Annotated in this window: 24 protein-coding genes (2 of these 24 cut by a window edge); 12 read left to right on the top strand and 12 right to left on the bottom strand. The window is 68.5% G+C overall.

All coding sequences use genetic code 11. The features are described 5' to 3' along the window. Positions 1–875, bottom strand: partial view of an EAL domain-containing protein gene (locus tag BLU54_RS00305; protein WP_170844956.1) — the 5' portion only. Its footprint begins 2,227 nt before the window's first position; the window shows 875 of its 3,102 coding nt (coding positions 1–875); its start codon is at positions 873–875; its stop codon lies beyond the left edge, outside the window. A 531-nt stretch (positions 876–1,406) separates the two neighbouring features. Beyond that, on the bottom strand, positions 1,407–2,558 hold the full coding sequence (gene dinB, locus BLU54_RS00300) for a DNA polymerase IV (protein WP_091903431.1): 1,152 nt from the start codon (positions 2,556–2,558) through the stop codon (positions 1,407–1,409). Positions 2,559–2,932: 374 nt separating this feature from the next. Here dinB and BLU54_RS00295 point away from each other — a divergent pair, with 374 nt between their 5' ends. Next, complete coding sequence (locus BLU54_RS00295; RefSeq protein WP_091903429.1) at positions 2,933–3,628, top strand: carbonic anhydrase; 696 nt, start codon at positions 2,933–2,935, stop codon at positions 3,626–3,628. Positions 3,629–3,724: 96 nt separating this feature from the next. Here the strand turns inward: BLU54_RS00295 and BLU54_RS00290 are convergent, their stop codons facing one another. Beyond that, positions 3,725–4,987 (bottom strand): MFS transporter, encoded by a 1,263-nt coding sequence (locus BLU54_RS00290; protein ID WP_091904424.1) that lies wholly within the window; start codon positions 4,985–4,987, stop codon positions 3,725–3,727. Positions 4,988–5,124: 137 nt separating this feature from the next. Here BLU54_RS00290 and BLU54_RS24075 point away from each other — a divergent pair, with 137 nt between their 5' ends. The 3 genes from BLU54_RS24075 (at position 5,125) to BLU54_RS00275 (ending at position 10,047) form a co-directional block, all read left to right on the top strand. After that, a complete protein-coding gene (locus BLU54_RS24075; protein ID WP_235837723.1) occupies positions 5,125–6,582 on the top strand; it encodes a L,D-transpeptidase in 1,458 nt (485 codons plus the stop codon). Between the two features lie 363 nt (positions 6,583–6,945). Next, a complete protein-coding gene (locus tag BLU54_RS00280; protein WP_091903427.1) occupies positions 6,946–8,811 on the top strand; it encodes a phosphoenolpyruvate carboxykinase (GTP) in 1,866 nt (621 codons plus the stop codon). Positions 8,812–9,501: 690 nt separating this feature from the next. Next, on the top strand, positions 9,502–10,047 hold the full coding sequence (locus BLU54_RS00275) for a LysE family translocator (RefSeq protein WP_235837722.1): 546 nt from the start codon (positions 9,502–9,504) through the stop codon (positions 10,045–10,047). Positions 10,048–10,973: 926 nt separating this feature from the next. Here BLU54_RS00275 and BLU54_RS00270 read toward each other — a convergent pair. The 6 genes from BLU54_RS00270 to BLU54_RS00235 all read right to left on the bottom strand — a co-directional run bounded on the left by BLU54_RS00270 (position 10,974) and on the right by BLU54_RS00235 (position 16,342). Beyond that, entirely contained in the window at positions 10,974–11,498 is a 525-nt protein-coding gene (locus BLU54_RS00270; RefSeq protein ID WP_091903423.1) for a hypothetical protein, read from the bottom strand. A gap of 980 nt (positions 11,499–12,478) precedes the next feature. Beyond that, a complete protein-coding gene (locus tag BLU54_RS00255; RefSeq protein ID WP_091903417.1) occupies positions 12,479–13,093 on the bottom strand; it encodes an IMPACT family protein in 615 nt (204 codons plus the stop codon). Between the two features lie 188 nt (positions 13,094–13,281). Beyond that, complete coding sequence (locus tag BLU54_RS00250) at positions 13,282–13,770, bottom strand: acyl-CoA thioesterase (protein WP_091903415.1); 489 nt, start codon at positions 13,768–13,770, stop codon at positions 13,282–13,284. Positions 13,771–13,943: 173 nt separating this feature from the next. Beyond that, on the bottom strand, positions 13,944–14,405 hold the full coding sequence (locus tag BLU54_RS00245; protein WP_091903413.1) for an NUDIX hydrolase: 462 nt from the start codon (positions 14,403–14,405) through the stop codon (positions 13,944–13,946). 678 nt (positions 14,406–15,083) lie between these two features. After that, complete coding sequence (locus BLU54_RS00240) at positions 15,084–15,386, bottom strand: hypothetical protein (RefSeq protein WP_139169368.1); 303 nt, start codon at positions 15,384–15,386, stop codon at positions 15,084–15,086. A gap of 506 nt (positions 15,387–15,892) precedes the next feature. Then, positions 15,893–16,342, bottom strand: a complete 450-nt coding sequence (locus BLU54_RS00235; RefSeq protein WP_170844955.1) for a GNAT family N-acetyltransferase — start codon at positions 16,340–16,342, stop codon at positions 15,893–15,895. A gap of 374 nt (positions 16,343–16,716) precedes the next feature. Here BLU54_RS00235 and BLU54_RS00230 point away from each other — a divergent pair, with 374 nt between their 5' ends. Next, a complete protein-coding gene (locus tag BLU54_RS00230) occupies positions 16,717–17,454 on the top strand; it encodes a hypothetical protein (RefSeq protein ID WP_091903405.1) in 738 nt (245 codons plus the stop codon). A 182-nt stretch (positions 17,455–17,636) separates the two neighbouring features. Further along, a complete protein-coding gene (locus BLU54_RS23015; RefSeq protein ID WP_139169366.1) occupies positions 17,637–17,906 on the top strand; it encodes a hypothetical protein in 270 nt (89 codons plus the stop codon). A 68-nt stretch (positions 17,907–17,974) separates the two neighbouring features. On the opposite strand, the gene BLU54_RS00220 is transcribed toward BLU54_RS23015, so the two are convergent. The 3 genes from BLU54_RS00220 to BLU54_RS00210 are packed head-to-tail and all read right to left on the bottom strand — an operon-like array spanning position 17,975 to position 22,763. Beyond that, on the bottom strand, positions 17,975–19,522 hold the full coding sequence (locus tag BLU54_RS00220; protein WP_091903402.1) for an efflux transporter outer membrane subunit: 1,548 nt from the start codon (positions 19,520–19,522) through the stop codon (positions 17,975–17,977). Continuing rightward, positions 19,519–21,582 (bottom strand): MacB family efflux pump subunit, encoded by a 2,064-nt coding sequence (locus BLU54_RS00215; RefSeq protein WP_091903400.1) that lies wholly within the window; start codon positions 21,580–21,582, stop codon positions 19,519–19,521. Before BLU54_RS00215 ends, BLU54_RS00220 begins: the two co-directional genes overlap by 4 nt. Further along, the gene (locus BLU54_RS00210; RefSeq protein WP_091904420.1) at positions 21,576–22,763 is read right to left on the bottom strand and encodes an efflux RND transporter periplasmic adaptor subunit; all 1,188 of its coding nucleotides are present in this window, start codon (positions 22,761–22,763) and stop codon (positions 21,576–21,578) included. The genes BLU54_RS00215 and BLU54_RS00210 overlap by 7 nt, the downstream gene beginning before the upstream one ends. 506 nt (positions 22,764–23,269) lie before the next feature. On the opposite strand from BLU54_RS00210, the gene BLU54_RS00205 reads away from it, so the two are divergent. From BLU54_RS00205 to BLU54_RS00180, 6 genes are all read left to right on the top strand, one after another. Continuing rightward, entirely contained in the window at positions 23,270–23,500 is a 231-nt protein-coding gene (locus tag BLU54_RS00205) for an MbtH family protein (protein WP_091904418.1), read from the top strand. Continuing rightward, positions 23,497–24,303, top strand: a complete 807-nt coding sequence (locus BLU54_RS00200; protein ID WP_170844954.1) for a thioesterase II family protein — start codon at positions 23,497–23,499, stop codon at positions 24,301–24,303. The genes BLU54_RS00205 and BLU54_RS00200 overlap by 4 nt, the downstream gene beginning before the upstream one ends. 15 nt (positions 24,304–24,318) lie before the next feature. After that, positions 24,319–25,830, top strand: a complete 1,512-nt coding sequence (locus BLU54_RS00195; protein WP_235837720.1) for a cupin domain-containing protein — start codon at positions 24,319–24,321, stop codon at positions 25,828–25,830. A gap of 333 nt (positions 25,831–26,163) precedes the next feature. Further along, the gene (locus BLU54_RS00190; protein ID WP_091904416.1) at positions 26,164–27,072 is read left to right on the top strand and encodes a YqcI/YcgG family protein; all 909 of its coding nucleotides are present in this window, start codon (positions 26,164–26,166) and stop codon (positions 27,070–27,072) included. A 168-nt stretch (positions 27,073–27,240) separates the two neighbouring features. Beyond that, positions 27,241–56,499 carry a non-ribosomal peptide synthetase gene (locus BLU54_RS00185; protein ID WP_091903395.1) on the top strand — a complete coding sequence of 9,753 codons (29,259 nt, stop codon included), beginning with the start codon at positions 27,241–27,243 and terminating at the stop codon, positions 56,497–56,499. Next, positions 56,492–57,671, top strand: partial view of an amino acid adenylation domain-containing protein gene (locus BLU54_RS00180; RefSeq protein WP_091903393.1) — the beginning only. The gene runs 2,267 nt beyond the window's last position; the window shows 1,180 of its 3,447 coding nt (coding positions 1–1,180); the start codon lies at positions 56,492–56,494; the stop codon falls past the right edge of the window. The genes BLU54_RS00185 and BLU54_RS00180 overlap by 8 nt, the downstream gene beginning before the upstream one ends.

Here is a 57,671-nt window from a genome sequence, read left to right as displayed (position 1 = left end):
GCGCGTTTCCGCCATGGCGCATAGACCTCGTCGACCGAGCGACCGACGGAAAGCAGCATGTCGCTGCCGGGCAAGGTCGTATAGGCGTAGATGCGTTCGACCTTGTCGAGCTGCGAGATGGTGGTGAAGTGACCCGAGGGTGCGCGGCGCGCGTTGACCATCAGCGCGCTGGGGCTGAGGTCGGCTCCCAGCTCCTCGACCTTGAAGGGCCGCCGGAACATCAGGTGGCCGTCCGCGCGAACGAGTGCCAACGTCCCCGCCTTGCCGAGGTCGATCTGGGCGAACAGCTGGTCGAAGTAATCGAGCTTCAGCGAGCCAAACACGATGCCGTCGAACTTGCCATCGGCAGTAAGAATCGCCCGACTCAGGCAGATGTACCACAGCGAATTGAGATTGCTGACAGTCGGCAGGCTGATGAACAGGCCGCGGTGCGGGTCAGCCTTCTGTGCGGTGAAAAAAGGGCGGTTGACGATGTTGCCCTGGCGCGGAAAAAGCGCAAACGAATCCAGCACGATGTTGCCGTCGGCATCGGTGACGATCACTGCGCCCAGCTTTTTCGCGACGGCGGCCCGCTGGAACAGCAGCGAATGACTAAGTCCCAGGCCGAGCGAAAAAAGCTTGTCGTGGTGCAGGTTGTCGCGAACGGCTTCCAGCGCCAGATCGATCACTTCGACATTGCGCGCGATGTCGCGGGCGACCGCATTGGCGACGTTGGCGATCTCCGTCTGCGCCTGCAAGCGCGCATCCTCATGCTCTTGCCACAGAACGAAACCGCCAACCGCGTCGAAAGCGAGCGCAAGCGCGGCGATGCCTGCGCTCAGCCAGAAGGTCTGGCGGCGGGGCCGTGGGCGCGAATCGGCTCGACGTTCACGCATCAAGGACGTCCGGTGCGCGGCGCGAGTGCTGCCCATTGCACGACATGCCGTTGCTGGCGCGGATGGCCATTCGAACCGTAGCAGTGGAGGTCATATCGATTCGGTGTTCGGCACGCGTGCGCCGGCGGGGTGTCCCCCCCCGGCGAGCTGGTGTGACAAGTCAAGCATGCCATAACGGCGCGCTGATCGCGCAAAGCCGTGCCGCCGTGCATCAACCACGCCACATAAACGCGGGTTTCCCCGTGTATCGGAGCGCAGGAAACGGGCCAAGTATCGCAATTTGCGACGAACCGCCGTCCTTGGGGCGTGGCGAGTCGGATGACGCCGGAATGGCTGCGACGGCGTTGGGGCGGCATGACAAGGCGAGGCCAGCGGCGAACAGTGAGCGCGGCGCCGCCCGGCGGCGCATCCATCGGCGCCGCTCGATCCGGCGGGACGTGCAGCGGTGCCCCGCGGCAGGCCCGCAGAGCGGGCAGCGATTGACCGCTGGGCAGGACGATGCGTTGTCCAGAGCGGAGAAAGCGTAGTGCGTCAGCGGAACGGCAGTTCGCCTTGTTCGGGGGCCGGCACTGCGACGGCGCCAGCCGGTTCCAGCGCGCTGACGCGTACACCCAGCAGGCGCAAGCGACGCACCAACGGAACGCGCTTCAAGCACTCGGTCGCTGCGCGTCGAATCGCTGTTGCGTCGGCAACCGGTTCCGGCAGGGTCAGATCGCGCGTCACGGTGCGGAAGTCGTCGTAGCGCAGCTTGATGCCGACCGTGCGGCCCACATAGCCCTTGCGGGCAAGGTCCTCGGCGACACGCACGCACAGTCCGGTGAATGCCGCCGACAGGGTCGGGCGATCGTGGCGCGGGTGCAGATCGCGTTCGAAGGTGGTCTCGCGGCTCATCGACTTGGGTTCGGACTCGACGACCACTGGCCGTAGGTCGCGCCCGTGCGCGACGTCCCCCAGCCAGCTCGCATAGCTGCGGCCAAAGGCCGTTTGCAGCACGGCCGGGTCGGCGGCAGCGAGGTCGCCTACCGTGGTAATGCCCAATGTCGCGAGCTTTTCGTTGGCCTTCGGACCAATGCCGTTCACCTTCCGCGCAGGCAGCGGCCAGATGCGGGTCGGCACATCGTCCATCGTCAACAGGGTAAGGCCGTCCGGTTTGTCGAGCTCGGAACCGATCTTGGCCAGCAGCTTGTTCGGCGCGATGCAGATCGAGCAGGTCAGGCCGGTCGCTTCGCGCACGGCGTTCTTGATGCGCCTACCCAGCGGTGCCGACGCTTCCGGAAGCTGGCTCAGGTCGATGTAGATTTCGTCGATGCCACGATCTTCAATTTGATCCGTGAAGGCGGCGACCGCTTGCTTGAACAATCTCGAATAACGGCGGTACGAATCGAAGTCGGTCGGCAGCAACACTGCATCGGGGGCCAATCGCGCCGCCTTCATCATGCCCATCGCCGAGAACACGCCAAGTGCCCGTGCCTCGTAGGTGGAGGTCGTGACCACCCCGCGTCCGACGTAGTTCCGAAGCTGTTTGAAGTGACGTTGGCCCTGCTCGTCCACCTCGGGCGTCGCGCTCCGCCCGCCGCCGATGACGACCGGGCGTCCGCGCAATTCGGGATAGCGCAGCAGTTCGACCGACGCGTAGAACGCGTCCATGTCGAGGTGGGCGATGCGACGTGCGTCCGCGCTCATGGGATGGAAGGGAGACGATTCGCACCAGTCGCGGGGGCCGCGCGCACGCACGGGCGGCGGCGGCGTGCCGGAAGCGGCATCGGGATCGGCCGGACTGTGCTGTCTCGATTTTTGGGCCGTCCGACCAGGCGCATTATAGGGTATCGCGGCGCAGCGACACGGCGGGTCAGTGGCGGGGCGGGTGACTCGGCAGGGCGCTCGCGGCGCATTCCGCGGCAGCGATGCATGCGAACCGGACAGCGCTGTGTCGTTCAGTCGAACGCCCGTTCGAGTGCGCGGCGCCGGAACAGGCGATAATCGCGCCTGACCCGATTCGAGGTCGCCGGGCGCGCCGCGTCCGCCGTCTTCACGATACATGCGTCACGGAGCGAAGCATGCAGGAAATCATCGAAGGCTTCTTGAAATTCAGACAGACCGCCTACCCGGAGCGATCGGAGCTGTTCAAGGAGCTGTCCAATCATCAGAAGCCCAAGGCTTTGTTCGTCACCTGCTCCGACAGCCGGGTGGTCCCGGAGCTGCTGACCCAGCGCGAACCGGGCGAACTCTTCGTGATCCGCAACGCCGGCAACATCGTGCCGTCATACGGACCGGAACCGGGCGGGGTATCCGCAACCGTCGAATACGCGGTGTCGGTCCTTGGGGTGTCGGACATCGTAATTTGCGGGCATTCGGACTGCGGGGCGATGACCGCCATCTCCTCCTGCATGTGTCTGAACCATCTGCCGGCGGTGGCAAGCTGGTTGCGACATGCGGACGCGGCGCGCGCGATCAATTTCTCGCGCGAATACGGTTCCGGAGAGGCGCGTCTGAGCGCGTTGGTGCGTGACAACGTCGTTGCACAACTGGCCAACATCCGCACGCATCCGTCCGTTGCGCTGGCGTTGGCGCAGGGGCGCATGGACCTGCATGGCTGGGTGTACGACATCGAGAGCGGCTCGATTGACGCGATGGACGGCGAATCGGGCGGCTTTCTCCCGCTCGATCGTCATCCAAAGGTTTGCGCGGTGCGCTCGAAGCACTTGTCGTCGGCCGAAGGCGCCGCCCAGCCGGGGTCGAGCGGCGCTGCCTGACTAGCGGCGTAAGCGCTGCCTGGCTGCTGGCTGCTGGCTGCTGGCTGACGCGGCCGCGTCCTGGCATCTCCCCGCGGTACGTCAGGCTAACGCGTGCTATGCATGGCCGGGATGTTTCGGCGGCGCGCCGGCCGTGCGCGACGGCCAGGCCATCGTCACCACCGCAAGCAACAGCGCGGCAGTCACCATGCCGACGACGCCGGGCCATCCGGCAATGCGGTAGAAGGTGCCGCCAAGCGATCCGAGGACACTGGAACCGAGGTAGTAGCTGAGCAGATACAGCGATGCCGCCTGGGCTTTGGGTCCGCGCGCGACCCGTCCGACGGTTGCGCTCGCCACCGAATGTGCGCCGAAAAAGCCGACGGTCATCACCGCAATGCCGAGTATGATCAGCGCGAGCGGCGCGCTCAAGGTGAGCAACACACCGGCTGCCATGACGCTCGCGCCTGCGAGCAGCACGGGCCGGCGCCCGAAGCGGTCAGCCAGCCGTCCGAATGCCGTCGACGCACCGCTGCCCAACAGATAGACGACGAAAATAGCACCGATCGCCGTCTGGCTGAGGGAATAGGGCGGCGCGCCCAGGCGGAACGACGCATAGTTGTAGATCGACACGAAGCTGCCCATAACCAGGAAGGCGAGTGCGAGCAAACGCAACAGAGCGGTATTACGTGCTTCCGCCACCAGCGTCTTGAACAGGCTGCCCGCATTTCCCTGACGTTTATTGAAATGTGTCGAGGGCGGTAGCAGTTTGACGAACACGAGGCCGGCGATCAGCGCGGCTGACGCGGCCACGCCCAGCGCCACCCGCCAGCCGAAGAAATCGGCGGCCAGGCCGGTCAGGACGCGTCCCGACATGCCACCGATCGCAGTCCCGCCGACGTACAGCCCCATCGCAAAACCGAGGCTCTGCGCATGCACTTCCTCGGCGAGGTACGCCATCGCGACGGCTGGCGCGCCGCCCAGTACCACACCTTCGAGCAGGCGCAGTCCGATCAGCGCGGGCCAACTCGGCGACAAGGCGACTGCGAAGGTACACAGCACACCGAGCATCAGCGCCGCACTCATCAACACCTTGCGGTCCACGCGATCGGCGTGCATGCCAATGCCGATGATCGAGAAAGCGAGCGCAGCGGTGGTGACCGATACTGACAGACTGCTCTGCGCTGGCGTCACTTGCCAGTATTCCGACAGCAAAGGCAACAGGGGCTGCACGCAGTACAGCATCGAGAAGATGCCGAAGCCGGCGCAGAAAAGCGCAATGCTGGCGCGTCGATAACGCGCGCTGCCCCGCGTCATGTAGGGCGGGTCGGACGGAAGGGAGCCGGGCGGCGTGGAATCAGGAGTAGAGTCGGTGGGCATCGTGCGGAGCGCGGGCACGGTCGGGCGGTCGGCAAGCGACCGCTGATTCGGCGTGCCCGAATATTGGGTTGGCATCGCGGCGCTGCACTCCAAAGCGTCGGCCGGCGACAGCGTCGGCACCTGCGCGGCCTTGCTTCGTGGCGCGCGACGCGCGGGGGTGCTGCGCAGCAACATATCACATCACTAAAGCCGACTGGCGGCGACGCGAGCGACCGCCGCGCGTGCGTCCGGCAATTGCGGCGCGCGTCCGAGCGTGGCGGAGCGCGTCACCGAGTGCGGCGAACCGAGGTTGGCCGTGCCTGTGCCGCGTGCGATCCAAGCGGCGGCTGCGGTTTCCAGACGAGTCCGAACTGGCACGAGCGCTGCCGGGCAGCTATGGGTCGAGCACGTTCTCGGACTCCGACGCAGATCGGCTGCTCACGCGAGGCGCTCCGAAGCGACGACACCGCAGCGTCGCGGGCAAGCGATTTGCTTGGTTTCCGCGCGTCGTCGCAAGGAACAGGATGGTCATGGTTGTAGCAAATGCATGGGTAGTCTTTGGCAGGCGCGGTGAAATGGACACTGCGAAGATCGGTGCGGAGAAGGCGGTCGGGTCGGGCACGCTCGACATCGAAAGCGAGAGCCCGCGGACGGTTCCAGCGGAGCCGCACGGCGTGGGAATGCCAGTGATGCGGTCGTCGACACATCAGGCGGGAATGCCCGGATCTGGCACGCGCTGCCGATTGGCCGTCCGACGGATGCGACGTCTGTCCGTTTCGCTTGCCGCCGTCGGCATGATGAATATCGCGGCGCCGGGCTGCGCCCGCGCGAATGTGGCCGATCTACTCGCACACAGCTCGGAACTGCAGGGCGCGTTCGCACAGGAAGTCGACCGACGCCTCGACGTGCCCGCGACGGCCCAGCGCAGCTATGCGGAACGGCTGCAAAGAGCGTTGGCCGCGGCCAAGGTGCCCGACCTTGCCAACCAGTATGTCGTGGCGGTCGACCGCAATCCAAACGTGCAGGCGCTGTTCCTGTTCTGGCGTGGCAACGCGCATCAGCACTGGCAAATGGTGGGTGCGTCTCCGGTTTCCACCGGCATGCCGGGCAAATTCGAGCACTTCATCACGCCCCTCGGGGTCTTCCTGCACACGCCCGAGAACATGGACTACCGGGCCGAAGGCACGAAAAACGAGAATGGCATCCGCGGTTATGGCGCCAAAGGCATGCGCGTCTATGATTTCGGCTGGCAGCAGGCGCGTCGTGGCTGGGGAAAGCCGGCTAGCAGCGCAATGCGTTTCCAGATGCACGCGACGGATCCGGACCGGCTTGAGTTTTTGCTCGGCGAGCGCCATTCGAAGGGCTGCGTGCGGATCCCGGCCACGTTGAACGCATTCCTTGACCGACACGGCGTCCTGGATGCCGAATACGAGAAACGGCAAAAGGAAACGCAGTCGGTCGCCGTGCTTCACGGCGACCGCAAGCCGGTCAAGGATGCGGGACGTTATCTCGTGGTCCTGGACTCCGGCGCGGAACAGCGACCCAGCTGGTCGCCCGACCCTAAGCGTCACGGCGATAAGTACAAGGACGCCGTGGCCAACGACACCGCAGATTAATGACGAGACGGGGCGATCCGGCCTCCGACCGGCGCGCGAGCGTGAGGAATCGCTGCGGCGCGCTGGCCAGTAAGACACCGCGGCGACCGCCATGTCGATGGTTGCCAAGTGTTTGCCCTGCCACGGCTTTGCCGCGAACCAGCGCGCTTCTTGCCGCTTCTGCGTCGATCCGATGCTCGTCGAAGCAGTCATAAGGCACGCGGCGCCGGCGCCGCGGCGGCATTGGCGTGTTGATCCAGGTCAAGTGCGCCGACAGGCGTGCGGCTTGCCACGCGCCGTCGGCAAGACACGCGTGGCATACTTTGCCGATGCATCGCGGTGGCAGCACCGCGCGCACCCCATTTCAAAAATACGGAGACACGCATGACTCAGCCTGCCGACGAAACGCGCACGACATTGGGCGCGCCCGCATATGTCCGCCATGCAGCCCTCATCGAGTGGGTCGGACGCATCGTCGCGCTTGCGAAACCGGACCGCGTCGTGTGGTGCGACGGCTCCCAGGAAGAATACGATCGCCTGTGCGCTGAAATGGTGGCTGCCGGCACCCTGCGTCCGTTGAACGCGGCGAAGCGTCCGGGCTCCTTCCTGGCGTGCTCCGACCCGTCGGATGTGGCGCGCGTCGAAGACCGTACTTTCATTTGCTCGGCTCGGCGCGAGGATGCGGGTCCCACCAACAACTGGGCCGATCCGAAGGAGATGCGTGGCACCCTGGACGGTTTGTTCGACGGTGCGATGCGTGGCCGAACACTATACGTAGTGCCGTTTTCGATGGGTCCGCTCGGTTCGCCGATCGCGCAGATCGGCGTCGAGCTCTCGGACAGCCCGTATGTCGTGGTCAACATGCGCATCATGACCCGCATGGGGCGCGCGGTCTACGAGGTGCTCGGCGAGTCCGGCGAGTTCGTGCCCTGCGTGCACACGGTTGGCGCACCGTTGGTCGATGGCGCGGCCGATGTCGCCTGGCCCTGCAACCCCGTCAAGTACATCGTCCACTATCCCGAAACGCGCGAGATCTGGAGTTACGGTTCGGGCTATGGCGGCAACGCGCTGCTTGGCAAGAAGTGCCTGGCGCTACGCATTGCGTCGAAGATGGGACGCGACGAAGGCTGGCTCGCAGAGCACATGCTGATCCTCGGCGTCACGTCGCCCGAGGGCCGCAAGCACCACATCGCTGCGGCCTTCCCGTCGGCCTGCGGCAAGACCAATTTCGCGATGTTGATCCCACCGGCGGCGTTGCCCGGCTGGCAGATCACGACGATCGGCGATGACATTGCGTGGATCAAGCCTGATGCCAACGGTCGGCTGCGCGCGATCAATCCCGAGGCTGGCTACTTCGGGGTTGCCCCCGGAACGGGCGAGCGGACCAATCCCAACGCGATGGCGACGCTCGCGCGCAACGTGATCTTCACCAACGTCGCGCTGACCGACGATGGGGACGTCTGGTGGGAAGGGATGACGGACGAGGCCCCTGCGCACCTGATCGACTGGCAAGGCCAGGACTGGACGCCCGAGATCGGACGCAGCACGGGCCGCAAGGCGGCGCACCCGAACGCGCGTTTTACCGCGCCGGCTTCGCAGTGCCCGTCGATCGATCCCGAATGGGAGAATCCGGCCGGCGTCGAAATCGACGCCTTCATCTTCGGCGGCCGTCGTTCGACCACCGTGCCGCTGGTCAGCGAAGCGCGCAACTGGACCGAGGGCGTCTACATGGCCGCGACGATGGGTTCAGAGACCACGGCGGCTGCGGTGGGACAGCAGGGTGTGGTTCGGCGCGACCCGTTTGCGATGCTGCCGTTCTGCGGCTACAACATGAGCGAGTACTTCGCGCACTGGTTGACGCTCGGCAAGCGCCTCGGCGACAGCGGCGCGCGGCTGCCGCGCATCTTCTGCGTGAACTGGTTCCGCAAGGGCGCGGACGGAAAGTTCGTCTGGCCGGGCTTCGGCGAGAACATGCGGGTCCTGCAGTGGATCGTGGGCCGCATCGAGGGCCGCGCGCAGGGCCATGACCACCTGTTCGGCGTGTCGCCCGCCTACGAGGACCTGGAGTGGGAAGGCTTGTCCTTTGACCGCGATGCGTTCGACAGCGTCATGTCGATCGACGCGCAGGCGTGGCATGACGAACTCGCGTTGCATGACGAGTTGTTCCAGAAACTCGAAGCCGGCCTGCCGGCCGCGTTGCGCGAAACCCAGGCCGAGATTCATACGCGGCTGAGCGCGCTGTCAGCCTGAGCCAGCGCAAATCGTCGGGCGCAGAGCCTGGCGGTGCGCTGACGCTGTGCACCATTCGGCGCCTGAGGGCGCCGAATTCGCTGGTGCCTCCCGCGCCGCGGCTGGAGCGAGCGGGCAGTCGGCGGACACCGCGGCTCACGCGTTCAGTGGTCGGTGCGGCCATGCGGGTCGTGACACGGGAGAGCGCGGTCGGCCAGCCCGCGACGCGCGTCCGCTCCAATGTGATGCCAAGCCGTCGACCTGCGCCAAGCGTCGTCCCGGTGCCGCCAACAGCGCGCCATGCGGTTTGACGCGATGCGAGGTCCGCGACGCGTACAGTCTCCGCTGCGACATTGGACCGCAGCGTCACGCCGTTACCGACAGCTAGCCGGAGTCGTCCCAATCGCGCGCGATGCCGAAATCGGGTCGGCCTTGCAACGATCGTAGTACTGTCACAACCACGCCTCCACCGTTGCAGCATCGACCTGTGTGGACCGTGAGTCGATCGTGAGTCGATCGCGAGGCAATCGCGAGTCGCGACCTGTCTCGACCCGCACCACGGTGACCGGCGTGACGAACGCGCGGACCATCCTGGCGAGAAGCCCGTCGCCGCACTTGCCGCCTTTCTGGCCCGGCGCTACATTACGCCCTTCTGTCGACGACCGTTCCCCATTGAAAGAACTGCTGCCCCTGTTGAGCTATTGCGCGCTGATGTCTAGCACGCCCGGCCCGAACAATCTGATGGTCGCGACCGCCGGTGCCAACTTCGGCTACCGCGCCGCACTGCCGCAAATCTCGGGCTGCATTCTGGGCATCGCATTGCAGACGATGCTCGCTTGTCTGGGTCTCGGTCTTGTCTTCCTGTCCTATCCGGCGTTGCAGTGGTGGTTGCGGATCGCCGGCGCGGCGTATCTCGTATTTCTCGCCTGGAAGCTGACGCGCACTCGTGCGGCGGGTCTGCCTGCGCCGCGACCGGTTTCGCTCTGGCAGGCCGCCCTGTTCCAGGGCGTCAATCCGAAGAGTTGGATACGCGCGCTGACGATCGCCTCCGCGTTTCAGCCGCTCGGTTACGCACCGCTGCATTGGGCGCTCGCCGCGTCGGTCGTCGGCGCGATCGTCGGTTTCCCATGTCTGTCGTTGTGGACGCTCTTCGGTGTCGCCATTCGCAACGCGCTGAACAGTCCACGACGGCAGCGCATCTTCAATGGTGTCATGGCGCTCGCGCTGGTCGCGCTCGCATTCTCTTTTTTCCGCTGATACGCGCCGAGCGACGTGCCTTGCAATGCGATCCCGTGCACGCGGGAGACGGTAATGGTTGTCTGGCTCGATGACTTGAGCCCACACTCCGCACGACCGCGTTGATTGGCTGTTGTCGAGCCCGCTTGCGAGTGACGGGCGCAACAGTTAGGCGGAGGCACGTACGGCGTGAATCGTCTTTAGCCTTCAGCGGACGCAAGTCACCGGTAGCGGATGGACGAAGCATCGCGAAATGGCCGGCGTTCGCAGGGCCTTACTCCTCGACGCTGCGCAGCAGGCGGTCGGCACCGTGCATCGCATCCGACTGCGCGCGCCGCCGGCATGGGCGCGCGATTCCCGTCCCTTACTGTCGCTGCGCAAGAATGCCTGTGCGACACCGCGTTGTAGACGGCCGTGCTCGGCGACGCAAGTTTCTCCCGCGCCGTCCGAATTTTTTGACGCGGAATCGCGCTAAGCAAATCAGTAAAGATGCGATGGGCCGACAGCCGCGCCTGCTTCGTCCGCAGGAACAGGAGCACCACCGAATCAAGGTGGGCGAAAGGAACGTCGCTCGGATGCCGCGCCGGCAGCTACTGGAAGCGGCACGTGGATCGGCTGGGCAGATGGGGCGCCACCGTCCCTGATTGCCTGGCGTCGGTGGAAGGCTTCGGCGCGAACGCCGGGTCGACCGGGAGGCCGCGTCGGGGCGCCCGGGCGCTGCGATTCACCACGCAGGCGTGCGCGACGCCGCGAGATCCAGGTGAGCTGCGCGGGGCATGCACGGCGAGCGGGCGCGCGAAGCGGCTTGCCGGCTTCACGCAGCGCATCGATTCGGAGACGGAATGCGAACACGGCCCGCATGGGCGGGCCGTGTTCATCTCGCGCGAACCAGACAACGCCCCGAGGGGCGCGCCGGCAGTCGCGTCAATAGCGCGATGCGACTCGCGTCAGGCGTTGTTGCCCGACTCGGTCGACGACGTCGAAGGCGTTGCCGGTGCGGCGGTCTTCGAAGCACGCTTGGTCGGCGTCTTGCGAGCCGTCTTGCGAGCGGTCGGCGCCTTGGCCGGTGCCGAGGTCTTGCGCGCCGTCGTGGTCTTGCTGCTTGCCTTCTTGGCGGCACCGCGGGTCGACGTGGTCTTCGCCGATGCGCCCTTCGCTGCAGCCCGGCCCGTCGAACGACCCGACGTCGTCTTGCGAGCAGTCGTGCCCGCAGTCTTGCCGGCGGCGCTCTTGCGCGCAGTAGTCTTCTTCGCCGCAGCGCCGCGCGTGGTCGTGCTCTTCGCACTGGCCTTGCTTGCCGCCTTCGCTTCCTTGACCGCAGCCTTCACGGCCTTCTCGTATTGCGATACTTTCTGCAGCGCGTCCTTGCGAGCTTGTTCGGCTTTCGCCAGTGCCTTCTTCGCTGCTTCGCCCAGGCGATTCGCCGCCGCTTCCAGCTTCTCTACCGATGTTGCCTTGCTTGCCGTTGCCATCTTTATTCTCCTTAGTGGTTAAACCGCGAAGTGTTGCCGCGTTCTGGTGACGTGTCAATCCAGGATGGCGTCCAAACGTTACTTCGCACACCGTTGATGCCGGTCCGTGTGACTTTAACGACATCGTCGGTACGTTGCGCGCGGTCACACGCTTTGATTATGACCGCAAACGCGCATGCAGTGGTTATCGCAATCAGGTGTTTCTTCCAAGCCTCGCAACTATTTACGCGAGTCACAGCGATTCCGATCCAAGTCGTCACTTCCATCGCAGATCGTATTAGTCGCGAAGTGACGATGCCGCGCCTCGTCGGCGACTGCGCGACGTCCGTGGTGCGCCAACCGGCGCACCGCGTTGCGAGGCGCCGCCGCAGCATCGAAATTTACTTCGGCACGCACACCATCTCGCATCCACCGGTTCCGGCGACGTCACGACTTGGTCGTTGGCGCTCGCGGTCTGTTCATTCTGACAGCGAGCTGCAACCGATAATCGCGGCACCGGAAACGGTGCATCGCACGAAACGATAGGGAAGCGTAGCAATCTCCACACCATCGCGTGTTGCCCGTCTTTCGAAAAGGCACGCTGCAGGCGCTCGGCGCGGTCCGACCCGATGACCTGCTTTGCGACTCGCTCGGACAAGCCGGCCTTCGTCCGCGAGGAGGCGTCACGCCGCATGCCGCTCGACGCGATGGCAGCCGCAGCGTTCGGGCTGCTTCGGCGTTTCGATCAGCAAGCGATTTCGACGATGCCGCGCGATGGGTTTTCCGTCGGCGGCGACACTGCAGCGATCGATTCTCGGCGGCGAGTCGTCGATCCGAGCTATCGGCCTTCATGGCGGACGACGTGCGCGTCGCCTGATCCATTCGGCACTGCCGCCGTTAAGCCGCACAACGATGCGCCGCGCGAGAAGCAGTTTTCGCCAGCGCTGCGTGACGAGACCGAATTAGCAGGGAAGTCCCCCAGGGTCTCCTTCAGGCAACCTTCAGGTGACAGCGTCGCTTTCGTCGTCCGACATGAGACAGCGACTTCGTCCCTGCGTCGCGTCGCGCACGCTGGCCTCGAACCTCGCACGCTCATCGAGTGGCAGATCGACCGTCAACCGTACGTCCATTCCGTACTCGGATGCATCGAGAACGTAAGCGGACTGTTCGATCAGGCGCCGGGCACGGGCTTCGTCCGGATAGTCCAGGACGAGCTGTACGCGTGTTCGGCGGATGCGTTCGACCCGCGTGGCATGGCGCAGCGCGGTTGCGATCGCATCCGTGTAAGCGCGCACGAGGCCTCCGGCACCCAGCTTGATGCCGCCGTAGTACCGCACAACCGCCGCCAACGTGCCATCGAGATCATGATGACGGAGCACTTCCAGAATCGGCCGGCCCGCGGTGCCGGACGGTTCCCCATCGTCCGACATGCCCGACTGGCCAGCCGCGAGCAGTGCCCAACAAACATGCGTTGCGCCCGGATGCGCCGCCCGCAACGCATCGATTTGCGCCATCGCCGCGACGCGATCGGCAACCGGCATCGCGTGGGCGATGAACCGGCTCTTGCGGATCTCGAGTTCGGCGCTAACCGGCGCGCCTAGCGTGTAGGTCGTCAAGGCAGTGGACGGCAAGAGAGAAAGATGGACAACGTCGACCTCGCCACGCGGCGGCGTCGCGCAGCCCGATCGTTGCAAGACTGCTCGCGGCACGCGAGCCGTTCGCTCGATGAGCAGCGCGTAGCTTAACGCAGGCGGCCGGCGACGCGCTCGACTGGGGGCCGCGCAAGGCAACGCCCAGTCGCTTGCTACAAGGTGCCGAGCGTCTTGATCTGCTGGTAACGGCTTTCCATTTCGCGCCGCAGTTCACGCCGCAACTCCGCTTTCCGGAAGCGCTCGCGCTCGATGTCGTCGGCAGGTTGCAGCGGTGGCACCTCGACGGATTGCCCGTTGTCGTCGACCGCCACCATCGTGAAATAGCAGCTGTTCGTGTGGCGCACTAACTTGTCGCGGATGTTCTCCGTGACGACCTTGATGCCGATCTCCATCGAACTGCGCCCGGTGTAATTGACGGACGCCAGGAAGGTGACGAGTTCGCCGACATGGATCGGCTGACGAAAGACGACCTGGTCGACCGACAAGGTCACGACGTAGCGGCCTGCATAGCGGCTGGCGCACGCGTACGCGACGCCATCGAGCAGTTTCAGGATCGTGCCGCCGTGCACGTTACCCGAGAAATTCGCCATGTCGGGTGTCATCAGCACCGTCATCGACAATCGGTGGCTGTCTTCGTTCATTGTGGGTTCCCCGGTGAGGTGGCTGTCGGCCGTGCGGGCGGCCGAGCATTCTGATCGTGGCTGAATACTAGAATGTTTCTGAAAGTCGTGCCGGACGGTAGCGAAGCGGCATGCGACCGCGCTGGCGTGGCGCGAATGCGCGGTAAGGCAGACGGCTTGGGCGCAGTGGCGAATCACGCTGACGGCGACGCGTCCCCGGCGGATACGAGGGTCGCTGCGCGATGCAAAACGTGCGTCACACCTGCGCTCAGATCGAGCGTCATTGCGTCGACCGCGCCAATGTCGAACCAGCGCGCCTCCATTGCGTCGTCGCCCGCGACGGGCACGCCGGACCGAAAATGGCACCTCACGGCGACGAGCACAAAGTGTTGTTGCGAAATACCGTCGACATCATCGAGTGCGTCGAGTGCGGTAATCACGTCGCTCGCGACGGCGTCGACGCCCGTCTCTTCGCGTAACTCGCGCTCGGCGGCGGCTTCGATCGTCTCGCCAAATTCGATCTTGCCACCCGGGAAGCCCCACTTCCCAGCGTCGGGCGCATTGATGCGTCGGACCAGGAGAACCTTGTTTCGATATAGAACGACCGCGATGACGGCTGCGACGGGTCCAACGTGGGACACTGTTTCGATGGTCATGAAGAAGGAACCGGCTCGTGCGCGTTGGGATGTGTAGCGTAGCAAATTCGCGTTGCCGATTTAGCGCGCGGCGATCGTGGATGATGCATGCCGGGTTCTTGATCGAATGAAACATGGCCGCGGCGATCTTGTCGCGGGAGCGTGGCACGGCGACCCTTGAAGAACAGGGACCGGCAGCGCGCGACCTCGGCGTCCGGACGCTCGCATTGCTCGCATGGCGCGGTGAATTGTAGGTCGGCTACCGCATTAGCAGGCCGCGCGTCGCGTAGCTTGCGGCATTTTCAGAGTGCGCTTACGACGCTGGTCGCGATGCATCAATTAAAATGCGGCTCTGTTCACTCACCGGGACATCGCGTGGTTCTAAATGTCATAACGGCGATCGACAGGCGAGTAACGCCGTTGGTCGAGGTGAGCCGCGATCAAATGTTCGCTGCCCGCGTTCGCGTCGTGTGGAATGACGCGTCAGGAACGCGCTACTTCGAGCGTGTACTTGGACATTTCCCAACGGCCGTCGAGGCCGAAAGGGCGGCCGCCGCAAAGGCAGCGTATCTGGCGACTGCGCCATTGCACGGTTTGGTTCCATCGCATCCACTGCCGGGCGCCGTGGCTTACCCGCCCACAGGGGAGCTGCCTACAGGGTGAGCGCATCGCGCGGTGGCAACGCCGACGCGGCGCGTTTCACTTTTGCTGCGAAACGGGATCGAGGTCCCAGATCATCGCGATACCGCGCGCGACCTCGACGGTCAGGATCGAAAACCGTTTGCCGGTCGGGCCGGCGGCGCGCCGTGCCAGTTCGTTGATCCGTGCGGTCTCGATATCATCACCCGCGCGCGAGGACGAATACCAATATGCGCTGTCCGGCAGGATGCAGGTATCGGCGTCGCCGCAGTTGAGGTGGCGGCTGAAGCCGGCCGCTTCCATTCCCGACTGCAGCTTTCGATCAGCTGTCGGGTTCGCATCGTGGAGCTGGACGATCGTCAAGAAAAAGGCCATGCAGCGTAGCTCCGGGCGGAAGAGTTCGATCGTAGCGTCCAGCGCTTACCGGTTTCTTACTGTCACGCATAGAAGTATTCTGAAGACCGCGCAACGGAGGGCATTGCCGTGACGTCGCAAGCGGCGCGCCATCGAAGCTGACGCAACGCGCGTCGGGTCGTCGGCAGGCGTGGCTTGACCCGCATCGCAATATGCGTCTTCACGCACGCCGGGCACCGGCTGCGGGCAGCGCTGACTGCCGACCAGCCGACGGCTTCGCTGACGCATGGCCGGGCGTGCGCGCTATGGCACGTCGGCCGGTGGGCGATGGCTGTTCGGCAGGCGACGCAACGCAGCGAGTGCGCAGCTCGCTGCCCGGATCCGCGCACGCGCGCGCGCCGGGGCGCGCCAGGCGATTTAGGCGACCATGCTCAAGCGGCGCGATTCGGCCTATGCCAGCGGCCGGCGCACTCCCGCGCCTGCGCCGAACGGTGCGGCGAGCAGGGCGTCGATCGCTAGAGGGTCAATTCGTAGCGAAAGGCCGCAACGATGATGCCGCCGAGTGGCGCCTTTACCATGCCGCTGCGTCGCCACCCGCGCGACTCGTAGAAGCCGATCGCGGCGGCGTTTTGGGACAGCACCAGCAGATGCATGCTGTCAGCGTCGCTCGCCCGCGCCCAATTCTCCACCGCATCGATCAGCGCTGAACCTAGACCCCGCCCTTTCGCGGCGGGCAGCACGTGCAGTTGGTCCAGGAGCACGCTGCCGTCGGCGTCGGCATTCATCGCACATGCCAGTCCGAGTGGCTCCCCGTCGATCTCGGCGATCAGCGCCAAGCCGTCGCCGTTCACCAGCGCTGGCAGTTTGTACGCCCAGTCTTGCAAGCGCTCCGCTTCCAGGTTGCCGTCCAGGTAGGCGTCGGGAAGGATCCCGCGGTAGGCGGAACGCCAACTGGCGGTGTGCATGCGTGTGACCGTCGCGACGTCGGCCGCCGATGCGCACCGCAGCGTAAGCGGCGAGACGGTGGATGGGGTTGACGGAGAACCTGGCTCGGGCATCATCAGCGGCTTGTATCGTTGGAGGACATGGGACGCGGTTCTCGCTCGTGCGCTTGCGCATGGGCGGCTCGATTGCCATTCCGTCGCTGTTGCGATTGCGCTCTCCGTCGCCACCGCTGCCTCCACTGCCATCGCGATCGACGGCCAAGCCGTGCGCTCGCGCTGGAGCGACGCGTGGCCTGGACCGCGACTTGCAAATGGCCGGACAGTTTCCAGACTTTATCAAAATTGCACCGCCGAGCGCTCGCCAGTCTTTTGCGGGTCGCGCTCAAGGAGAAAGAATGCGCAGCCTCGACTTCAGCTCCTGGCAGGCCCTGATGTCCACCCTGCTGGGTCTCGCCGTCATCACGTTGATTGGCGTGGGCGTGCGGCTGCTTCTGATGCAGACCGTACAGCAGCGTCGCGAGCGCGAGAACCGGCAGATCAACGAACGACTGCGGACCTTGATTGCCGCCTATCGCGCGCTCGGAGGCTCATTCACGGGAAATCTGGCCGTCGATCCGATGCATCTGCGCGATCTGCAGCGCGCTTCGATGGCGACGCCGCCGGCAGGGGACGTGGACGCGGTGTTGGAAGCCGCCGCGGTCGCATCGGACGCTCGCACTGCGGGCAGTGGCTCCGAACGGCCCCGACGGATTCGGGACGCAGTCGAAGCCGCGCTGGCCGACATCATCCTGTTGGGCACCGAAGAGCAGGTACGACTCGCGGCGCGCGCGGCGACGGAAATGGCGCAAGGGCGGCCGATCCAGACTGCGGAGCTGGTGGTGTCCTTGCGAAACTTCATCCGCGACGTGCTGGACCTGGAGCCGGTGCCGAACAGCCTGGAGATTCCGCTGCAAGGGCCGACCCGGCCATCCGGTTCGCGCGGCAAGGACGGGGCGCGCGAAGCGACGCGGGAGGGCGGCAAGGGTCAGGGTGGCGGCGGGGCGGGGGGCGGCATGGGTGGCATGGGTGGCGGCATGGGCGGAGGCAGCGACGGCTCGCTTGCCGGTCACGACGCCGAGGCACACCACCCGTGAACGGCATCGCGCGCGGCAGGCGGCCGAACCGTTCGCGGCGGAGTCGATGCGCCCGGCGCGGACGGCCCGGTACGGGCACGATGGATGGGCAGGGCGTCGGGCGAGTTCGCCCTGCGGCGCGGTGTGCGGACCGGACTGGCTGGGCCGCGGCTTCAGCGCATGGCCGCGAGCGCGGCGTTCCATTGAAGGCGGTGTTCCAGCGCATCGAGCATGCCGGTCTTGCGCGCCAGAACGGCGGAGTTCTGCGCTTCAAGCACCTGACGGATATGGAGCAGATGCCGTCGCGCCGCCCAGACTTGCGGCGGCCCCATGCCCTGGCCGCGGTAAGGCGCAACGGCCTGGATCGCCCTGCGCAGGGCGCAAGTGCGGACGCGTTGCACGGCGTCGACGTGCGCCCGGAAAGCGATGACGTGGCGGAGTGGTGTGATCGGTGGCATGACGGCAGGATTTGAATGCTGCTCCGCGTCGCTGATGGCGGGCGACGGTTCCGCAGCATAGCGCGCGCCGCCGGCCGCGCACGTCACGGACCGGCCGTACCGTCGTCCATTGCGCTGCCCTCCGCCGTTGCACGCACGCCGGCGGCCTGCGCGGTCAGTTCGTCGCCCCAGCCGCCACCCAACGCCTTATAGAGCGAAACGGCGGCCTGCAGGCGCGCCTGCCGAAGCTGTACCGCTTCATCGCGCGCGCTGAACAATGTTCGCTGCGCGTCGAGCAGCGTGGTCATCGTCTCGGCGCCAGCGCGGTATCGAGACGTGGCGATGGCCAGTGCGCGCTGCGCCTGTGCCGTTTCCACATCCTGCGCCGAGGCCTGCGCGGCGAGCCCGCGGACCGCGTTCAACGCGGTTTCGACATCGGCCAGCGCAGCCACCACTGCGGCGCGATAGCTGATCAACGCCGCGTCCTGCCTGGCCAATTGCAGGTCGCGGTCGGCCGCGCGGCGACCGCCGTCGAACAGCGGCGCGCTGAGCGTCGCGGTGAGACTCGACAGCGGACTTTCGATGATCGTGCGCAACGGCAGGCCAAAATGCAGCGCGCCGAGCAGATCGAACGAGGGCAGCATCCGCGCCCGTGCCGCGACCACGTCCGCGTCTGCCGCGCTCAGTTCGGCTTCGGCGCGCGCGATATCGGGACGCCGTGCGAGCAGCGCCGACGGCATGCCTGCGTCGACCGACGGGATGGTCAGCGACGCAAGCGGCGCTGGCCGCAGTATCAGATCGCCGATGTGTCGACCCAGCAGCAGTGCAAGCGCGTTGTCGCTGGCGACGGTCTGTTCCTGCAGCGCGCGTTCGGTACGGGTCAACTGGGCAAGAAGCGTTCGCTGTTGCACGACGTCGAGTTCACTGGCTTCGCCCGCCTGCTGCCGGGCCTCGACAAGCCGCAATGTCTGCGCCACGGCGTCGCGCGATGCACGGGCAAGTTGTTGTCTGTCGCGCAAGCCGGCGCTTTGCAGCCATAGCTGTGCCGCGCCCGCGGTGACTGTCAATGCGACCGTGTCTCGCGCAAAGGTGCTTGCACGCGTCAGCGCTTCGGCGCTGTCGCGTGCCGCGGCGAGTCCGCCCCAGAAGTCGACCTCGTAGTGCGCGGTCAGGTCGAGGCTGGTGCCCCACGGGTGACTGTCATTCCAGGATGCACCGCTGCCCTGGCGGTAGCCGGTGGCATCGAGCGACGCATCCGGAAGCGTCGCGGCCCGGCTCATTCGCGCGACGGCCTGCGCTTGCCTGACGCGGGCCGCGGCGACCGCGACTTCGTTGCTTTCGCGCCCGGCCGCTTCGACAACACGGTTCAGGTCGGCGTTGCCGAAGACGCGCCACCAGTGGCGGGTCACCTGCGCTGCGCCGTCATGCGATGCAGTGTCCGCGTTCTGCCAGGTGGGCGGCACGCTGACGCCGCGGGCGGTGGGCGCGGCGTCAAGCGTGCAGGCGGCACACAGCAACCCACACAGCGCGGCCGCGCCGGCAGCGCCCGGCCAGCGCACCGACGCGCGACGCGCCAGCAGGCGAAAGAACGCACTGAACCCGCCGCAAGGGTCGCAGCGCGCAGGGCGGCGTTTTCGAGTCGTCGTCGTCATGGCCCGGCCAGTGCGGCGATCGGGTCGAGACGCGCCGCCTGACGCGCCGGCATGTAGCCGAAGACGAGGCCGGTCGCCAATGCGCAGGTGAAGGCGGCAAGGATCGCTCGCACCGAGAAGATCAGGTTCACGTCGAGGAGCAGCAGCGCGCCGCCGGTGAGCAGCCCGGCCGCGATGCCGGCCAGACCGCCGGCAGCCGACAGCAGGATCGCTTCGGTCAGGAACTGTCGCAGCACGTCGCGCTGCCGCGCGCCACAAGCCATCCGTATGCCGATCTCCCGTGTGCGCTCCTTGACCGTGACGAGCATGATGTTCATGACGCCGATGCCGCCGACGACCAGCGAGATTGCGGCGATCAGCCCGAGCGTCATGGTCAGCGTGCGCTGCGCGGCGCCTTCCGCTTCGACGGCTGCCGCCTGGTTGTAAACGCGGAAATCGCGGCGATGATGAACGCGCTCGAGGACGGCGCCGATTTCGGCGACCGTCTCGTCGGCACGTTCGACGCTGCGGATCAGGACTGAAATCCACGACAGGTCTGCCTTGCCGAACAGCCGTCGGCTGCCGGTGCGGGCCGGCACCATGATCACGTCGTCGTCGTTTGCCTGGCCCGAGGTCGCGCCCTTGCTGGCGAGTATGCCGATTACCTGAAACGGCACGTCGTCGATCAGCACGTACTGGCCGAGCGGGTCGACACGCCCGAACAGTTTCGCGGCAATGTGTGTGCCGAGAACCGCCACGGTTGCCAGCCGGTCGTCGTCGGCGGCGGAGAAAAAGGCGCCCTGCATCACGGGCCAGCTCAGCACCGCCGGCGCGTCGGCGGTGACGGCCCAGATGGCGGTGTCCGTGTCGACGTGGCCGACGCGCAGCGTCGCATGGCCCGCATAGAACGGCATGGCGATTGCGACGTTGGGGACAGTGGCCACTGCCGCCACGTCGGCTTCCGACAGCGTGCCGCCAGGACTGCCCCGGTCCTCCGCGCCCGGCAGCACGTAGAGACGCTTGGCGCCGAAGGTCGAGATCTGCGCCATGACTTCGGCGCGTGTTCCGTTGCCCACCGCGAGCATGACAATGACCGAGGCCACGCCGATGATGATGCCGAGCAACGTCAAGACCGTGCGAAAGCGGTTCGCGAGCAGCACGCGGCCCGCCATGTGCAGCGCCTCGCGCAGCTCGGTCAGCGGTGAGATGCGCCGCGCCACGCCGCGCGCCAGTTCGGCGGCGAAATCGTCGTCGGCGGGATCGGGTTTGGCCTGCGCGTCCAGCGTGTCCGATCCGCTGGCGTCGTCGTGAACGGAGGGTAGGGTCGGCGCGTCGGCGCGGGCCGAATCCGAGATGACGACGCCATCGCTGATCTCGATCACCCGCGCTGCCTGGCTGGCGATCTGCCGATCGTGGGTGATCAGTATCACCGTATGTCCCGCCGCGGACAGCTCGCGCAGCAAGGCCATCACTTCGCTGCCGCTACGGCTGTCGAGCGCGCCGGTCGGTTCGTCGGCCAGAATGATGCGGCCGCCATTCATCAGCGCCCGCGCGATCGACACGCGCTGCTGCTGCCCCCCCGACAACTGCTGCGGCCGATGGCCGAGGCGGTCCTCAAGGCCCAGTCGCGCCAGCAGCGCGCGTGCTCGTTCATGACGGGCCGCTTCCGGATAGCCTGCGTAGACGGCGGGCACCTCGACGTTGTGCAACACGTCGAGCGTCGCGATCAGGTGATATTGCTGGAACACGAAGCCGAAGGCCTCGCGGCGCAGCCAGGCCAGCGCATCGGCATCGAGTGTGCCGATCTCATGCCCCGCGAATCGGTAGCAACCTTCGCTCGGCCGATCGAGGCAGCCGAGGATGTTCATCAGCGTCGACTTGCCCGAACCCGAGGCGCCGACGATCGCGACGAACTCGCCGCGCGCGATCCGCAATGACACGCCGCGCAGCACTTCGACGGCGGGCGTCTCGCCACCGCCGTAGCGCCGGCGCACCGCTTGCAGTTCGAGCAGCGGCGGGCCGCCGACGGGGTTGCCGAGCCGTCCCGGTGCGGCGTTCGCGCCGCCGAGTGGCCTTACCATTGGAAACGTCCGGCGGCGGCGCGGACGTGCTTGATCGATGTGATCAATGCATCGCCCGGGCGCAGACCCGACAGCACCTCGCCGCTGACGCGGTCGTGCACGCCGATCTTCACCTGCCGCGTTACGACGTTTCCGTCGCTCAAGACTCGCGCGCGGTATTCGCTGCGTCCCGCGTCGCCGAGCTGCAGCGCCGCCATTGGCGCGAGCGTGACCGCCCTCGCCGCCGCGGTGACGAAGAACACCTGCGCGGTCATCTCGGGCATCAGCGCGCCATCCTTGTTGTCGACATCGACCAGCACCGTGTAGCGTACAACCTTGCCCGCGCCCTGCGCCGCGGGGGCCGCCGTGCTGCGTTCGTCCTGGTCGGTCGGCCGCGGCGGCGCGGGCAGGATCTGCCGCAGGCGTCCGCTCCAGCGGCGCGGACCGGCATCGGTCTGGCCGCCGAGCGTCGTGAAATACACCCGCATGTCCGGCGTGATCCGGCCGATGTCCGCCTCGGACACTTGGGTCCATACCGTCATGCGCGACAGATCCGCGATCCGCAGCAGTCTGGGCGTCTGGTAGGTGGCATTGAGCGTCTGGCCTTCCCGGGCGTCGAGCGAAACGACCGTGCCCGACATCGGCGCGTAGATGCGCGTGTAGCCGAGCTGCGCCTCGTCCCCGGCCAGGCCCGACATCGCACCGTCGATCTGCGCGCGCAGCTTGGCGACGCGCGCCTCGGCCACCCGCAGGGTTGCCTGCGCACTTTGCAGATCGTCGAGCCGCGTCGCGCCATCGGCCAGCATCTGGCGCTGCCGCGCGATCCGTTGGCCGGCGAGTTCGCGTTCCGCGCGCTGTTCGGCCAGTTCCGCGCGCAGGGCGGCGAGCGACGCGCGCGCAACGTCGACGCGTGCCTGCTGGACGGCGGGATCGATCTCGGCGAGCAATGCGCCTTTCCGGACGGCATCGCCCGGCTGTACCGCGATGCGGCGGATCGCGCCCGACGCCTGCGCCCCGACGTCCACGTAGTTGCGCGGCTGGAGCGTGCCGAGCGCGGTGACGCTGACTTCGATGTCGCCCGTGCGGATCGTGGTCGTTTCTATCGACTCGCGGCTGCGGATGAACAGGAGCCAGAGCAGCGCGCCGAGTGCGGCGGCAACCAGCGGCAGGAAGATCAGTGGTCGGCGCAAACGGGTCGGCATCGGCTCACGGTTCGAGGCCGCGCGCGTCGGCCGGTGCAAGCGGCGCAGGGTCGTGCCATACGGCGGATCGAGGGCTGGCCGTGGCGCCGGCAAAGAGCGTCGAGTATATAACGATTCTCATTACGCATCGATGACGGTTTTCCTTAACCCCTGCGATGCACGTAGCAATCGATTGACAGGCAGTCAGCCAGTTCGGTAAATTGCGACGGCAAACAGTAATGATTCTCATTTTTGAGAGGATTGCCGTCGCGCCGGCAATGTTTTCAGGTACGGCGGCGTGCCGACATGCGGCTGGGCTGGTTCGCGACGGCGACCGTGGGCCGGCGCTGCGGGTGGTAGCGGCGCAGTACTGGAGTAGGGCGCGTTGTCGGCCCCGCACCACCTACGCAGCGGGCGCGCCGCATTGCCGTCTGGCCGGCGCGCGCGCGACGACACGACACCGACGACTGCGCTTGCACGGCGCCCTGACCGGGGCGCCGGCCGGCGCCGCGTCACTGGAGAAGATCATGAGTTGGGACGACGATAGTGCCGAGTTCGAAGTGGTGGTCAACCACGAAGAACAATATTCGATCTGGCCGAGCTACAAGGCGATCCCGGGCGGATGGCGAGCGGTCGGCATGAAGGGACCGAAGCAGGCGTGTCTCGATTACATCGAGACCCATTGGACCGACATGCGGCCACTCAGCCTGAGGCAGGCAATGGACGGCGCGCCGCGGCCGGCGGACGCCCAGTCGTGACATCGCCGCAGTCGCCGCGGCAGTTGCCATGTGCTTCGCGGCAGTCGGTCGACGGGCCCATACGTCTGCTCTGCCTGCCGTATGCCGGCGGCAGTGCCGCGCTGTTTCGCGACTGGCCGCAGATGATGCCGGACTGGGTGGAAGTCGTGCCGGTGCATCTGCGCGGACGTGGCGTGCGGCATGCGCAAGCCGCTTCGCATACGTGGTCAGCGCTACTCGACGACCTGCTGGAACAGGTCATGCCCGCGCTGCGCGCCCGCGGCGAGGGCCGCTACGCGATCTTCGGCCACAGCATGGGCGCGCTCGTCGGGCTTGAACTGGCGCACGCGCTGCGCGCCCGATTGGGCGCCGGGCCGGCCTGGTTCGGCGCGTCGGGCAGCCTCGCCCCGGCGCTTCGCACGCGCGAGACGCATTGGCTCGATTGTAATGAAGCCACCTTTCTCGCCGAAGTCAGGCGACTCGGCGGCATGCCCGACAGTTTGCTGGATAACCAGGAATTCATGGAGTTGGTGTCGCCGATGCTGCGCGCCGACTTCCATCTGTGCGGCACCTACGACCCGCCATCGCGCCTGCCGCTCGACTGCCCGTTGCTGGCCGTCAATGGTGTCGACGACGCGCGCTGCATGGTGCCGGACAACGAGCCCGCCTGGGCGCGCGAGACGACCGGCTCATTCGCCGCGGCGCACTTGCCGGGCGGACATTTCTTCATCAACACGCATCGCCCGGCACTGATCGGGCAGGTGCTCACGCATCTCGGCAAAGCACTGTCGGCTCCGGCCGCCGTGACCCGAGCGTGCGCCTGATTCCAGGAGACCGACATGGTGGCTGCCTCGTCCCCGCTGTTCGATTTCGCACCCTTCGTCGAGCGGCGCGACGAACTGCTCCCGCTGATCCGCGACTTCGCCTCCCACACGGCGTTCCGCAGTGCGGTGGTGGAGGAGCTGGAGCTGGACGAAGACTTCTACCGGCGCCCGCTGCGCCCGGAAGACCTGGACTTCCTGCAGTTCCGCAAGCCGGTTCGGGCGGAGACGGTGAGTCGTCTGCCGATGCTCGCATCGCAGCGCTTGCTGATGTGCATCAACGAGGTTGGCGTCGCCCGCATGCCGCGCGCCGGTTCGCCGGCCGAGCTGGCGGCCGCGTTCGAGGCGTCCGACGCATTCTATGGAGAGCGCAATCAGGTCATGGGCGCGCGGATTCGTCCGTTCCTGGAGAACTACGCGTTCACCTTCCTCGGCGAGCAGGGCGACAATTTCAGCGACGCGACGCGGCAGGTCGAGGGGTTGCGCGCACTGTTCGAAGAAGAGCGCCGCTTCTGGTGCGACATGTTCGCGCTGCTGCAACGCAACGACTACCTGATGGAAGGCCTTCGTTTCGCGTTGATTCAGCGGTGGAGCCTGGCGCCGTCGCGCCGCGTGGCGGTCGCGCGGGCCGAGGCCGCGGGTTACTTCGATGCGCTCGCGCCCGAGCTGCGTCCTTCGGTGAGCGATCGGCTGCAGGACGGGCTGCTGTCGCGCGTTGCCGCGGCGCTCGACCTCGGTCGCCGTCAGCACTCCTATTGGCAGTTCTATCTGCCGACGAGCCTAGCCAAGGCGAATCTGCTTTACGCGCTCGGCACCCGGCCCGACCGGGCGTTTGCGCTGATCGGCGCGGCGTTCGCGGCGGAAGCGGAGATGCTGGCCTTCATCACGGCATTGGGCGAGGCGTGTCCGCATCTGGTGACCGGCTTCGCAGGCGGCGCCGGCGCCATGCTCGGCCAGTCGGTTTCGGCCGGCGATCCGTTCGCGTCGTTGCTGGCGCGCTTCAGTGATGCGCTCGCGGCGCTCGACGCGCAATATGGCGCGCTGCCGCTCGTACGTCTTGGCCAGGGCCTGGGTGCGGCGACGCTGCTTGCCGCTCGCGCCCGCTGGGACATGGGCGAACAGCTCCGTTGGCTGTCGGCGATCGAGCGTTATTGCGCGTTCGCCAAGCAGGTCGAAGGCCGCATCGACGCGGAGTGTCCCGATATCGATCGCGAAACATTCGTCGAGCCGCGCGAGATGTGTTCGACCACCCATGTGCACAACGACCACCGCTTGGTGGTGATCGAGTCTGGTGACATGATTTTCTGGGGCAATGTCGGCATGCAGCTGAAGATGAAGCAGGGCGACAGCGTTCTGATCCCGGACGGTCGTTTGCACGGCTCGACGGTGGTGTCGGCGGAATGCACCTACCACCAGCCCATCATTCCGGACGACTGGATCGCGGAGTTGACCGGCGCGGCCGGTGGCGGCGATACAGCTCGCGTCGCGACGGCCGTGCCACAGGTGCCGTCGGTGCCTTTAGTTCCATAAGTGACATAAGCGACATAAGTGCCATAAGCGCCATAAGCGCCATGAGGCGCCATGAGGGTCGCCGCGGTTCGTGCGGCGGGCGGGGCTGACTCAAGGTTCACGGCCCACTGTTTAGTGCCGAAGGTCCAGTGTCCCCGCGGCAACGCCCAGTGCCGTCATGTCCGACGCATCCGGCATGTTGCGCCGGACGTGACGGCGCGGGCGGCATCGTAGTTGTAGTTCAGAAACGTTCATCGATCACGTGTTGCCGCGTCGGCGCGTTCGGCGCGCCGGCCGTGCGGTCGCACCCGCGAGCCGGCAAGGTCCGGCATACCGTCCCGAAGGGAGATGTTCATGCAGCCTGACTCCTCCGACGTCCTCGCCAAGCCGCGCCAGACAGGTGCGAGCGATTGGCGAAGCCGCGTGATCCGCGCCGATCAAGTGGGGGACGTGGCGCTGCCGCCGTGGCTGGCCGACTCCTACGCGACGCTGCGCGGTCATGTGATGCACCCGGAATATCCGTGCTTCTTCGGGACGATCGCGGAGCGGCGCGGCGAGATGTTCTATGCCTTCGTCGAAGGCGCCGACGATCGAACCTTGCCGGAGACCATGCGCACGTTCACGCGGTTGGCCGCGCAGCCGGAATTCCGGCGCCACAACATTGCCGTGTTCTACACGCCCGATCCGACGCCGCGCACGCACGAGGCCTACCACGACCTGTTCTGGCAGACGCTGCAGGACTTGCATGAGCGCGATCCCGATCCGGCTGCCGACGAGCAGCCGCCACCATCGGACGAGGATTGGGAGTTCTCCTACGGCGGCATCCAGATGTTCGTCGTGTGCGCGTGCCCGTCGTTCGACCGCCGGCGCAGCCGCAGCCTGGGGCCAGGCATGGTGCTGCTGTTCCAGCCGCGCGCGGTGTTCGTCGACACGATCACCAACAAGGTGATCGGCCGCCAGGCACGCGAGCAGGTGCGCGAGCGTCTGCGCAAATGGGACGCCGTCGCGCCGCACCCGGACCTTGGCTTCTACGGCGACCCGGGCAATCTCGAATGGAAGCAATACTTCCTATCGGACGGCAACGAGCCGGCCGCCGAGCGCTGTCCGTTTCTCAAGCGCTTGCGCCGCCGCATCGATGATGCCGAACCGGCTGGTGAGCGGGACGGCGAACGAGGCGGCGAACGAGGCGGCGAACGAGGCGGCGGACGAGGCGGCGAACGAGGCGGCGAACGAGGCGGCGCGGCGCGGCGCGACGGCGGATGAGTACGCTGCATTGCACTGCTCCGGCTGCCCTAGCCGGGCACGGCGGCCCGCACCGATAGGGCCGCCGACGCGCGCACGTGGCACCCAGCGCGAACGCGCAAGCAACGGCGCCGCGAGGCGCATTCCAGGAATCGCGGCGAAGGTCCGCACAGCACGTCAGGCAATCCGATGTCCAACACTCCGAAGCACATGGTGGCGCGCCTGCGGGCACTGGCGAACGAGCGCCCGGATACGATCGGCCTGACCTGCGTCGATGCGGAGGGCGAACGCAGCTACAGCTATGCAACGCTCGATCGACAGGCGCGGCGGCTCGCCGCGCGTCTGGGCGCCGGACGTTACAAAGGCGAGCGGGCCATTCTGCTGATGGACAGCGGTGCGGGCTACTTCGCATCGTTCTTCGCCTGCCTCTACGCCGGGGTGCTTGCCACTCCCGCCTTCGCGCCGAGCCGCAGCCGCGACGCCTACGCTGAACGTCTGCGAGTGATGCTCGCCGATGCGGCGCCGCGCTGGGTGCTGGTCAGCACGGTTCAGGCGCCGCTCGCGCGCACGCTGCTGGACGAGTATCAGTCGCCCGCGGAACTGCTCGTGATCGACGCGCAGGACGACAGCGACATGCCGCAAGCCGACGCCGCGGACGATGGCACGCCGATCGACATCGCGCCGCACGACCTGGCCTTCCTGCAATACACGTCCGGCTCGACGTCGGACCCGAAGGGCGTGATGGTCACGCACGCGAACCTGATCGCCAACGAGATCGCGATCAAGGAGCGTCTGGGCGTCGGCGAGACCGACGTGTTCGTCAGCTGGTTGCCGCTGCCGCACGACATGGGCATGATCGGCACGCTGCTGCAGCCCGTGTTTTCCGGCATTCCGCTGGTGTTGATGTCGCCCGATTTCTTTCTCGCGCAACCGGTGCGCTGGCTGCAGGCGATCGCGAAGCATCGCGGCACCATCTCCGGCGGGCCGGACTTCGCCTATCGGCTGTTGACGGAGCGCGTGCGCGACGCGCAGATGGACGGCATCGACCTGTCCTGCTGGCGGGTTGCCTTCTCCGGATCCGAACCCGTGCGACACGACACGATGCGCGATTTCGCGGCGCGTTTCGCGGCCTTCGGCTTCGACGCCCGGGCGCTCTATCCTTGCTACGGCCTTGCGGAAGCGACGCTGCTGGTCACCGGCGTGCAACGCGGCGCAGGGTTGAGCAGCGTCACCGCGCCGATCGGCGCACGCGCGCACGCGGTCGAGGGCGCCGATAAGCAATGGGTGGCGTGCGGCGTGCTGCCGACCGGACATCGGCTGCGCTTGCTCGATCCGGTCAGCGGCGCCGCGGCCGACGGCACGGATGGCGAAATTCAGGTCAGCGGGCCGAGCGTGGCGGCCGGCTATTGGCGCAAGCCGAAGGCGACCGCGGCGACATTCATCGAGGATGGCACCGGACGCTGGCTGCGCACCGGCGATCTCGGTCGCTTGATCGACGGCCAACTATACGTGACCGGCCGCTTGAAGGACATGATCGTCGTGCGCGGCCACAATCTCTATCCGCAGGACGTGGAGCAGGCGATCGAGGCGGAGCTGGACATCGTGCGCGCGGGACGCGTCGCCGCGTTCGCGGTCTCGGGAGCGAATGGGGAAGGCATCGGGCTTGCTGCCGAAGTGTCGCGCCGAACCCAGAAATTGCTCACGCCGGCCCAGATCGTCGAGGAACTGGACGCAGTGGTCGCGCCGCTGTTCGGCGAACCGCTTGCCGTGGTGGTCCTGCTCAATCCGGGCGGCCTGCCGAAAACGTCCAGCGGCAAGCTGCAGCGCGCCGCGGCCGCGCGCGGCTGGCGCGAACGCTCGCTCGACGCCTATGCGATCAGCACGAACGGCGTGGTCGAGCTTGTCGATACGACGCCCGCAGCGGCGGCGTCCGGGACAGGCGGCGAGGCAGCGACTGATCCCGCAAACGCGCTTGCGGGCACGTCTGTCGGCAGCGCCGATGCCGCCCGAGGTGACACCGTCGCGCGCCTGCAGGCAGTCTGGTCCGAAGTGTTGTCGCGCCCGGTGGACGCCGACGCGCATTTCTTCCGACTCGGCGGCAATTCGATACGCGCCGTGCAGCTCGCGTCGCGCATCCAGACCGAATGGTCGGTGCCATATACGGTCGTAGACGTCTTCGCGCAACCTCGGCTGGCGGCGACCGCCGCGCTGCTCGACGGGCGTGCCGCAGCGTGCGCGTCGGCTGCGGCGGCCCACGGTGGGGCCGCAGGCGCTGCGGCAAGCGCCGCCTCAGGCACCGCCCCAGGCACGCCGACGCGGGTCGACGAGGCAACCGCGATTTCGCGCGCTACGCGGCCGTTGGTACGGATGCCCGACTGTGACGCGCGCGCGCCGCTCACGCACGCGCAGCGTCGTCTGTGGTTCGCGTGGAATCTCGATTCGCAGGACACCGCATACCACGTCGGCGGCATGCTGTCGTTCCATGGCCCGCTGGACGAGGCCGCCGTCAACGCCGCGCTCGATGCCGCCGTCCAGCGGCACGCGGCCTTGCGCACGACGTTCGAGGCGGACGCGAACGGCGAGCCGGCGCAGTGTATCGCCGCAGTGGCCGCGATGCCGCCGTTCGTCGCCACGCGCGTGGATCTTCGCGACACGGCGAGCGCCGATGCCTTCGAGCAGGCTGTGCGCGAACGGGCGCAGGCATGTCTCGATGCGCCGTTCGACCTGCGGCGCGGTCCGCTGCTGCGCGCGGTGCTGCTGGTCGGTCCGGCGCAGGAAAGCCGGCTGGTGCTTGCCCTGCATCATATCGTTTGCGATGCCTGGTCGATGCAGCGCTTCGTCGAGACCCTCGCGGGCGATTATCGGCAGGCGTGTGGCGGCGTGACGCCGCGCGTGGTTGCACGCAACGATGCACTGCGTTACTCGGATTACGCAGCGTGGGAAAGCGGGCGCGAGGACGCGCCGGGACTTGAGCGGGCCGTGGCATCGTGGGCGGCGCGCCTGGGCGGCGAGCCGTCCGCGCAGATCATGCCGGATCGCCCGCGGGCGGCGGGCGCCGGGCGCTTGCAGGCGCAGCACGCGTTCGCCCTGCCAGAGGACGTACAAGCCCGGCTGCGTGACGCCGCGCTCGCGCATGATGTGACGCCGGCCATGCTGGTGATGAGCGCACTCGCGCTCGTCCTGCGGCGCCATACTGCCAGCGACGAAGTGCGCATCGGCTTGCCGCTGGCCAATCGCGGCGTGCCTGGCAGCGAAGCCATCATGGGCTTCTTCGTCAATACCGTCGTGGTGCAGCTTGAGGTGGCGCCGCGCGCATCGCTCTCGTCATTGCTGCAGCACGTGCGGTCTGCCGCGCTCGACGCGCAGCGCAATCAGGATCTGCCGTTCGACGCGCTGCTCGATGCGGTGGCGCCGGATCGGGGGCTGGGCCACAGCCCGCTGTTCCAGGTGTTGTACAACCACGTCGAGCAGGACGTACGCTGGCATGCTGACTGGCCAGGCGTGCGCGTCCGGCACGAAACGCTCGATGCGCGTCATGCGCAGTTCGACCTGACCCTCGACGTTCAGTCCTTCGACGACGGCGCGCTCGTCACGCGTTTCCGCTATGCGGCGGATCTATTCGACGCGGCGACGGTCGCGCGGCTCGCCGACCACCTGGGCGCGGCGGTTGCCGCGCTGGTGGACGCACCCGCGCAAGCGGTCAGGACGGTGTCGCTGCTCGGCGACGCCGAGCAAGCGGCGCTGCTGGCGTGGAGCGCGCGCCGCCACGTCGCGCCGGGTCCGGTCCTCCATGAGCGGATCGCCGCGCAGGCCGCGCGCAGAGGCGATGCCATCGCCGTCACCTGCGGCGACGCCTCGCTCAGTTACGCGGCGCTCAACGCGCGCGCCAATCGGCTCGCGCACGCATTGATCGCACGCGGTGTCGGTGCCGAAGTCCGGGTCGGACTCGCGCTCGATCGTTCCCTCGACATGGTGGTCGCGATCCTGGCGATCTTGAAGGCGGGCGGCGCTTACGTGCCGCTCGATCCGCACTATCCGAGCGACCGTCTCGCATTCCTGATGACGGACAGCAGGATTGCGCTGCTGCTCACCCATTCGGACGTCCGCGAGGCGTTGCCGGTGCCTGCCGGCGTCGCCACGGTGCTGCTCGATGCCGACGCCGACGCCGACGCCGATGCCGACGCTGCTGCCGACGTCAGCTGGCCGGCCGGTATCGACGGCGCCGCGCACGCGGTCCTCGCCGACCCGCACGTCACGGTACGTCCCGATAACCTGGCGTACATCATCTACACCTCGGGCTCGACCGGCCAGCCCAAGGGCGCGCTGATCAGCCATGCCAACGTCGGTCGTCTGCTCGACGCGACGCGGCCGAGTTTCCAGTTCGACGCACGCGACGTCTGGACAATGTTCCATTCCTACGCGTTCGACTTCTCGGTGTGGGAGATTTTCGGTGCGTTGTGCCATGGCGCACGGCTGGTCGTCGTGCCGGGCGCAATCAGCCGCGCGCCCGACGATTTCCTCGCGCTGTTGCGTCGTGAGCGCGTGACCGTTTTGAACCAGACGCCGTCGGCCTTCGGCCAATTGCTGCAAGTGCCGGCGCTGGCCGAGCCCGGGATGGACGCGCTCGCGCTGCGGTTGGTGATTTTCGGCGGCGAGGCGCTCGACCCGCAGACGCTGCGCGTCTGGTTCGAGCGATTCGGCGAGGCCCGCACCCGGCTCGTCAATATGTATGGCATCACCGAGACCACCGTGCACGTGACCGAGCGCGAGATCGGTGCTGGCGATCTGCACGGGGCGCGCAGTCCGGTCGGCCGCGCCATCGGCGATCTCGGCCTGTTCGTCCTCGATGCGCACGGCATGTTGGCGCCGATCGGCGTACCGGGCGAGTTGCACGTCGCCGGAGCCGGGCTGGCGCGCGGGTATTGGCAGCGCGCCGGCCTGAGCGCGCAACGCTTCGTGCCGGACCCGTTCACGGCCGACGGCGGCCGGCTGTATCGCAGCGGCGACCTTGCCCGCTGGCGCGCCGATGGCGAGCTGGACTATCTCGGTCGGATCGACCATCAGGTGAAGATCCGCGGCTATCGGATCGAACTCGGCGAAATCGAAGCGTGCCTGCTCGCGCAACCGGGCATCCACGCCGCAGTCGCCAGCACGATCGACGGGCCTGGCGGGGCGCGCCTGGTGGCGCACGTAGGGGGCCAAGCGGAGCCGGCCGTGCTGCGCGCCGCGCTCGCCGCGGTGCTTCCCGCCTACATGGTGCCGCAGGCGATTGTCGTGCTGCCCGCGATGCCGCTCACGGCAAACGGCAAGGTCGACCGCCGTGCATTGCCGGCGCCGTCGTTCGGCGCGGAACAGGCCACGCCGCCGCGCGCCGGGCGCGAGGCGGCGCTGGCCGACGTCTGGCGTGCGGTGCTGGGCGTCGCACGGGTCAATCGCGACGACAACTTCTTCGCGCTTGGCGGCGATTCGCTGATGACATTGAAGGTCGTCGCGCAAGCGGCGCTGCGCGGGATTGCGCTGGCGCCGCGCCAGCTTTTCGAACATCAAACGCTGGCCGAACTGGCGCAAGCGGCAGAGGCGGCGCCGCTACCGCCTTTGGTATCGCGTGCCGCCACGCCGGCCCGGTCGGTTGGCGGCGCGCTCGACGCGGCCGAGACCCGTGCCGCGGATCAGACCCCCGGCGCGCGAAGTGGCGCGTTGCCGCTGTCGAACGCGCAGCAACGGCTGTGGTTCATCTGGAATCTGCAGCCAGACAGCTCTGCCTATCATATCGCCGGTGGCTTGCGGCTGCGCGGCGCGCTGTCCGCGGCATCCGTCCAGGCCGCTTTCGAGCGCATCGTCGCCCGTCACGAGTCGCTGCGTACCACCTTTGCACCGGGCCAGACCGACGATGCCGCGGCAGTGCAGGTGGTGCACGACGGCCGTCCCTTCGCGTTCAGCCGCCACGATCTGAGCGGGGCCTCGGACACGCACGCCGACGCGTTCCAGGCCTTCGCCGACGCGTTCGCACGCCAACCCTTCGATCTGCTGCGTGGCCCGTTGTTGCGGGTGGCGCTGGTGCGCGTTGCGCCGGACGTGCACACCTTGTTGATCTCGATGCATCACATCGTCTCCGACGGCTGGTCCGTGGACCGCCTGTTGGAGGAGTTCGTGCTGCACTATCGCGCGCATTCAGAGGGACAGGTGGCGGCATTGCCGCCGCTGTCGGTGCAATATGCGGACTACGCGCTGTGGCAACAGCGTCTGCTCGCCGACGGCTGGTACGCGTCGCAGCTCGACTGGTGGCGGTCGGCACTCGGTGCGCGGCATCCGGTGCTGGCGCTGCCGAGCGACAGGCCGCGCGGTGGCGCGATCGAATATCGCGCGGCACGCCATGCCTTTTCAGTCGATGCCGCGCTGACCGGTCGGTTGCGGGACTATGCCCGCGGCCGCGGCACCACGCTGTTCGTCACCTTGTTGACCGCCTATCTGGCCACGCTGCATCGACATACCGGCCAGCGGGAGTTGCGCGTCGGTGTCCCGAGCGTCAATCGTGGGCGGCCAGAACTGGCGCCGATGATCGGCTGTTTCATCGACATGCAGGTGATGCGGGCGCGGGCCCGCGCGGCCGACACGCTGGCGCAGCTGTTCGATGCCGTGCGCATCCATGCGGCCGGCGCACAAGCGCATCAGGACCTGCCGTTCGATGTGCTGGTCGATGCGGTGCAGCCGGCGCGCAGCCTCGCGCACACGCCGCTCTTCCAGGTGGTGCTGAATCATCGGCAACCGGATTCGCAGGTCTTCGATCCGCTGCCGGGTCTGGCCGTCAGTCCGCTGCACCTGAGCGGACGGAGCGCGCAGTTCGAGCTGACGCTCGACACCGAGGAGAACGGTGCCGGTGGCGTCGACGCCGTCATGACCTATGCCGACGAACTGTTCGACGCAAGCCGGGTGGCGGCGTGGGGGCGCGACTGGTGCGCGTTGCTCGAAGCGCTGGTCGACGACGATGCACAGCGTCTGGGCGAAGTGCCGCTGCGCGACGCCGACGGTGCGTTGCTGGCAGTGCCGACGCCTGCCGCTGACGATGCGCCGTCGACGGACGGCGACGGGAGCGCCGTTGCCGAAGCACAGGACGCGGCAGCGTCGGACCAGTCGCCGGCGGGTTTCGTGCCGCCCGCGACCGACGCCGAGCGCGCAGTGGCGCGGGCCTGGTCGAGCGTGCTGCGGGTCGCCCGAATTGGACGGCAAGACAATTTCTTCGAGATCGGTGGCGACTCGATTCTGAGCGTGCAGATTGTCAACGCACTGGCGCGCGACGGCTGGAAGATCAGCGCGCGGCAGGTCTTCGAGGCGCAGACCGTCGCTTCGCTGGCCGCGCTGGCGACACCGATTGCCACTCGCCAGCCGGCGTCCCCGGGCGACATGCCGGTTCGGACGGTGGCCGAAGGCGGCGCGCCGCTTGCGGTAGACATAACCGGCGATGCCGACTTGGCAGCGCGCTATCCCGCCACGCCGCTGCAGAACGGCCTGCTGTTCCACAGCCTGTTGCAGGCGGGCGGCGGCGTCTACGTCAACCAGAAGCGTCTCACGCTGCGCGGCGATCTCGATATCGATCGGCTCCGCGACGCATGGCAGGCTGCGGTGGATCGCCACCCGATCCTCCGCACTTGCTTCAGCTGGGCCGACGGCGGCGACGCGATGCAGGTGGTGCAGCGACAGGTGCGCCTGCCATTCGTCAGTCATGACTGGTCAGACGGGGCGCAGGCGGTCTATGACGCGCGTCTGCATGCGTGGCTGGACGCCGATCTGGCGCGAGGCTTTGACCTGTCGGCCCCGCCATTGCTGCGCATCGCGTTGTTCCAGCGCCCCGACGGCCTCGCCGATCTCGTCTGGACGGATCATCACGTTTTGCTCGACGGCTGGAGCGCGGCGCGGCTGCTCGCCGAAGTCTTCGCTCATTACCGAAGCGGCGAGGCGCCGACCGAGGCGACAGCGCCGTATGGCGATTACGTGCGTTGGCTCGCCGCCCAGCCCGACCACCGCCAATGGTGGCAGGCGCGGGCGCGTGAGCTGGACGAGCCGGCCACGCTGTTGGCGAGCTTGCCGGGTGCGCCGTCTGGCGGAGCGTCGCGTGCCGCGGCCGCCCTGCGGCAGCAGGACGACGTGCTGGAACCCGCGCTGCATGCGGCGCTGCAGGACGCGGCGCGCCGCCATCGGGTGACGCTCAATACGCTCGTGCAGGCGGCCTGGGCGTTGCTGACCAGCCGCTACGGACATCGCACGCAGGTGGCCTTCGGCGTCACGCTGTCGGGTCGCGAGAACGACCTGCCGGGCATCGACGCGATGCTCGGCCTGTTCATCAATAGCCTGCCGCTGTGGCTGGACGTGCCGGGCGCGGTACCGGTGGGCGACTGGCTGCGGGACGTGCAGCGGCGCGGCACCGAACTGCGCGCGGTCGAGACCACGCCGTTGCGACAGGTCCAGCAGTGGACCGGGCGGCATGTCGATGCGCTGTTCGACACGCTGCTCGTGTTCGAGAACTATCCGATCGAGCAGAGCCTGCGCAGTGACGAGCAGACACTGACACTGGCCGCTTTCGAGACAGCCGAGCAGACGCACTATCCGCTGGTCCTGGCCGTGCTGCCCGGCGCGTCGCTGACGCTGCGCTGGAAAGTCCGCACCGCTGGCATCGACACCGCGCTGCTGCACCAGCTGCAGCGCGATTTGCGCGCACTGCTCGCGCAGTTGGCGGACGCCACTTCCCGGCACGTGGGCGAGATTGCGTTACCGCGTTCGGTGACACCGGCACCGGCGCGCGCGCACGGCTTCATGCCGGTGATGACGCGCATCGCGGCGCAGGCGGCCGCGACGCCGGCGCGAGCCGCACTGCATTGCGAAGGGCAACGCTGGTCTTATGGCGAACTCGAGGCCGCCACCGCGCGGATCGCGGCCGCGCTGCGGGCACGCGGCGTTGCGCCGGATGAGCGCGTCGGTTTGTGCGTCGCGCGTTCGCCCTGGCTGTGTGCGGCCTTGCTCGGTGTACTGCGTGCCGGCGGCGCCTTCGTGCCGCTGGACCCGGCCTATCCGGCCGACCGTCTTGCATTCATGATGGCCGATGCCGGCGTGCGCCGCGTGCTGGCGGACGCTGCGACTGCCGCGGAACTGGCCGATCTGTTGCGCGGCAGCGAGGTGTTGATCGTCGACGCCCTGCCGGACGACGTGTCGGCGACGTGCGCCACGAACGCGGCAGACGACGTCGCGGATGCGACGTCGGCCTCGGTGCGCCCCGAGCAATTGGCCTACGTGATCTACACCTCGGGCTCGACGGGGCGACCAAAGGGCGTCGCGATCAGCCACTTCGCGTTCAGCCAGCACATCGACGATTTCCTCGTCACCTACCGCCTTGGCGAGCAAGACAAGCAACTGCAATCGTCGACGATCAACTTCGATGTCGCGCTGCACGAGATGCTGCCGGCCCTCTGCGTGGGTGGGCAGGTCGAAATGCGCGGCCCGCAACCGTGGGATCTGGCCACCACCAGCCGGCAATTGGGGCAGGAGCGCGTGACCTTCGCGCGGATCCCCACCGCGTACTGGCAGCAGTGGTTGCGGCAGCCGCCGGCACGCGAGGCGCTGCCGGTGCTGCGACAGATCACGGTCGGCGGCGAAGGCTTGCCCGGCGACGCGCTGCGGCAGTGGCGGCAGGGTCCGCTGGCTTCGATCGCGCTCGACAACCTCTACGGGCCGACGGAGACCACCGTCGCGTGCATGTATCGACGAACCCGGCAGGCCGATGTCGACCATGCCATTGTCTCGATCGGGCAACCGTATCCGTCGCGCGACGTCCACGTGCTCGATGCACACGGCAATGAAGCGCCGGTCGACGCACTCGGCGAACTCTGCATCGGCGGACACACGCTCGCCCGCGGGTATCTTGGCCGTGCCGCGCTTACCGCCGAGAAGTTCGTGCCCGACCCGTTTCGAGGCGCCGGCGCGCGCCTGTACCGGACGGGCGACCTGTGCCGGCGTCGCGCCGACGGGCGTATCGATTTCCTCGGCCGGCTCGACGCGCAGGTGAAGCTGCGTGGCCTGCGCATCGAACTTGGCGAGATCGAGGCGGTGCTGCGGCAGGTGCCGGGCGTGCGCGAAGCGGCGGGGGCGCTGGTCGAACCCGGCGAACACGCCCGTCTGGTGGGATACGTGGCAGGCGACGTCGCGCATTCCGTGCTGCGCCGCGAGCTGGAAGGCAAGTTGCCGGCGCACATGGTGCCGAGCGCCTTCGTCACGCTCGACGCGCTGCCGGTGATGCCGAACGGCAAGACCGACCGGACCGCGTTGCCGGTGCCGGCGGCCGGACGGACGAGCGAGGCGGTGGCGCCCGCGAATGCGGTTCAGGCAGCGTTGCTGGCGGTCTGGCGCGACGTGCTTGGGCGCGACGACATTGGCGTCACGGACAACTTCTTCGAGGTCGGCGGCGACTCGATCCTGAGCCTTCGCATCATCGCGGGCGCGGCGCAGGCCGGCTGGCGCATCACGCCGCGACAGGTGTTCGATGCGCCCGACGTCGAGCGTCTTGCGCGTCTTGCCGAGCCGCTCGATGCCGGGCGCGCGATTGTAGGTGTGCGCGAAACGCACGCGCCGTTGCCGCTCACGCCGATTCAGGCGACCTTCTTCGCGCGTCAGCCGCACGGCGAGGCACACTGGAACCAGGCCGTATTGCTGCATCTTCCTGGGGATGTGGACCGCGCCGCGTTGCGACGCGCGCTCGATGCCGTGGTCGCGCGGCATGACGCGTTGCGTCTGCGCTTCGCGCGCGACGCGTCGGGCTGGCAACAGCGGGTTGCGCCAAGCGAGCCACATGCTTTGCTCGAAACGATCGATCTGCGGGCGGCCGGCGACTGGCGCGCGGCGCTTGCCGAAAGCGGCACGCGCCTGCACCGTTCGCTGGACATCGTGAACGGTCCGATTCTGCGCGCTGCGTTGCTCGACGTGCCGGACGGTGCGCGGCTGCTGATCACTGTGCACCACCTGGCGGTCGATGGCGTGTCCTGGCGCATCATGCTGGACGAGCTGGCGCGGGCCTGGCAGGCGGGCAGCGCCGCGCGCTTCACCGAGGCCACCCCATGGAGCGCCTGGGTGCGGGCGCAACACGATTATGCGGCGACGCCTGCGGTGACCGGCGAACTCGGCTGGTGGCAGGCGGCGCTGGCCGGTGCGTCTTCCCTGCGCGCCGGCACGTCCCGCGGGCCGGCAATGCGCACGCGCGCCTGGACGCTCGACGCGGCGGCGACGCAGGCCCTCGTCGAACAACTTCGCGGTGCGCTCGGCATGCGTGTCGACGAAGGTGTGTTGGGCGCGCTCGCCCGCGCGTTGGGCGCACAGGCTGGACGCGACGACGTGCTGGTCGCGCTTGAAGGGCATGGCCGTGAAACCGACGGCATCGCGCTGGACTTGAGTTCAACGGTCGGCTGGTTCACGACGCGCTTTCCAGTCAGGCTGCCGGCGGACGGGACGTCCAACGCGGGCGTGATCGATGGCCAGCTCGCGGTCAAGGACCGCCTGCGGGCCGTGCCGCACAAGGGCTTCCATTGGGGGCTGCTGGCCTGGCATCCGGATCCGGCGATCCGCGACGCGGCGGCGGCACTGCCGGTCCCGCAGGTCGGCTTCAATTACCTGGGCAACCTCGACCAGGCGTTGGGCGCCGACGGCCCGTTCGTCCTCAGCAACGAGGACGGCGGCGAGATGGCCGTCGACGCGCCACCGCCGTTTCCGTTGGACCTCAACGCGCGCATCCAGGATGGCTGTCTGTCGATTCGCTGGGACTTCGATCCCGACGTGTTCGACGAGGCGTTCGTCGATGCGTGCATCGTGGCGTTCGAGCAGGAACTGGATGGCCTGCGGGCCGCCACCAGGGCGACAGCGCGGCGTTACTCGCGCAGCGATTTCGCGCGCGTACGGCTGTCCGACGCGCAATGGACGCAGCTCGCACCGGATGCCGGTGCGATCGAAGACCTCTACCCGGCAACCGCGATCCAGCAGGGTCTGCTTTTCCACGATCTGTCGCAGCCGGGCGCGGGCATGTACGTGACCCAGAAGCGGGTCACGCTGGACGGCATGGTCGATCTCGACGCCTTGCGCCGCGCGTGGCAGGAGAGCGTGGCGCGGCACCCAGCGCTGCGCACCCGCTTTGTATGGCAGCACGGCGGTGCCATCCTGCAGGCGGTGCAGCGCAGCGTGACGCTGCCGTTCACCGTGCACACGCTGGCCGCCGCGGACACCGCAAGGCGCGCGACGGTGGCGGCCCACGATGCGTGGCTGGCGCAATGGCTGGCCACCGACCTGCGGGCCGGTTTCGACCTCGAACGCGCGCCACTGCTGCGCGTCAATGTGTTCCCACGCCCTGACGGCCTGACCGACATGGTCTGGACCGCTCATCATGCGGTGACCGACGGCTGGAGCAGCGCGCTGCTGTTGCGTGAAGTTGCGATGCGGTACCGGGCCGCGCGCAGCGGGCAGCCGCTCGTGTTGCCGGCAGCGGTCCCGTACGGCCGCTACGTCGAGTGGCTCGAACGCCAACCCACGTCGCGCGACTGGTGGCGGCGCGAGGCAGGTGACGTGGCGGCGCGCGGACAGTTGCTGGCGTACGCGTCGACCGGTGCCGCGCCACGGGCCGACGCCGCTGCATTGCGGTTCGCCGATAGGCCCGGCGCGTCGTTCGCCGAGGCGCTGGTGCAGGCCGCACAGCGTTATCGCGTGACGGTGAACACGCTGGTGCAGGGTGCGTGGGCGCTTTTGCTCGCGCAGCAGAGTCATCAGCGTGCCGTGAGTTTCGGCGTGACCGTGTCGGGTCGCCCGGCCGCATTGCCGGGCGTCCAGGACATGGTGGGACTCTGCATCAATTCGCTGCCGGTGTTCGCCGACGTCCCGACAGACGCCGTGCTGGACGACTGGCTGCAGACCCTGCAGGCACGCAATGTCGCGCTGCGCGAGCACGAGCACACGCCGTTGGCCAGCCTGCAGCAGTGGCTGGGAGGCGGCACGCTGTTCGACAGCCTGATCGTATTTGAGAATTATCCGGTCGACGCCACACTGCGCGAAGGCGACGACGCGCTGCGGGTCGCGGAGGTGCAAGGATTCGAGCGCACGCACTATCCGGTCACCCTGAGCGTGACCCTGCAGCCGTCGCTCGCGCTCGGCTGGCGTTTCGATGGGGCGCGTTGCACGCCCGCGCACGCAGCGCGTGTGCGCGCGCATTACATGACGCTGCTGCGCGCCATTGTCGAAGCCGGTGAAACGGCCAGGCAAGGGGGTGATGCCGGCCAGGTGCCGCGGCTGGACGCGCTCCTGACGGTGGGCGCCGCGCAGCGCGCCGAGGTGCTCGCGCTCGGCGCGCCGCCGCTCGGCGCCGAGCCGCCGGCCGCTGGCTTCGAGGACGTACCGCATCGTATCGCGATGCAGGCACGCCGCACGCCCGACGCGATGGCACTGGTGCACGACGACGTCGCGCTCAGCTATGCCGAGTTGGATGCGCGCGCCGACGCGCTTGCGATACGTCTGCGGGCATTGGGCGTTGGCGCCGAAGCGTGCGTCGGCGTGGCCTTGCCGCGCGGCGTCGGATTGGTGATCGGCTTGCTCGCGGTGATGCGTGCGGGCGGTGCCTATGTGCCGCTGGACCTCGACTATCCGGCGGCGCGACTGGCGCACATGATCGCCGACAGCGGCATCCGGCTGGTGCTCGCGCCCACCGATGCGCCGCTGCCGGCGCAAGGCTACGCGCGTGTCGATCCCGACCGGCCGGCCGAAGATGACCCGAGCGGCTTGACGGACACCGGTGATGGCCCGGCGGACAGGGTTTCAGCGCATGCCGCGATGACTGCGGAACGTCGCACGTTCCGTATCGACCCCGACAACCTTGCTTATGTGATCCACACGTCCGGCTCGACCGGCGTGCCGAAGGGCGTCGCGATCACGCATGCGGCGCTGGCTCGACACGTCGATGCGACGATCGCCTACGCCCGGCTGGCTGCGTCTGACCGGGTGCTGCAATTCTCGACGGCCAACTTCGACGGTTTCGTCGAGCAACTGTTCCCGAGCCTGTGCGCGGGCGCAGCGGTCGTCCTGCGCGGCCCCGAATTGTGGTCGAGCGATGAGTTCGTGGCGCGTGTGCGCCGCCATGGCCTGACCGTGGCGCACCTTCCGACCGCCTATTGGCATGCGCTGACGCAGGATCTCGCCGACGCCGCGGCGTCTCTGGCACCGCTGCGCGAATTCCACGCGGGCGGCGAGGCGATGTCGATGCAGGGGTTGCGTCGCACGCGCGGCAGCGCGGCGCTCGCGCCGGTCACATTGGTGAACACCTATGGTCCGACCGAAGCGACGATCACCGCGACCGTGTTCGACGCTGCGGAGCTCGACGACGCAGCGCTGGCCGATGGCGGCGCCTTCGTGCCGATCGGCCGGGCGCTGCCGGGCCGGCGACTGTACGTACTCGCGGCGGACCTGTCGTTGCTGCCGCGCGGAGCGGTGGGCGAACTCGCGATTGGCGGCGACCTGCTGGCCCGGGGTTATCTGGGTCGACCGGGGTTGAGCGCGACACGCTTCGTGCCGGACCCGTTCCGTGCCGACGGTTCGCGCATGTACCTGACGGGCGATCTGGTGCGTTGGCGCGAGGACGGGGCACTCGACTATCTCGGGCGCGCCGACCAGCAGATCAAGCTGCGTGGCTATCGCATCGAGCCGGGCGAGATCGAGGCGGTACTGACCGCCCAACCGGGCGTGCGACGCGCGGTGGCGGTGCTGCGCGGCGCCGCGCCGCGCAACCGCCTGCTGGCCTATGTCGAGGCGGGCGACGGCGCGCGGCCGGAGCCGTCGCGGCTGGCCGCCGCACTGGCCGCGGCCCTGCCGGACTACATGGTGCCCGAAGTGGTGACGGTGCTCGACGCGCTGCCGCTCACGCCGGGCGGCAAGCTCGACCGCGACGCGCTACCCGAACCCCTGGCGGCCGAAACGGTGTACGACGCGCCGCACGCCGGTGTCGAGACCCTGCTCGCCTCGATTTGGCGGGCGGTTCTCGCCGTGCCGCAGATCGGTCGAGACGACAACTTCTTCGCGCTCGGCGGCGATTCGATCCTGGCGCTGCAGGTCGTCGCGCGCGCCCGCCAGAGCGGCCTGCGGATCGGCCCGCAACATGTGTTCGCCGCGCCGACGGTCGCCTTGCTGGCCGCCGCCTGCGCAGCGGCGCCGCAGCCAGGCACAGGCGACGGCGTCGCCGTGGTCACCGACGATGCGCCGGGTCCGGTGCCGCTGCTGCCGGTTCAGCACGCTTTCTTTGCACTGCGCGCACCGAATCCGCATCGCTGGCAACAGGCCGTCCTGCTGCAGCCTGCGACGCGGCTCGCGCCCGAGCCCTTGCGTCTGGCGCTGCAGGCGCTGCTCGCCCGGCATGCCGCGCTGCGGATGCGCTTCGAAGGCCCGGACAGCGACGCCGACGCATGGCGTCAGCGCTACGCGCCGCTCGACGAGGCGGTGCCCGCCGCGGCGCGCGAGGTCGCGGCGGCTGCCGAAGCCCCGGCCATGGAGTCGCTTGCGCAGGACGTGCTGTGGCAGCGCACGCTGAGCAGCGGCGACGCGGCGTTGGTGGCGGCCGATGTGACACGCGCCTGCGACGCGGTGCATGCCAGCCTCGATCTCGTCAACGGTCCGGTATTCCGCGCACTGCTGCTGGACTTGCCGGATGGCACGCAACGGCTGCTGCTGAGCGCGCATCATCTGGTGGTCGATGGCGTGTCCTGGCGCGTGCTGCTGGGCGACCTGCGCGTCGCCTACGATGCCTGGCAGGCCGGCCGCGCGCCGTCGCTGCCTTCGGTTGGCACCAGCTATCGCGAGTGGGGCCGGCGGCTTGTCGAACACGCCGGCAGTCAGGCGCTCAGGGCCGAGATGGCCTACTGGCGCGAGGTCCGGGCCACGGGCCGTGTCGTCGCCGATCATCCGGACCGTCCGGCGCGGGCCGGCGACCTGCAGCGGCTGTCGCAACGGTGGCAGGCCGAGCCGACCCGCCAGTTGCTGAAGGATGCCGGCGCGGCGTATCGCACCCGTATCGAAGAACTGCTGCTGGCCGCGCTCGGTCGCGCGCTGCATGCCTGGACCGCGGTCCCGGATTTTCTTGTCACGCTCGAAGGCCACGGCCGCGAAGCATGGCAGGACGATGTCGATCTGAGCCGAGCGGTCGGCTGGCATACCACGCTCTATCCGTTCGTACTGCGCGCGGACGGCGACGCCGGCGCGGCGCTCCTGCGTGTGAAGGATGCGCTGCGCAGTGTCCCTCGGCGCGGCCTCGGCCACGGTCTGTTGCGCTGGCTTGGCGACGACGCGGACCGGGCGGTGCTCGCCGCGCAGCCGGCACCCGCGCTTCTCTTCAATTACCTCGGCCAGTTCGACGCGGCCGCGGCCGACGGCTGGCGCCAGGCGCCGGAGGAGGCGGGGCGCGCGATCGATGCCGAGACACCGCTCGCGCATGAACTGACCGTCGATGCGAAGGTGGTCGACGGCTGCCTCAGCGTTGCGTTCGGGTTCAGCGCGCGGCGCCTTGCGGCCGCGCGTGTCGAGATGCTGGCCGCGCACTTCGCCCGCGAAGTGGATGCGTTGCTCGAGCACTGTCTCGACCCGTCCCATGCCGGTGTGTCGCCGCACGACTTCCCGCTGGCGCAACTCGATCGCGACGCACTTGCGAACCTCGCGCTGCCGTGGCGCAACGTCGAAGACCTGTACCCGGTTGCGCCGCTGCAGGCGGGCCTGCTGTTCCATGCGCTGGTCGACGGTCAGGCCGCCGCGTATCTCAATCAGATGCGCGTCGACATCGAAGGCCTCGATGTGGCCCGCTTCGAGCATGCCTGGCAAACCGTCAGTGCACGCCACGCGGTGCTGCGCACCGGCTTCGTCAGCGCCGGCGGCGCGCCGCTGCAGTGGGTCGCCCGCGACGCGCGCGTGCCGTTGCGCTGCGTGGCGTACAACGCGTCTGGCATCGATGCCTTGCCTGACACCGACGCTGGCGGCGACGTCGCGGCGCGCTGCCAGCAATGGCTCGCGGAACTGGCGCGCGAGGAACTGGCAGCCGGCGTCGATCTGGCGGCGCCGCCATTGCAACGGTTGCTGTTGGCTCGCATCGGACCGGACCGGCATCATCTGGTCTGGACCTGCCACCACCTGTTGCTCGACGGATGGAGCGCGGCCCGTTTCCTTGGCGAGGTCATGCGCGCGTATCGTGGCGAGGCGGTTTCGGCACCGGCCGGACGCTTCCGCGACTTCATCGCCTGGCTGGGCGAGCAGGACGCGACATTGGCCGTCGCGCATTGGCGCGAGGCATTGGCGGCGCTGGACGCACCGACCCGTCTGGCTGGCCGTCAGATCGCGCCCGTGCGCTCACGCGATGCATTTGCCGAGCATCGCGTGGAGATCGATGACGAAACCGTGGCAAAGCTCGCCGCGTTCGCCGCGCGCAGCGAGATTACCGTCAACGCGGTCGCGCAAGGCGCATGGGCGCTGCTGTTGCATCAGGCGACCCGCCAGCGGACGGTCGCCTTCGGCACGACCGTGGCGGGACGTCCGCCCGCACTGCCGGGCAGCGACGCCATGCTCGGTCTGTTCATCAACACGGTGCCTGTCGTCAGCCAGCAACCGCACCGCGAACCGACCGGTGACTGGCTGCGCGCGATGCAGAATCGCCGCGCCGCTGCAATCGATCACGAACACCTGCCATTGCACGAGATCCAGCGTGCGGGCGCGCATGGCGGCGGGGCCCTGTTCGACACGCTGTTCGTTTTCGAGAATTTCCCGCTCGACCAGGCAATGCGGCAGGCGCCCGACGACGACTGGCGCATCGGTGCCGCGCAAAGCGACGAGCAGACGCACTACCCGATGACCGTCACGGTCGTGCCCGGCGCGCGCTGGCGCGTGCGCTTCGCCTACCAGACCGCTGCCTTCGACAAGGCCGCGGCCGACGCGATCGCCGTGCGTTTCGTGCATATTCTCCGGTCCTTGCCGGACGCGGCGACACCGGCCGACGCGGTGCGACCGTCCGCGGCGGCGGTGGCCGCGCTGCTGGCGCGCGCCGGCACCGCCGCGCCTGACGCGTTCCGTGAGTCGGTTGCAGCACGTGGCTGTCTGCACGAACGTATCGCCGCCCACGCGCGACGCTCACCGGATGCGATCGCCCTGCGCGATGGCGCAGTGGCGCTCAGCTACGGCGAACTCGACGCGCGGGCGAATCGTCTCGCCCATGCGCTGCGCGCCCGCGGTGTCGGCGACGAAGGCCGCGTCGGCATTGCGATGCGTCGCGGCATCGACATGATCGTGGCGATGCTGGCCACGCTGAAGGCCGGCGGTGCCTACGTGCCGATCGACCCTGCCTATCCCGAGGCGCGCCTGCGCTTCCTGTTCGCGGACAGTGGCCTGCGCTGCGTCCTGACGCAGTCGGCCGATGCGCCGGGCCTGCCGCTGCCCGCCGGCCTGGACGCCGTGCACGTCGACGCGCCGCTCGGCGACTGGCCGAGCGACGCGCCGAAGGTTGCGGTACACCCGGATCAGCTTGCCTACGTGATCTACACGTCGGGCTCGACCGGCCGGCCGAAAGGCGCGCTGCTCAGTCACCGCAACGTGATGCGCTTGCTGGACGTGACCGACGCCGACTGCGCGTTCGGGGCGAGCGACGTGTGGACGCTGTTCCACTCGTTCTCGTTCGACTTCTCGGTCTGGGAAATCTTCGGCGCGCTTTGCCACGGCGGGACACTGGTGATCGTGCCGCAAGCGCTGACGCGCTCGCCGGCCGAATTCGCCGGGCTGCTGCGCGACGCCGGCGTGACGGTGTTGAACCAGACGCCGTCGGCGTTCCGGCAACTGCTGCCGGCGTTGTTGGACACGCCGCTGCCCGCGCTGCGCTGGGTCATCTTCGGCGGAGAGGCGCTCGATGTCGGCGCGCTGGCGCCGTGGTTCGCGCGTCATCCGGACGGCGCGCGGCTGGCCAATATGTATGGCATCACCGAAACCACCGTACACGTGACGTGGCGCGTGTTGACGGCCGCCGATACGGCCCGCGCCGGCGACAGCCCGCTGGGCCGGCCGCTGGCCGACCTGGGCCTGGTCCTGCTCGATCAATGGGGCGAGCCGGTGCCGCCCGGCGTGCCCGGCGAGCTGCACGTCAGCGGCGCCGGACTGGCGCGCGGCTATCTCGGCAGGCCGGGGCTGAGCGCCGAGCGCTTCGTGCCGAATCCCTTCGGCGCGGACGGCGAGCGGTTGTACCGCACCGGTGATCTGGCCTGCTGGCGCGGCGACGGAGAACTGCTGTATCTCGGCCGTATCGATCACCAGGTCAAGATTCGCGGCTACCGCATCGAACTGGGCGAGATCGAAGCCGCGCTGCGCGCCTTGCCAGGCGTGACCGAAGCGGCGGTGCTTGCCGTGAATGGCGAAGCCGGCGCGCGCCTGATTGCCTACGCCTCGCTCGGGCGCAACCCGCAAGGCGTCGATGGTGCCGAACTGCGCGCCGCGCTCGCGCGGCGCCTGCCCGAACACATGGTGCCCGCCACCGTGACGACACTGGCTGCGCTGCCGTTGACGCAGAACGGCAAGCTGGACCGGTCCGCGCTGCCAGCGCCGGATGCCACGCTCCGCGCCGGCACGGCGCCGCTTGGAGCGACCGAGGTCGCGTTGGCGGCAATCTGGCGCGACGTGCTGGGCGTTGCCCAGGTCTATCGGGAGGATCACTTCTTCGATCTGGGCGGCGATTCCATCCTCGTCCTCAAGATGGCCGCGCGCGCGTCGCAGGCGGGCCATGCATTGACGGCACGGCAGTGCTTCGATGCCGGTTCGCTGGCGGATCTGGCGCGCATGGCGGCGCCGGCCACGGCGGCGTGCTCGGCGACCGCAACACCGCCGCAGGATGGACCGGTCCCGGTACCGGGAAGCGGACCGCAAAGGGGCGACGCGGGCCATCGTGACACGGCGGCAGTGGCGCAAGGGCATGCCAATGCGTGCGCCGACGACGCGCCGGGCGCCATGCCACCGGACGAGACCGCGACCGGGAGCGCAGTCGACGGCGCGCTCGCTGGAGCGAGCGCTGGATTGCCTATTCCGACCGTCTCGCGCGACGCGTCCTTGCCGCTCTCGCACGCGCAGCAACGGCTGTGGTTCCTGTGGCAGTTGCAGCCCGACAGCGACGCGTATCACGTGGGCGGTGCGCTGCGGTTGCGTGGCGCATTCGACGCCGCGCGGTGCGAAGCGGCGTTCGCGGCATTGGTCGAACGGCACGAAGCGCTGCGCACGACCTTCGTCGCGGACGAGGATGGCCAGGCCTGGCAGCGCGTGCATGAAGTTTTGCCTTGCGCGTTCACGAAGTGCACGTTCGACGAGGCAGCGGCGCGCGCGTGGGCGCGGCAGTGGCTCGCGACGCCTTACGATCTGGCAAACGGACCGTTGCTGCGGGTCGCGGTCGTCGGGTTGGGCAACGACGACCACCTGTTGGTGGTCGGCATGCACCACATCGTCTCCGACGGCTGGTCGATCGATGTGCTGCTCGACGAATTCGTGACGGTGTATCGTGCCCTGGAACGGGGCGACGCGGCCGCGCTGCCAGCGCTGCCGTTGCAATACGCGGATTACGCGGCATGGCAGCGCGCCTGGCTCGCGGGCGGCATGCGCGAGACGCAACTCGGCTACTGGCGGGCGACGCTCGGCGCCGAGCATCCGGTGCTGGACCTGCCGACGGATCGGCCGCGGCGCTCGCTCGACACCTACCGCGCGGAGCGGCTGCCCTTCGCGTTGCCCGACGGGCTGGCAAGCGGCGTGCGCGAACTGGCCCGCCAGCACCGCACGACGCCTTACGTGGTCTTGCTCGCGGCATTCCAGGCACTGCTGCACCGTCATAGCGGACAGACGGATATCCGCGTCGGCGTGCCGCTTGCCAATCGCGAACGGCTGGAACTGAGCGGCGTGATTGGCCTGTTCGTCAATACTCAGGTAATGCGAAGCGTGTGCGCCGATGGCATGCGCGTGGATGCCCTGCTTGGCCAAGTCGAGCAGCGCGCGGCCGAAGCGCGGCTGCATCAGGAGCTGCCATTCGACGTGCTGGTCGACGCATTGCAACCTGAGCGCAGCCTGTCGCACACACCGCTGTTCCAGGTCATGTTCAATCACGAACGAAACGACCACCGCGTACTTGCGCAGTGGCCCGGCATGGCCGTCGAAAACGTCGCGCTGGGCCTGGGCGCGGCGCAGTTCGAACTGTCGTTGAACACGAGCGAGGACGCCGCCGGTGCGATGCGTGGCAGCCTCGACTATGCGCCAGCCTTGTTCGATGCGGCGCGCATGGCCGGGCTGCTGAGCGACTATCTCGGTTTGCTGGCAGCCTTCGTGGCACGGCCTGATGCGACGCTTGCCGAGGCCGCGCGTGGCGCGCTGACGGACAGCGGCGCGCGCGCCGCCGTGCTTGGCTGGGGCCGCAGCGATGCGGGTCTGCGCGCCGCGTTGCCGGTGCATCAGACGATCGCCCGTCAGGCGGCGCGCACTCCGGCTGCGACGGCGGTGGTGCTGGATGGCGAACGCTTGACATACGCGGAGCTGGACGCGCGCGCCAACCATCTCGCGCACCGCCTGCTTGCCGCCGGCGCAGGACCGGAGCGCCGCGTCGGGCTTTGCCTGACCCGGTCGCTCGATCTCGTCGTGGCGGTGCTCGGGGTCTTCAAGTCGGGCGCTGCCTACGTGCCGCTCGATCCCGACTACCCGCCGGCACGGCTGGCCGACATGGTCGAGGACAGCGGCCTGGCCGTGATCGTCGCACACGCGGCGGTCCGCCCGCGTTTGCCGGGGAGCGCGCAGGACAGCACGCAGGACAGCACGCAGGACAGCGCGCCTCGCGTGTTGACGCTCGACGCGCCGTCGGCGGATCGCGGTGACGGCGCGGAGCACGCAAGCGACCCAGGTGTCACCGTCTGGCCGCAGCAACTGGCGTATGTGATCCACACGTCGGGCTCGACCGGGCGCCCGAAGGGCGTCGCGCTGTCGCACGACGTCCTGGCGCGCCACGTCGAAGCATCGATACGCTTCGCGGGTCTGCGTGCGGCGGACCGTGTGCTGCAGTTCTCGACCATCAATTTCGACCCGTTCGTCGAACAATTGCTGCCGTCGCTGTGTATCGGCGGCACGGTCGTGATGCGCGGCGCCTCGGTCTGGAGCGCGCCGGAATTCCGCTCGCAGGTGAACACGCATGGCATCACCGTCGCCGACCTGCCGACCGCGTACTGGCAGATGATCGTTCGCGAACTCGGGGATGGCGCGCCGCTGCCGAGCCTGCGTGAAGTGCACGCGATGGGCGAGGCGATGCCGCTCGACGCGTTGCGGCGCTGGCGCGCCAGTCCGGCGTTCCGCGGCGTCAGGTTGCTGAACACCTATGGACCGACCGAGGCGGCGGTCACCGCGACGCTGTTCGACGGCGGCGCAGCGGATCTCGACAGTCTGCCAGCGTTGGTGCCGATCGGTGTGCCGCTGGCGCAGCGCGACCTGTACGTGGTGGACGGCAACTTCGAATTGCTGCCGGTGGGCGCGGTGGGCGAATTGCTGATCGGTGGCGAACTGCTGGCCCGTGGCTATCTCGGCCGGCCCGGGCAGACCGCCGAGCGCTTCGTGCCGGATTGCTTCGGCGATGGCGGCGGGCGCCTGTACCGCACCGGCGACCGCGTGCGGTGGCGCGCCGACGGCCAGCTCGAATACCTCGGTCGGACCGATCATCAGGTGAAGATCCGCGGTTTCCGGATCGAACCCGGTGAAATCGAGGCAGTCCTGTTGCGCCAGGCTGGGGTGGCGCAGGCGGTGGTGCTTGCCGCTGGTGCCCCTGCCGGCGCCCCTGCCGGCGCGCGCCTGCTCGCCTATGTGAGCCCGAGCGTCGGCACGACGGCGAGCCTCGACGGTTCGCGACTGCGCAAGGCGCTCGCCGCAACGCTGCCCGACCATATGGTGCCAGCGGCCGTGGTCGTGCTGGACGCGCTGCCGACCCTGCCGAACGGCAAGCTCGATCGGCGGGCCTTGCCGGAACCCGCGATCGCGGCGGCCGCCTACGAAGCACCGCTCACGGAACTCGAACGGCGGCTGGCGGCAATCTGGGAAGCGGTATTGTCGGAGGGGCGAGCCGTCGATTCGACGAGCAAGATGGCGGCGTCTCGCGACGTGCCGGCGCCGGTGGCCGCGATCGGTCGGCACGACAACTTCTTCGCGCTTGGCGGCGATTCGATACAGGTGCTGCGGGTGGTCGCGCAGGCGGCGCGGGACGGTTTGACCGTGACGCCCCGGCAGATGTTCGAGGCCCAGACGGTAGCCGCGCTGGCGGCATGGCTCGGCGAAAACGGCGCGGACGAGGCGACAGGCGAGGGCACAGGCGAGGGCACAGACAGCGGCGCAGACAACGGCCGCGATGCGGCGCATGGGTCTGCTGCCATGCCGCTGTTGCCGGCGGCGGCGCGCGCGCGAGCTGCCTCACTGCCGCTGACGTTGCCGCTGACGTTGCCATCCTCGCACGCACAGCAGCGCATGTGGGTGCTGTGGCATCTTGATCCAGACGGCAGCGCGTATCACATCACCGATTCGGTGCGTCTGTCGGGCCGGCTCGACGTGTCGGCCGTGCGCGACAGTCTCGCCGCAATCCAGGCGCGGCACGAGAGCCTGCGCACGCAGTTCGTCGGCGGCGCCGACGGTCAGGTGCTGCAAGTCGTGTGCGACGACGCGCGCTTGCCGCTCGAGTGCGCGACGGCCGCGCCGTCGGAAGCGCGCCAGTGGGCTGAAGCCTTCGTGAACCGCCCGTTTGATCTGACGCGCGGGCCGCTCTGGCGTGTCGCCCTGCTCGCGATCGGTGCGGAGGATCATCTGCTCGTGTTGAGCATGCATCACATCGTGTCGGACGGTTGGTCGATCGACATCCTGCTCGACGAGTTCGCCGCTGCTTATCGGGCACGGCTCGAGGGCCGCGCGCCGGTCTGGTCGCCGCTGCCTGTGCAGTACGCGGACTACGCCGCATGGCAGCGGCAGAACCTGGACGAGCGTGAGATGGCGCGGCAGCTCGCCTATTGGCGCGACGTGCTGGGCGGTGATACGCCGCCGTTGGCGCTGCCGACCGACCGGCCGCGCCAGCCGCTCGCCCGCTACCACGCGGCACGTCTGTCGTTCGCGTTGCCGGACGAGCTGGCTCGCACGGTAGCGGAACTGGCCAGGACGCGACGAACGACGCCGTTCGTGATTCTGCTCGCCGCCTTCAACGCGCTGCTGTATCGCTACACCGGTCAGGCCGAGATACGTGTCGGCGTGCCGCTCGCGAACCGCGAGCGGCACGAGGTGGCACGGGTGATCGGGCTGTTCGTCAACACGCAGGTATTGTCTGCGACGGTGGCTGCCCGCACCGCGCTCGACGCGTTGCTGCAGCAGACGCAGTCCCGCGTGTTGGGCGCACAGGCGCACCGCGACCTGCCATTCGACGTGCTGGTCGAGGCCTTGCGGCCTGAGCGACGTCTGTCGCACTCGCCGCTGTTCCAGGTCATGTTCAATTTCGAGCGGGAGACGCAGCAGGCGATGCGCACCTTGCCGGGCCTGCGAGTGGTCGGTGCGACGGATGATGCCGAGGCGGGACGCGCGGGTGATGCGCCGGCGCGCGCCGCGCAATTCGAGTTGACGCTGAACCTGGCGCAACAGGCGGGCGGCGCTTTCGCCGGCAGCTTCCAGTTTGCGCGCGAACTGTTCGACGCGACCACGATCGAGCGCATGAAGGGCGACTATCTGGCCCTGCTGCGCGCGTTCGCGGAGGCCCCCGGGCGTGCGCTTGGCGACGTGGAACTCGGTTCGCCGGTGCAACGACATCGGGAGGCGCAATGGCGCCGCGGCGCGGCGCTGGCCGACGCCTTGCCGTTGGTTCACCGCACGATTGCCGCTTTTGCGACGTCGCAACCCGATGCGACCGCGCTCGTGCTCGACGATGCGGTACTCAGCTACGCGCAACTGGAGCGGCGCGTCACGCACCTTGCCGCGCATTTGCGGGCGAGCGGCGTCGGCGCCGAGGCGCGCGTCGGCGTCGCAATGCGCCGGTCGCTCGACCTCGTGGTGGCATTGCTCGCCATACTGCGGGCCGGGGCGGCATACGTGCCGCTTGATCCGGATTACCCGGCCGAGCGGCTGGCATACATGATCGCCGACAGCGGCGTGGGCGTGCTGCTTACGCAGTCGGACGTGGGCTCGCTGCCATTGCCGGCGGACGGCCTCGTGGTCTGCGTCGATCAGTTGGATCTGGACCGGGCGCCAGCGGCCGTGACCGCCGCGGGCGACGTCGCGGGGCGCGACGTGCGGCCGTCGCAACTGGCGTATGTGATCTACACGTCTGGGTCGACTGGCCGCCCGAAGGGGGTAGCGATTGCGCACCATGCGTTGTCAGGCCACGTGGCCGCGACCATCGACTATGCTGGCTTGCGCGCCAGCGACCGGGTGCTGCTGTTCGCGACAGTGAATTTCGACGCGTTCGTCGAGCAGCTGTTCCCGAGCCTGTGCGTCGGGGCCACCGTCGTGCTGCGCGGCCCCGCGTTGTGGAGCAGCGACGAATTCGTCGACCGCGTCGGCCGGCACGGTCTGACCGTTGCCCACCTGCCGACCGCGTACTGGCAGGCGCTGATGCAGGATCTCGTTGGCCGCGAGCTGTCGCTCGCGCCATTGCGCGAGATGCACGTCGGCGGCGAGGCGATGTCGGCGGAAACGATGCGGCTGGTCTGTCGCGATAGTACGCTGCGCGCGGTAAAGCTGATCAATACGTACGGTCCGACCGAGGCCACGGTGACGGCGACGATCTACGCGGCCGGCAGCGAGGCACTGGCCGCGGCCGACAGCTTCCCCGGTGTGGTGCCGATCGGTCGGCCGCTGGCGGGCCGCACGGTGCGGGTGGTGGCGCCGGACCTGTCCGACGTGCCGCAGGGCGCGGTCGGCGAATTGCTGATCGGTGGCGAGCTGCTGGCACGCGCCTATTTGAATCAACCGGCACTGACCGCCGAGCGGTTCGTGCCGGATCCCAACGGTGCGCCCGGCGCGCGGCTGTATCGCACTGGCGATCTGGTGCGCTGGCGCAACGACGGGCAACTCGACTATCTGGGGCGGCTCGATGCGCAGGTCAAGATTCGCGGCATGCGTGTCGAACTGGGCGAAGTCGAAGCGGCGCTGCAGGCGCTGCCCGGCGTGCGCGAGGCAGCGGCGCTGGTCGACGCGGACGAAGCTCCCGCGCGTCTGCTCGCCTGGGTCAGCACGCGTGGCGAGGCCGGTGGCAGGGTGCTCGACGGCGCGACGCTGCGCACCGCGCTGAGGCGTCTGCTGCCAGACTACATGGTGCCTGCGCGGGTCGCGGTCGTGGCGGCAATGCCGACCACGCCGGCGGGCAAGATCGATCGGCGTGCGCTGCGCTCGCTTATGTCGGCGCCGGCCGCACCGGAGCGCGGGCTGCGCGGCGGCGCGCCGTCGGGCGACGAAGAGATCGCGCTGGCGGCGATCTGGCGATCGCTGCTGCGCGTGGCCGAGATCGGCCGGGACGACGACTTCTTCGCGCTTGGCGGACATTCGCTGAGTGCGCTGCAGCTTGTGTCACGGATCCGGGCGCAGCGGCAGCGTGCGCTCGCGCTACGCGACGTCTTCGCCGCGCCGACCCTCGCCGGCTTGGCGGCGGTGGTGCGCGACGCCCCGGCGGTGTCCGGCGAGCCTGACCCGGCGCAGCTGGTGCGGGTGCCACGTCAGGCGCGCATGGCGCTTTCGCCGGCACAATACCGTATCTGGCTGACGGAAAAGCTGGCCGCGCCCGACGATGCCGCTTACACGCTGGCCACCGCGATGCGGCTCGACGGCCCGTTCGACGTTGCCGCGGCACGGCGGGCGCTGCACGATCTGGCGGCGCGGCACGAGGTATTGCGCACGCGCTATCCGGACGACGACGGCGTGCCGTACGCGCACGTGGACGATGGTCTCGCGCTGCCGCTGGCGATCGAGGATCTCAGCGGGCTCGCGCCAACGGCGCGCGCCGCGGCGCTGGCGAGCGCCCTCGAGGCGCACGGTGCGCAGCGTCTGCCGCTGGCCACCGGTCCGCTCGCGCGTGCCCGCCTGCTGCGCCTGGGCGAGGACGAGCACGTGCTGCTGTTCGCGGTGCATCACATGATCGCGGATGGATGGTCGATGAGCGTGCTGGTGCGGGACTTCGGCGCTGCTTACGCCCATCGTCGCTCGCACCGCGACGTGGTGACAGGGCAGGCCGGAGCGGCGGAGGCGGCCCGGCAAGGTGACGGAGCAGCGTCGCCGGCGTTGCAGTACGTCGACTACGCCAGCGCGCAGCGTGCGGCGCTCGACGGGCAGGAAGGGGAGGCGCTGCGACGCTATTGGCGTCAACAACTCGACGGCGTGTCGCCTGCGCTGGCACTGCCGACCGATCTGCCGCGGCCGCAACGGGTGTCGTCGGCCGGCGACGGCGTGCGCTTTGCATTGCCCAAGCCGCTCGGGGATGCCGTGCGCACGTTCGCGCGGGGCCGGGGCACCACGCCGGCCGCGGTGCTGCTGGCGGCTTACCAGGCGTTCCTGATTCGTCTGGCCGGCACGCGGGATGTAGTCGTCGGCGTCGACGCGGCGGGTCGGGGCCAAGCCGTGCTGGAAGACATGGTCGGCTTCTTCGTCAACGTGCTGCCGGTGCGCGCGCGCGTGGCTACTCCTGGGCAATCGTTCGCGTCGTTCAGCCGCGCGACGCACGAAGCGCTGCTGGGCGCGATCGCCCATGAGGCGCTGCCGTTCGACCGGATCGTGGCAGCGGCGCAGGTGCCGCGGCTGCCCGGCCGTGCACCGCTGGTGCAGACCCTTTTCGTGATGCAAAACACGCCGCAGTCGGCCTGGAACATCGAGGGCCTGACCGTCCGTCCTGTCGAGCGGCCGACCACCTCTTCGAAGTTCGAGATGGCGCTCTTCATGCAGGAAGCGGGCGATGGCTTCTCTGGCGAGTGGGTGTATGCGACCGATCTGTTCACGCACGCCGGCATTGCGCGCCGCTTAGCGGATTGGCTCGCGCTTTTGGAGACTTTTGTGATGAATCCTGAAACGCCGATTACCCGCAGCGGTCCGGACGGTGACGCCGAGGCCGGCCAGGGCGACGCATCGCGGCGCAGCAAACTCGATTCGCTGCGGGCGGCGCCGTCGCGTACGGCTCGGCAGGGCGGCACGCGCGCGGACATCGACGATGAGCGTGCGAGTGATGGCAAGGTCGACGCCGCGCAAGCGCATCGCGCGCCGGTCGAGCCGGCGGCACCTGCCGCGCCCGGCGCTGCACGCGCGGCGAAGCTGCGTAGCCTGGCCACGCTGGCGACGGGACGGCGGCAACCCGGCGCGACGGTGCTCGCCGCGGCCGGCGCGGATGCACAGGTGCGGATCACGCCAATGCAGCAGGATGGCGCGTTCCCCGCGCGGGTCGTGCCGTTGCAACCGGATCTCGATCCGTTCGTCTGGGCGGCCCGCCATCGCGACGCCGTCGAGCAATGGCTGGGGCGGCACGGTGCGCTGCTGCTACGCGGTTTCGCGCTCGACGGCGCGCAGGATTTCGAGCGCTTCGTCGGCGCACTGGTCCCGGAACTCTACGGTGAGTACGGCGACCTGCCGAAGCTGCCCGACGGGGAACGGACCTACCGGTCGACGCCGTATCCCGAGAAGGAGATGATCCTGTTCCACAACGAGAGCTCGCATCTCGAACAGTGGCCGCGCAAGCAGTGGTTCTACTGCGATCTGCCGGCGCGCGCGGGCGGCGCGACGCCGTTGGTCGACGGCCGCGAGATGTTGCGTCGTCTGCCGGCCGAGATCGTCGAGCGCTTCAGCCGGCTGGGCCTGCGCTACGTGCGCAACTTCACGGCCGGGCTCGACGTGCCGTGGCGCGAGTTCTTCCGGACCGACGACCGCGCCGAGGTCGAGGCGCGCGCGCGGGCCAGCGGCACCGCGCTGCGCTGGTTCGGCGACGACTTGCAGACGATCTCGCACGGCCCCGGCGTGCTGCGGCACCCGGCCACCGGCGAGACCGCCTTCTTCAATCAGGTGCAGCTGCACCATCCCTATTTTCTGGCGGCCGACGTGCGACGCGATCTGCTCGCCATGGTCGGCGCCGATCGCCTGCCGCGCAATGTGTTCTATGGCGACGGCTCGGTCATCGACGACGAGACGATGGCGTTGGTCGGACAGGCATACGAGGCCTGCGCCTTCCGTTTCGATTGGCAACGGGGTGACGTGGTGATGCTGGACAACTTGCTGGTGGCGCACGCGCGCGATCCCTACCAGGCGCCGCGTCGGATCGTCGTAGCGATGGCACAGATGATGTCGCGCGACAGCGCATCGCCGGCGGTTCGCCCGGCGCCCGTGCGGACGCCGCCGGAGGAGGAGGACCGTGAACATGCATGAGCACGATCAGAACGCCGATGTCGGTTTCGGCCTGACACCGGAAGCGCGCGCGCGACGCACGGCCTACGGTGTCGAACGATGCGTCGTGGTGCAGCTCGCGCCGGATGCCGGTTGCGATGAGGCGACGTTGCGTCGTGTCTGGCACACGTTGCCGGCGCGTCATGCCCTGCTGACGATGGCGACGGGCGAAGTCGCGGGCTTTCGCGGCGAGCGCCTTCTGCCCGCCGCGCCGCCCCGTCCGCTGCCATGGTTGCGTGTCGACGTGGCGGGCGGCGAACTAGCCTTGGACAGTACCGTCGCCTCGTTGCGCGCGGCGGGCCTGCCCACGCAGGCCGCGCAGGACGGCGCACACGTCGCCGCGTTGTGGCTGACGGCCAGCGAGGTGCCGGCAACGCGCCTGTTGATCATCGCGCGCGCCTGGCTGTTCGACGAAGCGAGCGTGCTGCAACTCGCCACGGAACTCGTCGGCCAGGCCGGTACGTTCCGCGGCGTTGCGGCAAGCGACGGCGCGCCGTTGCCGGACGACGATATGCCGCTGGCGTACGAAGATTTCGCTGCCTGGCGCGACAGCCTGGTTGCCGAGGATGCGGCCGGCGCTGGGGCTGCCTACTGGCATGCCCGCCTCGCCGCCGCCGGCGACGAGGCCGTGCGCTTGCCGCTGCGCATGGCCGGGCCGCGCGCCGACGTGGCGCGGGCCGCCGCCGGCGCAGCCGCCCAAAGCCAGGCATCCCAGGCAACCGACGCAACCCAGGCAACCGAGGCAACCGAGGCCACCGTCGCACGCGCGACGCCGGCTGAACAGGCTTACGCGTTGGCGACGCTTGCGCGCGAGCAAGGCCTGCCGCTTGCCACGCTGCTGCAGACATTGTGGTGGCTGCTGCTGGCGCGCCTGGGTGGCGTGGCGGTGTTGAGCGGCGTCGAGCATCACGACTGCCGTGACGATTACCCGCCATTGGCCGCTACGCTTGGTGTTTTCGAGCGCGTGCTGCCGGTTCGTTTCGAGGTCGACGCAACGCAGTCCGCGCTTGCGATGGCGCGTCGGCTGGAAAGCCAGCTCGCGACGGACCGTGAATGGCAGGAGGCGGTGCCGGCGACGCCGGCGGCGTTCCATGCGGCGGCATTCCGGGTGGTGCGCTGGCGGAATCCGTCGGGCGCCGTGCGCTTGATCGATA

Source organism: Chitinasiproducens palmae (assembly GCF_900095735.1).
Lineage (GTDB): Bacteria > Pseudomonadota > Gammaproteobacteria > Burkholderiales > Burkholderiaceae > Chitinasiproducens > Chitinasiproducens palmae.
The sequence above is the reverse complement of the archived record's forward strand: the minus strand, read 5'-3'. Positions and strand labels throughout refer to the sequence as shown.

Excerpts from the sequence above, each read along its gene's own strand:
- BLU54_RS00210 (WP_091904420.1), bottom strand. The coding sequence starts at position 22,763 with ATGCCGACCCGTTTGCGCCGACCACTGATCTTCCTGCCGCTGGTTGCC.
- BLU54_RS00230 (WP_091903405.1), top strand. The coding sequence starts at position 16,717 with ATGCGCAGCCTCGACTTCAGCTCCTGGCAGGCCCTGATGTCCACCCTG.
- BLU54_RS00270 (WP_091903423.1), bottom strand. The coding sequence starts at position 11,498 with ATGGCAACGGCAAGCAAGGCAACATCGGTAGAGAAGCTGGAAGCGGCG.
- BLU54_RS00195 (WP_235837720.1), top strand. The coding sequence starts at position 24,319 with ATGGTGGCTGCCTCGTCCCCGCTGTTCGATTTCGCACCCTTCGTCGAG.
- BLU54_RS00290 (WP_091904424.1), bottom strand. The coding sequence starts at position 4,987 with ATGCCCACCGACTCTACTCCTGATTCCACGCCGCCCGGCTCCCTTCCG.
- BLU54_RS00245 (WP_091903413.1), bottom strand. The coding sequence starts at position 14,405 with ATGACCATCGAAACAGTGTCCCACGTTGGACCCGTCGCAGCCGTCATC.
- BLU54_RS00220 (WP_091903402.1), bottom strand. The coding sequence starts at position 19,522 with ATGACGACGACGACTCGAAAACGCCGCCCTGCGCGCTGCGACCCTTGC.
- BLU54_RS00185 (WP_091903395.1), top strand. The coding sequence starts at position 27,241 with ATGTCCAACACTCCGAAGCACATGGTGGCGCGCCTGCGGGCACTGGCG.
- BLU54_RS00275 (WP_235837722.1), top strand. The coding sequence starts at position 9,502 with ATGTCTAGCACGCCCGGCCCGAACAATCTGATGGTCGCGACCGCCGGT.
- dinB (WP_091903431.1), bottom strand. The coding sequence starts at position 2,558 with ATGAGCGCGGACGCACGTCGCATCGCCCACCTCGACATGGACGCGTTC.
- BLU54_RS00190 (WP_091904416.1), top strand. The coding sequence starts at position 26,164 with ATGCAGCCTGACTCCTCCGACGTCCTCGCCAAGCCGCGCCAGACAGGT.
- BLU54_RS00215 (WP_091903400.1), bottom strand. The coding sequence starts at position 21,582 with ATGGTAAGGCCACTCGGCGGCGCGAACGCCGCACCGGGACGGCTCGGC.
- BLU54_RS00295 (WP_091903429.1), top strand. The coding sequence starts at position 2,933 with ATGCAGGAAATCATCGAAGGCTTCTTGAAATTCAGACAGACCGCCTAC.
- BLU54_RS00250 (WP_091903415.1), bottom strand. The coding sequence starts at position 13,770 with ATGAACGAAGACAGCCACCGATTGTCGATGACGGTGCTGATGACACCC.
- BLU54_RS00205 (WP_091904418.1), top strand. The coding sequence starts at position 23,270 with ATGAGTTGGGACGACGATAGTGCCGAGTTCGAAGTGGTGGTCAACCAC.
- BLU54_RS00280 (WP_091903427.1), top strand. The coding sequence starts at position 6,946 with ATGACTCAGCCTGCCGACGAAACGCGCACGACATTGGGCGCGCCCGCA.
- BLU54_RS00235 (WP_170844955.1), bottom strand. The coding sequence starts at position 16,342 with ATGCACACCGCCAGTTGGCGTTCCGCCTACCGCGGGATCCTTCCCGAC.